Genomic DNA, 57671 nt, shown 5'->3' with positions numbered 1-57671 from the left:
CATCGAGGTCGTCCTCGATCGATCGCCCGAGGCCCTCGTCCGGTTTTTCACGACGCACGCGGCGCGGGCCCTCTCGCCCGAGGAGCAGAGCGAGGCCCTCTCGCTCCTCGAGCTCCAGCGCAACGCGATGCTCATGTACACGAGCTGCGGCTGGTTCTTCGACGACCTCTCGGGCATCGAGACCGTGCAATGCCTCCAGTACGCCGGCCGCGTCGTCGAGCTCGGCGAGGCGCTCTTTGGCAGGAGCCTCGAGGGGCCGTTCCTGGAAAAACTCGAAAAGGCCCGCAGCAACCTCGCCGAGATGGGCGACGGCCGCCGCGTCTGGGATCGCTTCGTGGCCCGGGCTCGCGTCGATCTCCCGGCCGTCACCGCCCATTTCGCCACGAGCCTCGTGCAGGACGGGCCCCCGAGCACGTATTGCTACGACGTCCACGTCGAGAGCCTCGAGACGTACGAGCGCGACGGCGCCAAGCTCCTCCTCGGTCGCACGCGCGTGACGAGCCGCCTCACGCTCGCCTCCGAGCGGCACGCGTTCAGCGTCCTTCACCTCGGCGACCACCGCGTCGCCGGCGGGGTCCTGCAGGACGCCGAGGGCGAAGAGCACGAGGCGCGCTGCGCCGAGATCGTCCGCGCCTTCGAATCCGGCGACATGGAAGGCGCGATGCGCCTCTTGTATCGACGCTGCGACCGCACGATCGACTCGCTCGACGCCGTGTTCCGCGACGATCAGCGCCGCATCGTCGAGCGCCTCCTCGCCCCCACGCTCGCCGAGGTCGAGTCCGCCCAGCGCGCCCTCTTCGAGCGTTATGCGCCCCTGCTCCGCCGCCTCGCGCCTTTGCGGAGCCCCACGCCGCGCGCTTTGCTCGTCGCGGGTGAGCTCGTCCTCGGCGCCGACCTTTTGCGCGCCGCGGAGCGCGTCCCGCCGGACGTCCTCTCCATGCGCCGCCTCCTCGCGCAGGCCAAGGAGCAAGACCTCCACGTCGATCGGGCGGCCGTGACCTTCACCCTCGGCCAGAGCCTCTCGGCGCTCGTCGAGCGATTGCGAGAAAGAGCTACCGAGCCGCACCTCCTCGCGGATCTCGACATGGCCGTCGAGTTCGCGCACCGCGCCGGCTTCTCCGTCGACCTCTGGAAAACACAAAATGTGTTTTACCGACTCGCACATACCATCTACCCCGAGATGCGCACCCGCGCCGACGAGGGTGACGCCGCGGCCTACGCGATGTGCCTCGCGTTCCAGAGCCTCGCCGAGCGGCTGCGCGTCCGGCTGCCCGCGGAGGCGGCCCTGCCGCGCCTCCGCTCCCTGCGCGGGGAGGAAATCGAGGAGATCCCGTGAGCGCCCGCGGCAATCCGAGGGCCCGGACCTCGCGCGCCGAGCCCGTCGAAGCCGTCGAGCCGATCTCCTGGTGGGAAGATTTTTATCGTGTCGTCCGCCGCATCCCCCGCGGCCGCGTCACGACGTATGGTGTGGTCGCCGCCCTCGCCGGCCACCCGCGCTCGGCGCGCCACGTCGGATTCGCCCTCGCTGCGCTGAAAGAGACCAAGAAGCGCGGCAGCGTCCCCTGGCAACGTGTCCTCGGCAGCCGCCCGCGCAATCGCGCCGCCGTCACCATCAAGGATCCCGTCGGCGGCGCCCTCCAGCGCGCGCTCCTCGAAACCGAGGGCGTCACCTTCGATACGCGCGGAAATGTCTCGCTCGATCGTTTCGGCTGGGCCGGCCCCGGGGCCACGAAGCCCGCCGCGCCACGCAAACGCGCCCGTCCCTGAGCCGCCCGCATTTCGGCCCGGTTCTTGCGATCCCTCGCCGCCTGGATGCAGGGGATCCATTCCCCTCCGGCGTGGCCATTGCGCGCGCCGCGACCTTTCATGCACCTGGCAGGCACACCATGACCCACGTACAGAACCCGTCTCCTCTCTCCCTTGCGCTTTTCACGAGAATTCTGCGGGCCGCGGGCCTCGGCGCGGGCGCGACCCTGGCGCTCACGGCGGCCGCGTGCGGCGGAAACGTGGTCATCGACGCGGGCGCGGGCGGCTCGGGCGGCTCGGGCGGCGCGAGCGGCACCGGCGGCGGCCTGGGCAATGCCGTCAGCACCAGCGTCGGCGTCGGCGGAGCCGGCGGCTCGCTCCCTTGCCCGAATCCGCCTCCCCCGAATGCCGAGTATCGCCTCCTCTGCCTCCCTGGCTCCGTGGGCGGCGATTGCCCTCCGCTTGCCGACGTCCAGAACGAGCTGATGAAGCAGGTCCACGGCACCGAGGAATGCGTCGGCTCCGGGAGCTGCTGCTACGACGTGCCCGGCATGGGTTGCCAGGACCTCTCGATCAGCGCCCAGTGCTGCTACCACGTGGCCATCGTCTTCGAGCTCTGCGAAGGCCGCCCCTTCGTCGTCGACGGGGAGGCGCGTATCGCGAGACCCTCGGCCCGCGCCGATTGGACCGGCGAGGTCGGTCGAGGTTTGGCGGAGTCACCCAATCTCGCGGACCTCGACACGGCCACGCGCCGCGCGCTCGCCGACCATTTCACCCGCGCCGGCCTCTACGAGCACGCCTCCGTCGCCTCCTTCGCGCGGTTCGTCCTGGAGCTGCTCGGCGCTGGCGCCCCGGCCTCCCTCGTCTCGGCCGCGCAAGAGGCGCTCTCGGACGAGGTGCGGCACGCCAAACTCTGCTTCGGCCTCGCCGGGGCCTATGCAGGCGCGCCGGTGGGTCCAGGCGTCTTGCCCATGCCCGAGGTCGCGCCGCGGAGGACCCTCGCCGAGATCGCCGTCGCCACGGCCCTCGAGGGCGCCGTCAACGAGACCCTCGCCGCGCTCGTCGCGGGCGAGGAGGCCCTCCGCGCCGCGGATCCCGCGGTGAAGGCCGCGCTCGTCTCGATCGCGGAGGACGAGGCCACGCACGCGGAGCTCGCCTGGCGCACGCTCGCCTGGGCGCTCGAAATGGGCGGGGCCGAGGTCGCGCGCGCCCTCGAAGCGGCATTCGCGAGGGCCACGCTCCCCGAGGCCGAGGACCTCGCCGCGCCCGGCGCGGACCCGGACAAACTCACGGCGCACGGCTGCCTCCCCGCCCTGGAGAAGCGCGACCTCATGCGCCGCGCCATGGCCGATGTCGTCCAACCTGCCGCGCGCACGCTCCTGCGTCACTTCGTGCCTTCGCCCGGCGCGCTCGCCGGGGACGTCTCTCCGGTGACCACGATCTCCTCCGTGTCGCCCATCTCGGGCGGCGCCTGCAATCGCGCCAGCAGCTCCTCGTAACGTCGCCGGAAGGCAGGCCGATCCGGCGCATTGCGCGTGGCGCGGTACCGCGCGTCGAGCGCTCGCTGGAATTCCCCGCGCGAGAGCCAGGACTCGGCGATTCGATCGAGCGCCGCCGGGTCCTCGGGGTCGAGCGCGAGCGCGGCCTCGTAGGCCTCGTGCGCGGCCGCCTTCTCCCCGCGCGCGTCGAGCAGCCGCCCGATCGTCACGTGAATGCGCGCGCTGTCCCGCCCGAGGAGCGCGAGCCTCTGCGCCGCGACCCGAACCCGCGCGAGATCACCATTCGCGGCCGCGCGATCGAGCCCCATTTCCTTCTCCCAGGCGCTCGCCGCCCACGCGCCCGCCGAGACGAGCCCCGCCGCGACGAGCGCCGCCCGCGCGGCCCACGCCGCCCACGCCCCTAGGCCCTTCGCCGCGGGCGAGGCCGAAGGCGCCGCGCTCGTTTGTCCTACGAGTACATTGCCGACCGTACCGTCCCGGAGCTTCCAGATCGCCCCGTCGAGGATGAAGTGGTGCAGGTTCACCGCGGCCGCCACGAGCAGCCCGAGGCCCGCGTCGAAGGGCAGGAGCCCGAGCGCGCCGGGCGCGCACACGACGGCGGGGACGACCCATATCACAGCGCCCGCCAGCACGGTTTTTCCGAGATACCAGAGACCGGACGGCGCCGTCCGTGCCACGTTCCCGGAGGCACGCGCATAATGGAACGAGATCCAGAGATACTGCACGCTGTGCGCGATCGCCACCCAGATGAACGCGAGCGCCGTGGCGCCGCCCGATCCATAAAGGTTTGGCCGAGCGAACCCGAGCAGCACGGGCAGCACGAACCACGCGGCCTGGCTCGCGACGAGCGCGAGCGCGGGCGCGAGCCGCGACGGAGGGGCAAACGAGAGGAGCCTCCGGAGCGCGATGATCGTCACCGACACGTAGGAGACCCCGACGACGGCGAGGGCGCAAAGGGCGAGGCGCGCGGGAATGCCGAGCGGCGCGAATCGATACATCGCGCTCGATGTCTGCAGGGGATCGGCCCCGCCGGCGGACGCGGAGCCGTGGATGTTCAAGAAGACGAGCGAAAACGAGAGGACGAACGAGGCCTGGACGAGCCTGCGGAGGGCCGGCGTGGGCGAGAGCCCCGCCCTGCGCAAGAACATCATCACGAGCCCGAAGTTCTGGGCCGTGTAATGCCAGGGGCTCCAGGTGAGATACAGCGTGATGAGCGCCGTCCCGAGCCTGGGCACGCCGAACGACGCGGCGAACGCCGCCCAGACCAGGAAGCCCAGGGGGAACGCGTAGAGAAAATACCGCCGCCGCGCCGATTCCGTCCCGTAGACGCGGAGCAACGTCGCCCCGTAATGCGGGATCCCGGTCACGAGCACGACGAGCGGCAGCCACCCATCGAGCGAGCCCATCGGCGCGCCGCTCGCCGCGAGGGCGAGGACGACGAGCCCATACCCGAGCCCGCATCCGAGCAGGAGATCGGTAGAGGGGCCGAGCAGCCAGGGCCGTGGCGCCGCGCGGGCGGTTTCCATCGCGGCGCATTCTACCGCGACGAGGCCCGCTCGAGACAAGGACGATCTAGCCCCCCTCGACCGCCGCCTTCAGCGCTTCGACGAGCCGCTTCTGGTCCGCGCCTTGGGGCACGCCCTCCTTGGCGAACGCCACGCGCCCGTCCTTGCCGACCATCACCACGCCCGTGATTTCGTTCTTCAGCTTGTACGCCGTGCGCATCCCGCCGGTCCAATCGCAATAAACCGTCGTCCCCTGCTTCTTCGTCTCCTCGCGCACGGCGTCCTTCACCGTGCCGCGCGCGGGCCAGAAATCGTAGGGGCTCACGTCGGCGACGAGGAGGAGCGACACCTTCGATGCGTACGGGCCCGTTTTCAAGAGCTTGACGAGCTCCCGCCGGAACGCCTCGCTCTTCGGCGCCGACGTCCGGTCGTCGTAGACGATCACGATCGGCTTCCCCTTCAGCGATTTGATCTCGACCGCCTTTCCGTCGGCGTCTTCGACGCGCGCGTTCGGCGCGACGGCCTGCTCCGAAAGAACGGCCTGGGCAGACCCCATCGGGAGGGCCGCCGCAGCGAGGAGGGTGATTCCGCAGGTAAGCAGAGTTCGTCGAGCAAAATTCATTGCCGCTCAAACAAACCCCGTTTTTCGCCGACTGTCAAGGGGCTCCACGAACGGGAAGAGCCGGCGTGCGCCCCGGACATCAATTTTCCGTCATGTAGAAAAACGCGATGCACATCTCGTCGTTCGTGCCTTGACCCCAGGTCGTGGCCGTGTCGCGCGAGAGCGTGTCGTACGTGCACGTGATGCGCATCTCGTCGCCCCACGAGAGCGAGATCGGCTTCGTGTAATGGGCGAACCCCTGCCAGTGGAAATCCCAGTCGTTCACCCGCGCCAGGCATTTCTCCTCTCCCGCGCGCGAGGCCGATACGTGCATCTGCCTCCCGAGCTTGTGCATGTGCGGCCAGAGCCCCCACAAGGTGACGTCCACGGGCACGGGCTGGCTCGCGCTCCCTTCGACCCGCGGCTGCTTCGGCGGCAGGAAGAGGTTTGTTGCCGCGATGCGCCGCACGGCGGCCTCGTTCGGCACGCTGCGGGCGAGCATGAGGTCGATCCGGGTGCGATCGGCGCGGCGCCCATTCTCCTGGTTGTAATGGATCTGCAGGAGGGTCTTCCGCCCCGCGCGCATGCGGAGCCCCGTGCCCTCGGGGAATCGCAGCGCCCCGCTCCCGGGGCCCGCGCCGACGATCCAGCGCGCGTCGGGCACGTGGATGTCGTCGATGCACGAATACCCGAGCCCGGGCTCGGCGGCGTCACGCGCCTTCGCCGCTGCCTCCGATTCCTTCGTGTCGATCGCGTAGAGCGTCAGGTGATGGAGCATCTCGGCCGCGCCCGGGCGAACGTGAAAGCCCGTGACGAACACGTCCTCCTCGAGCCCGGGGTCGAGCACGAAGCAGCGGTAATCGTCGAACGCCGCGGCGTCCGGGGTATACGCGTCCTCCATGTCGATCGTCATGTCGACCCGATCGAGATTCGCGAGGGCCTTCGGCGCGGGCGGCCCGCCTCGCGGCGCCGTCCCCTCGGGCGCGCCGGCGCGGGCCCAGGCCGCGAGCGTCTCGATCTGCGCGTCCGAGAGCCAGCGGCCCTCGACGTACGTGTTGCATTCACCGCTGTTGTCGAGGACGAACGGCGGCATGCTGCGGGACGCCGTGGAGATGCGGATCGCCTCCGCGGTCCTTTGTGCGTCCTCGTACTCGACCAGGGGAAACGGGGCGACGCCGCCCTCCACGTGACAGCTCGCGCAATGCTCGGCGAGGATGGGAGCGACGTCCTCGTGATACGTGGGGATTCGAAGCGGCGCGCTCGCCTCCTCCTCCTCCTTGCCGCCGCACGCGAGGAGCGAGAATACGGAAATCGTACTCAGGATCCGCAGCTTCCTTGTCATCGAGCCCTCCCTTCCCGGTTCGGGGGCGACCTGTCATGGTCGGGCGCGTCCGCTGCACGCCGCGTTCCAGAACCCGGCGGATCGGCATTTCGGGCACGTCCCGTGCAGAACGTGCCCGCGAGAGGGGAGGTCGCCTCCTATGGCATCGGCAGTCATCAAGGAATTCAAGGAATTCATCTCGCGTGGAAACGTGATCGATCTCGCCGTCGCCGTCGTGCTCGGCGCCTCGTTCAATGCCGTGGTCCAGGCGTTCACGAACGGCATCCTGATGAACGTCATCGCGGCGATCTTCGGCAGACCCAATTTCGACGCGCTGACGTTCCGGCTCGGCGATGGTGTCATCGAGTATGGGAAGTTCTTGACCGCGGTGGTGAACTTCTTGATCGTGGGCTTCGCGCTCTTCCTGCTCGTCAAGGGCCTCAATGCGATGCGGCGGCCCAAGCCCGCGGCGCCCCCGCCCGCGCCTCCAGCGGAGTCCGATCACGACCTGCTCGCGCAGATTCGGGACGCGCTCGTGCAGAAGACCCCGTCTCGCGTTTGACCACATGGCCGCGCGCGCCTGTGGTACGCTTCCCGCGTGGACCGTTACCGCAGTTTACGCATCTCCCTCCTCGCCGCCCTCGGCGCCGCCGGGTGCTCCGCCTCTTCCACCGCCGCCTCCGGCTCGGGCGAGAGCCCGCCGGTGGTCGCCATCCCCACGGCGTCCTCGAGCGCGACGGCCGAAGCGCCCTCGCCCGACGGCGAGCCCGAGCCATCGAATCCCACGCGCACGGGCTGGGTGGCCGAGAAAAACGGTAACGTCCACCGCGCGAGCCGCGTGACGTGTGACGCGACGATCGACCTGCCGGCCTGCGCGGGCACGGAGAGCAGGCTCTCCTGCAAGACGGACGCCGATTGCACGGAGAAACCACACGGGAAGTGCACGAGCGGCGTCGGGCAGATCGGCACGTATTGCGGTTGCACCTACGCGTGCGAGACCGACGACGAGTGCGGCGCCGGGCAGGCGTGCGTGTGCAAGGGGACGGGCGCCCTGCGCGCGCGCCACTCCGTCTGCGCGGAGGCGTCCTGCAGCACGGACGCCGATTGCAGTGAAAATTCCTGCGGTTTGTCGGCGTATTTTAATGGTTGCTACGAGAAGGTCACGCTCGCCTGCCGGACGAAGGAGGACACCTGCAGGAGCGACGCGGATTGCCAGAAGTTGCCCCGCAGCGGCGGAGCCTGCGTGGCGCGTGGCCAGAAGGGCGAGAAGCCGACCTGGCAATGCGGGTCGATGTCCTGCGTGATCGGCCGTCCCCTCGTGATCTCGGGCGAGGCGCGCGCCGCGAAGCCCCGCGCGCGGGCCGACTGGCGCGCCGCGCTCGATTTCGAGGTGGACGCGCTCTCCCTGGAGGCGCGCGAGGCGATCTCGGCTCATCACGCGGCCATCGCGGCCATGGAGCACGCCTCGATCGCGAGTTTTTCCCGGTTCACCCTCCAGCTCCTCGCGCTCGGCGCGCCCGCGGAGCTCGTCGCCGAGGCGCAAATCGCGTCGCTCGACGAGGTCACACACGCGCAGGTCGAGTATGCCATCGCCTCGCGCCTCGCGGGGCGCTTCATCGGCCCCGACAAACTCCCGGAGGCGACGGCGCGGCTCGAATCCGACGTCATTTCTTTCGTCGAGGCGCTGGTGATGGAGGGCTGCGTGGGCGAGACGCTCGGCGCGGCCGAGGGGCAGGAGGTCCTGCGGGGCGTGAGGGACGACGGGCTCCGGGCTGCGCTCGCGAAGATCGCGGCCGACGAGGAGCGGCACGCGGCGCTCGCCTGGAAAACCTTGCAATGGGCGCTCGGCGCGTTCGGGGCCGAGGCGCGGGAGGCCGCCGAGCGGGCGTTCGCGCGGGCGCTCGTGATCCACGGAGAAGACCCCGCCGAGGGGCCCGTGGAAAACGAGGAATTCGGCGTGCTCGGCGCGAGGACACTCGGCGCGCGGCGGAGGGAGGTGCTCCGCAGCGTCGTCGGGCCGTGCCTTCGAACGCTCGGGCTCGTCGCCTGTTCTTGAGGTTCGGGGCGGCGCGAGGCAGACTCCGCGCGTGGCAAGCAAGGGACGACCGTACCGAACGGTGACCGTGGAGGGCTTCGAGGTCCTCATCGGTCGTGGCGCCGAGGACAACGACTACCTGACGTTCGACGTGGCCAAGCCACACGATTTGTGGTTGCACGTCGCCGGTGGGACGCCGGGGAGCCACGTCGTCGTGCGTAATCCCGACCGCGTCGAGGTCCCCCGCTCGGTCGTGGAGGTCGCCGCCGCCGCGGCCGCCTGGTACTCGAAAGCGCGGGGCGCCCCGAGGGTCGAGGTGCACGTCTGCCGCGCGTCCGAGGTCTCGAAGCCCCGCGGCGCGCCCGCAGGGCTCGTGGAGCTCTCTCGTTACAAGGCCGTCAAGGTGAAGCCCGCGGCGCCGGCCGGCGCCACGGATTGACCGTCAATCGCCGTCCCCATTCGAAGGCGAGAAGGGCGCGACGGGCGTGGACTCCTCGATTTCGAGCCGCGGCGGGCGGCCGACGTGGAGCTTGCTCTCGATCAGGACGGCGCGACGCGGGCGCGGCGCGCTCACCTGGGCTTTGCAGAGCTCCTCCACGATGCGCCCGCGCAGGGCGTCGCCCATGTCTTTGCTCTCGCCGGGCGGCACGCGCGCGATGACACGCAGGACGACCGAACCCTCGGTCAGCTCCTCGACGCCGACCTCCACGCGCCCAGGGGCGCCGGTCAGCGCCTCGACCTCGCGCTCGACCACGCTGCCGAGGAGATCACGCACCCGCGGCATGTCCTCCTCGTAGGGCACGTGCACGTCGATCACCGCGTTGACGTAGGTCCTCGAGTGGTTCGCGACCTTGCGCACCTCGCCATTGGGGATGGAGTGGAGGACCCCCGACTCGTCGCGGATCTTCGTGATACGAACGCCGATCTCCTCCACGCGCCCCTGGATGCCGCCGATCTCCACGAGATCACCGACGAGCAGGAGGTTCTCGAAGAGAATGAAGAAGCCGGCCACGATGTCGCCCACGAACGTCTGCGCGCCGAATCCGATGGCGACGCCGATGACGCCGGCGCCGGCGAGCAGCGGCGTCGGATCGATGGAGACCTCGCGCAGCACCATCACGAGGGCGGTGAAGTAAATCGCGTACCGCAAGAAGCCCATCGCCACGGGGACGAGGGTCTTGCGCTGCTGGAGCGACTGGGGATTGCCCTCGGCCGTCTTGCCGAGGAACAGGTCGTGGATGAGCAGCACGCAGAGCTCGACCAGGACCCGGCTCGCATAAAAGATCGCGATGACGCGGATCCCGATCCGCCCGGCCTGCGCCAGCCACGTGTCGGGCGTCAGCGCCTCTGCGACCCACGTCGCGGCCGAGAGGTACACGCAATAATCGAGGACGCGCTTGGTGATCCCGAGGAGGTGCTTCAGACCGCCGAGATATTTGAGCGGGCTCTCGAGGCGGGTGAGCCGCGTCGAGTTGTCGAAGAGGATGTCGAGGAGGAGGTATCCGACGCCCGTCAAGAGGCGGCTGACGTAGAAGGCCCCGAGGACGTAGGCGGCGAGCAACGCGGAGCGCTGGGATCCCGGCGCGAGCTCGAGTTTGTCGGCGATGAGGACCGCGGCGGCGCCGAGGACGATGGCGCGCAGCGCCTTGCGCAGGCGTATCGTGACCTCGGAGAGGGCCTCGCGGCGGCTCTCGAGCCACTCCGAGCGCTCGACGGCCCGGCCCAGTGTCCCGGCGAGCCCCCGGGCCAGGGTGTCGACGAAAAGCGCCCCGACGGCAATGCCGAGGGTGGCGGCGAGGCGCGCCTTGAGAACCGAAGGATCGTCCCCCGCGAGCTCGCCGAGCGCGCGCTTCACGAGGTCGAGGATCCGGACCTCTCGAAGGGTCGCGAAGAGCGCGCCGCCCATGAGGAGGAGCACGAAGATCGACACCCATACGAGGGCGCGGCGGCGGACGCGGCGCCGGAAATCCTTGCGGTCGTCGTCCGTGACGTGCTCGAGCGTCGGTGAGCGAAGGACGAAGGCGTAGCCCCGATGGATGATCGTGACCACGAGCTCCGAGAGGAGGAAGAGCGCCACGATCGCGACGCACAAGGCGACGACATTGTGGAGCAGCAGGTCGAGGTGGGGCAATGTCATCGTGGCGCTCGCCTCGTTCTCCGGCAGCCTGCTATCGCCCGATCTGGACGTTCTCCAGGATGCCGAGGGCGTCGGGGACCAGGACCGCGGCGGAGAAATAGGTGCTGACGAGGTACGAGCTGATGGCCTTGTCGTTGGTGTCCATCTTGCGAACCGAGAGGCCAGGCTCGATTTCGTCGGGCAGGCCCGTGCGGTGCAGGCCGATGACGCCCTGGTGCTCCTGCCCCGTGCGCATGACGAGGATGGAGCTCGTCTCGTCCTCGTGGATGGGGATCTTGTCGCAAGGCAGGAGCGGCACGCCACGCCAGGCCGTCACCCTGGCGCCTTGATATTCGACCGTGCTCGGATACACCCGGCGGCGATTGCACGCCCGATGAAATGCGGCGATCGTGCGCGGGTGCGCCAGGAAAAACTGCGACTTGCGGCGCCGGCAGAGCAGCTCGTCCATGTCCTCGGGGGTCGGGGGGCCGCTGCGCGTATGGAGGCGCTGCTTGAGATCGGCGTTGTGCAGGAGGCCGAAATCGAGGTTGTTGATGAGCTCGTGCTCCTGTCGCTCGCGCAGGGCGTGGACCGTGAGGCGGAGCTGCTCCTCGAGCTGATCCATCGGATCGTCGAAGAGGTCCGAGACGCGCGTGTGGACCCGGAGGACGGTCTGCGCCACGCTCAGCTCGTATTCGCGGGGCGTCGTCTCGTAATCGACGAACGTCCCCGGCAGCGCGGCCTCCCCCTTGTGACCCGCGGAGAGCGCGATGGCCGCCTGCCCCACCTTGTCTTGCGGCTTCTTCAGCCGCTCCACGTACGCGGCGACGTGACGCTGGAGCGCCGGGGATTGCCGCATCAGGTCCTCGAACACCTGCTGCGGCAGCGCGAGCACCGTGCACGGCGTGACGGCCTTGACCGTGAAGCCCCAGGTGTCGTTCGACTGGACGACGGCGCTGTCGCCGAAATGGTCGCCGTCGGCGAGGACGTCCAGGATCAGGTCGTCGCCATACTTGCCTGCGCCGAGCTTGTTGGCCTTGCCGTGCGCGATCAAGAAGATGTGCTCCGCCGGCTTTCCGCGCTCGGCGATGATCTCTCCGCGCTTGTATTCGCGCTGGACGAACCGGCTCGAGAGGGCCTCGAGCAGCGCGTCGTCCGCGAAGCCCTGCAGGAGCGGCAGTTCGCAGAGCTCCTGCGGGATCACCTGCACCTTCGCCCCGATGTTGCCGAAGCTCAAGCGCCCGTCGCCGACGGCATAACTCAGGCGGCGGTTCACGCGATACGTGCCGCCCGGGACCTCGACCCAGGGCAGGGCCCGCGAGAGCCACCGGGGAGAGAGCCCCTGCATCTGCGGCGGCGATTTGCTCGTCGTCGCGAGTTTTCGTGCCCCCTTCGTCCCGAGGCTCGAACGCTCCGCCTCGCCCACGATCCCAGGATTGTCCGCGTTTGCCATGACGTACCTTTCTTTGTGCGCTGCCTCGGGGTGAGGCGCGCGCGCTCCGCCCGTACCCGCGTCGCCGCGGGCCGCGCGGAGCGCCGCGCCGCTCGGGCTCACTCGTGCGCGCGCCCGATCTCCACGCTCTCGAGGACGCCGAGCGCGTCGGGGACGAGGACGGCCGCGGAGTAATAGAGGCTCACGAGGTAGGAGATGATCGCCTTCTCGTTGATCCCCATGAAGCGCACGTTGAGGCTGGGCTCGACCTCGTCGGGGATGCCGGCGTGGTGCAGGCCGATGACGCCCTGGTTCTTCTCTCCGGCGCGCATGAGGAGGATCGAGGTCGTGCGCGTGTCGGAGACCGGGATCTTGTTGCAGGGGAAGATCGGCACGCCGCGCCACGCCGGGACGTGATTGCCATTGACCTCGACGCTCTGCGGATAGATGCCGAGGCGGCTGCACTCCTGGCCGAAGGCCGCGATGGCGCGCGGATGCGCCAGGAAAAACGACGGCTCTCGCCAGACCGTGGAGAGGAGCTCGTCCATGTCGTCCGGCGTCGGGGGGCCGCTGCGGGTGTGGATGCGCTGCTTCAGGGCGGCGTTGTGCAGGAGGCCGAAGTCGTGGTTGTTGACGAGCTCGTGCTCCTGTCGCTCCTTCAGCGCCTCGATCGTCAGCCGGAGCTGCTGCTCGGTCTGGTTCATCGGCTCGTTGAAGAGATCCGCGACGCGCGTGTGGATCTGGAGCACGGTCTGCGCCACGCTGAGCTCGTATTCGCGCGGCGAGGTGTCGTAATCGACGAACGTGCCCGGCAGGACGTGCTCTCCGGCGTGGCCCGCCGCGATCTCGATCGCGGCCTCGCCCGTTTTGTCCTGCTTCTTCGTGGCGCGCGCCTTGAAACCCTCGACGTGCTTCTGGAGCGACGGCGACTGCGCGACGATCTCCTCGAACGCGTTCTGCTGCAGCGTCAGCACGATGCACGAGGTGACCGCCTTGGCCGTGAAGGACCAGTAGTCCTGCGTCTCGAGCAGCGCCTCGTAGCTGTAATGGTCGCCGTCCGCGAGGACCTCGAGCACCGTCTCGTCACCGTACTTGCCGGTCCCGATCTTGTTGATCTTGCCGTGCGCGATGAGGCAGATATGATCGGCCTCCTTGCCGCGCTCGGTGATGACCTCGCCGGGCTTGTATTCGCGCTGCACGAAGCGGCTCGCCAGCGTGCTCAGGACCTCGACGTCCTCGTAGCCGCGCAGCAGCGGCAGCTCGCAGAGCTCCTGCGGGATGACCTGGATCTTGGCGCCGGTGTTCGTGAACTCCACGCGGCCGTCGCCGACCGCGTAGCTCAGGCGGCGGTTGACGCGGTAGACGCCGTTGACGTGCACCCACGGCAAGAGCTTGAGCAGCCACCGCGACGAGATCCCCTGCATCTGCGGGGCCGATTTCGTCGTCGTCGCGAGCTGCCGTGCGGCCGCGGTCGCGAGGCTCGTCTGCTGCTGATCGATCACCGAGGCCAATTTCGCTGACATGGACATGAATTCCTCTTCCGCGGACGGCGGTCACCGCCCGAGCTTCAAGGGCGCGACGCGCGCCGTACCCATCGAAAGATCCGCCTTCACGGCGGGAACCTGCGCACCGGCCTTTCCGGTGCCGAACATCGTGGCGATACGCGCCGCCGTGGTGCCAAAACCACGCGCGCCCTCGAGCACCCGCTCGATCGGGTGGCGCTCGAGCTCGGCGTCCACGTAACGGCTGGTCACCACGTGCCAGTTGAGCACGCCCGCCATGTACAATCGTTGCTTCTCGACGTACCCGAGCAGCGCATCCCGAGCCTCCTTTTCCAGGCCGAACTCCGAGAGGAGCGCGGGCAGCTCGGTCGCGACGATGTGCTCGAACTCCTGCACGCGCGCCGTCAGGAGGTCATTGACGACGTGCATGGCCCGATCCGCGTCGCATTCGAGGAAGCGCTGCACGACAAGCACGAGGTTCGAGAGCTCGCCCTCGAACTCGATCTCCTTGCGGTACGAGAAGAGGTCGTTGATCCAGCCGCCGACGTCGGCCGTGGTGTTGTCGAGCCCCCGCATCGTCCGCGTGCGGAAGACCTCGGCCGGGATCACGTCGCCGAGCGTGAGCTTCGACAGGCCCATCGTGAGATCGGCGCCGAACGTCTTGCGGCGCATCTCGACGTAATCGACCGGATCCGGGATCCGGTTCTGCGTCTGGTTCAAGAGCTCCCAGAGCCAGCTCCCGGTCATCGTCTCGATGCTGCGCCGGAGCGTCTGACGCGCGCTCATCGACATGGGCGACGCCGTGCGGATCCAGAGGTCGAGCAGGCCGCTCTCCACGGGGTTCTCGGGCACGGGGGCGCCGGCGAGGTCGAGCGGCATGAACATCGACAGACGGGCATTGAAGCGTTTTGCGCCCGCCATGTCCCGGGTCGCGCCGAAGACGAGGGGGAAATAGTCGTCGCCGTACGTCCCCCAGGTCAGCCAGCCCGAGCTCAGATCGAGCTCGTGCGGGGACGCGTCCGGGTGAATGCCCGCGGCGCAGGCGGGGAAATCAAAGCCGATGAGCCTGCGCTCGTTCCAGATCCCGGAGCCGAAGACGCCCGGCACCACCTCGAGCATCCCCATCTTGCGGGCCCACGCGACGCAGTTCCTGCGCGCCGCGGGCAGATGCGGGCTCAATCGAAGCGCGAAGGGCATGTAGATCTGCGGCCGCTTCATCCGGCCCACGGGCTGGAACGGGGCGTGCGTCAAGGTCTTGATGCGCTGCAATCCCAGGGCGCCGGGCGAGAGCTTGATTCGAAACGCCGAGGTCCCGAGCCCCCTCGGGCCGAGGAAATCGAGGGTATCGCCGGACTTGTCCGCGCCCTCGTTCATGTAGCGGCTCGACCGCATGTGCCACTCGTGGCCGCCGGACTGCCAGTCCTGGAGGCCCTTGACGTATTTCGCGACGTCGAGGCATTGCTCCGGGGTGAGCCCGTATTCGGCGCACAGCGCCGGGACCTCGACGAGCGCCGTGTTCTCGAACTGCTGCAGCCGCGAGGTCAGGATCTCGTTCGTCAGGTCGGCGGCCTTCTGCGGGGGGACGCCGAGGAAACGCTCGAGGACGAGCACGCAATTGGCGTTCTCCCCTTCCTCCTCCACCTCGCGCTGGTACGAGAACAGGTCGTTGCGCAGGTGCACGCCGTCCGAGAACGTGTCGCGCAGGACCTCGAGGGGGCGCGTCGCGGCGACGGCGGCCGGGACCTCGGCGCCCACGGCGATCTCGACGAGGCCCGCGGACCAGGGGGCGCCGCCGACCTTGCGGCGCATTTCGATGTATTCGACGGGGTTCGCGACCCGGTTCTCCTGGATATTCGCGAGCTCCCACATGCACTCGAGGAGCAGGTTCTTCGTGGCTTCGAGGAAACGCTCGCGCCACGCCACCGAGGTGAGCGGGACCGTGCGCGCCCAGAGATCGGCGAGCGCGCGCTCGACCGTGTTCGTGGGGGTGGGCGGCGCGCCCGAGGGCACGACGGGCATGAAGAGCGGCAGCCGGTCGAGGTACGCCTTCGCGCCGGACATGTCCTTCGTGCGCTTGTAGAGCTCGAGGAAATGGTCGTCGAAGAAGAAGACCCAGACGTACCAATCCGTGATGAGATCGAGCTCGGACGCGGGGGCGTCGGGGTGGGTATACGCGCAGAGGAGCGCGTAATCGTGCGCGTCGAAGGTGCGCTCGTCCCAGATGGGGGTGCCCTGCGGGTTCTTCTCGAGGACCCCCATCTCGTAGGCCCATGCCTTGGAATGCGCGCGCGCGCCCTCGAGGTGAGGGTTGATGCGCGCCGGATACGGCATGTAGAAGTCCGGCAGCGTGAACGGTTGCATTTCGCTGGCTTCTCTCGCAGGTCGTAACTCGACGACGCGAGCGATGTTTGCCCGTATGTCTCGGCGGTGTGTATCCCGGACGCAGTCAGCCCATCCGCAGAGCTACGGCTCCGCAGCGCGCGTTCCGGGTTTGTCCATGCAGAACGCCAGGGGCTTGACGTCCCTGGAACCGGACCTGTAGATCACGGGACCCGGGGGCGCAAATTTAAAATTATTTGTCCGTGACGTTTCTCTTGCTCGAACCTGAAGATGTGAGCGGTCTGTCCATGGTACGCGGACGTACCTGCATTCACTCTTCGGGGCTCGAAAAGTGAAATTGGACACTTTTAAACAAAAGTAATATGAAGTTCTTTGTTCTGTCGGTGTAGTCGTGCGCTGTATCATGGGTGTGCAAGTGCGCCATCGCCGATCACGCCTCGGAGGGCGTGCCCTGACGTACCGCGGACGCTCGGAGGCCTCTCAGCCCCCGCGCTCTTCGTCGCCGCGAATCCCGTATTTCCGGAGCAGCGTACGCAAATGGCTGCGGTCCATCTTCACCCGCCGCGACGCCTCCGAAATATTATCGCTCGTCGCCCGGAGCAGCGCCCGCACGTATCCCCGCTCCCATTGATCCGAGGCCTTTTGCTTCGACACGCGGAAAGGCACGTCGAGGTCGTATTCGTCGTCCCCCTCCGCGGCCTCCGGGGCCTCGCTCCCGAGCGCGAGGATCGCGGGGTCGTCGAGCAGGACCGCGCGCTCGACCGCCGCGCGGAGCTCGCGCACGTTGCCCGGCCAGGACTGGCGCCGGAGCGACTCGAGGAGGTCGTCCGGGATGGGTTTGTCGGGGACGAGCTCGGCGTGGAAATGGCGCGCCAGGCGCTCGACGTCGCCGGTGCGCTCGCGCAGCGGCGGGACGTGGATGCGCACCACGTTGAGCCGGTAGTAGAGGTCGGCGCGGAAGGCGTTGCGGTTGACCTCCGTGCGCAGGTCGCGGTTCGTCGCGGCGATCACGCGGACGTCGAGCTTGACGCGCTGGTTGCCGCCGACGCGCTTGACGCTGCGCTCCTCCAGGGCCCGGAGCAGCTTCGGCTGCATGTCGAGGGGCAGCTCGCCGATCTCGTCGATGAAAATGGTCCCGCCCTTCGCCTGCTCGAAGGCGCCCGCGCGATCGGCCTGCGCGCCCGTGAACGCGCCCTTGACGTGGCCGAAGAGCTCGCTCTCGATGAGCGTCGGCGCGATGGCCGCGCAATCGAGGACCACGAACGGCCCGGAGGCGCGCGGGCTCGCCTCGTGAATGGCCGCCGCGAGCACACCTTTGCCCGTGCCCGTCTCGCCTTCGAGCAGGACCGTGGTGTCGGAGGACGCGATACGAGGCAATGCCGCGAAGATGCGGCGCATGGCCGAGCTCTGGCCGAGCAGCGGGCCGAAGCCGTCCTCGGGGGAGAGCGCCTCGCAGATGTCCTCGTTCACCTGATCGACGAGCAAGGTCGTCCGGCCGACACGAATGCGGGCGCCGGGCTCGACATACCCCGAGAGCACGCGCATGCCGCCCACCCAGGTGCCGTTCGAGGAGCCGAGGTCCTTCAGGAGATAACCGTCGGAGGTCGCCGATATGCTGAAATGATGGCGGGAGACCGTGGGATCGAGCAGCACGAGGTCGTTGCCCTCGGCCGTGCCGACGGAGACCTCGCTCATCCGGGCGCGTAACGAGGCGCCGGCGCCCGGGCCCTCGACGACGGAGAGCGAGAAGCCGTCGAGGCGCAGCTCCTTGGGCCTTGCGTGCAGGGGCGACGTGCTCTTCACCGACATGCGCACGGACGTTACCACGGCCGCGCCCTCGCGTGACAACCCGTGGTATCCTCGGGCAGAGGGTGAAATCATGCAAACAGGGAAGGCGGCGCGCCTCGCCCTCGTGGGGCTCGCCTGGGGCCTCGTGGCGATCGGCTGTCAGTTCGTCGCGGGGATCGCGGGGCTCGAGGGGACCGAGCAGGCCTGCAACGAGGAAGATTGTGGTACGTATGCCTGCAATGCGGAGGCGACGGCCTGCAACACGAGCTGCACCCGGATGACGGGGGGTTGCCGCGAAGACGCGGTCTGCGCCGCGCCGATGGGCCAGCCCGGGTTCTGCCACGAATGCGGCTGGTCGGCCATGCTGGGGGTTTGTCCGAGCGGCGCGTGTGACTCCTGCGCGGGGAACGTGTGCGCGCGGGTGTGTGACGAGCCGGACGAATGCATGTCCGTCGACGCGGACGCCGGGCCCCTCACCATCCCGCTCGACACGCGGGCGGCCCCGGCGCGGCTCGAATGCAGGGACCAGTGTCACGACGTCCTCGTGAGCTGCGCGGGCGGAGCGCCCTGCGAGGTCGTCTGCGAGGAGGGAGGTTGTCAAAACATGACATTACGATGCAGCCCCGACGGCGCGTGCACCCTCGTCTGCAAGGGCCAGAGCTGCGCGGGCGTCACGATGCTCTGCGGCGACAACCGCTGCACGGCCACGTGCGACGCGGCGGTCGAGATCGATCAGGTCTGCGGCGGATCGTGTGATTGCCAGGCGGAGGGGTGCCTCTGACCGTCAGAACGCGCCGCGGAGCCCGATCACGCCGGGGCCGAGGAGGGGCGTGACGGAGACCGCCGGGCGGGGCGCGTCTTCACGCCTCGGCGCGAGCGCGACGCCGGCGATCCCGACGCCGAGGCCGAGGACGGCCACGCCAAACCCGATGTTCGACACGTTCGCGAGGGTGTTCGCCGTGGCGAGCGAGCCGGCCTGCCCGGGGCACGAGGAGCCATTACAATTCGGCAGGATCTCGCTCGCCTTGGCGAGCGCGGCGATCCCCGTCGACGCGCCGACCATCAGCGCCGCCGCGGCGCCGCCGAACCCCGCGACCATGAGGACCGAGGAGGCGCGTGGGCCGGTCTGCGCGGGTCTCTTCGCCTCCGGCAGCGGCGTTTGCGGCAGCGGAGTCGGGGGCGGCTCGGGCTTCGACGGCTGCGGGGGCGGCTCGGGCGGCGCGTCCTCGAGGGCCGGGATCTCCACGGGGATCTCGCCCGGCTGCGCCGGCACGAGGACCTCGCCGGACCAGGGCCGTTTGCCCGGGGCCATCACCGTCACCGTGTGTTTGCCCGGGTCGATCGGCAATGGCACGTTCAGCGCGGCGACGTCGATCCGTTTGTCGTCGAGCTTCATCGCGACGCCCGCGGGCGGCGCCTCCATGCGCAGGACGACGTACACGAGCTTCTTCCGGAGCGCCGCGGCGCGCTCGCGGGCGAAATCCTCGCGCTCCTTCTGCTCCTTGTCGCGCGCGAGCGAGGCGGCGGACGTGTATTCGGCCCAGGCCGTCGCGGTTTTTCCGGTGTTCTCGTGGCAGAGGGCGAGGTTGAGCAGCGTGCCGAGCTTCGGGTCGAGGCGCTGGCTCTCGGCGAGCTTGGGGCAAGCCTCGGCATGACGCTCCTGTTCGAGGAGCTCGCGGCCTTGCTGGAAGAGCGCCTCGGCCACGGCGAGCGACGGGCCCTCCGGCGATTGCGCGCGCGCCGGGGCGCCGGACGTCACGGTGATGGAAAACGAAATGGCGAGGGCCCAGCGCCTCATTCACGCTCTCCGAGGATACGCTGGAGATCGGGCCCCTTCGAGGGCGCCTTGCCCGTGGGGCGCGGCGCGGGCGCCGGCTTCGTGGGCCGCGGCGGAGGCGGCGTCAGGGCCGCGGCCGAGGCCGAGGGCGCCTCTGGGGGCGCGGGCGCGAGGGTGACGTCGGGCGGCGGGAGGGGAGGCGCGGCGCTCGGGATCCGCTCGGGCTCGGGGGACGCGGAGGGCATGACCGAGCTCGCGCTCGATTCGAAGCGCTCGTCGCGCGGGGGGCGCGCGCGCAGGAGAATCGAGCCCATTCCCCCGAGGATCACGATACCGAGCGCGGCGACGAGCCACCGGGGGGACGAGCTCTTTTGATGCACGCTCGACGAGTCGAGGGCGGACATGCGCTCGGTGGACGGCTCGGATCGCGCGGCCGTGGGCCGAAGCTCGCTCGCGGCCGCGTTTGTCGAGGGAAGGGGAGGGCGAGCCACGAGCCCGAGCTCGGAGGCCTGCGCGACGAGGGTCGCCACGGCCTCGCCCGCCGAGGCGGGTCGATTGCGCGGGCGCTTCTCGAGCATCCCGAGGACGGGCGCGTCGAGGGCCGGGTGGAGGTCGGGACAAACGGTCGAGAGGGCGGGCGGCGGCTCGGTGTCGTGCTTGAGCGCGACGTCCATCGCGGAGTCGCCGCGGAAAGGCACGGCGCCCGTGAGCATCTCGTGGATCATGACGCCGAGCGAATAGATGTCGGAGCGGGCGTCGACCTTCTTTCCGCGCGCCTGCTCGGGGGACATGTAGAGGGGCGTGCCGAGCAGGACGCCGGAGCCGGTCTCGTGGGCGACGTCGTCGTCCCTCAGCTTGGCGATGCCGAAATCGAGCAACTTGGGGAAATGGGAGCCGTCGCGCTCCGCGGCGAGGAAGACGTTCTCCGGCTTGAGGTCGCGGTGCGTGATGCCGGCCTCGTGCGCGGCGTCGAGCGCGGAGGCGACGCCCTGGGCGATCTGGAGCGCGGTCGCGACGGGCAAGCGGTGCTTCTGCTCGAGCAGCGCGGCGAGGGTCTGGCCCTCGACGTATTCCATCACGAAATAATGCCTGCCGCCGGGGAGCGTATTGAACGAGAAGATGTCGATGATGTTGCGGTGGCGGATCTTGTTCACCGCCCGCGCCTCGGCGATGAACCGGGAGACGGCCTCCGGGTCCGAGGCGAAGCGGCGGTTCAGGACCTTGACCGCGACCTTCTTGCCGATGAGCGGGTGCTCGCCCGCATAGACGTCGCCGAACGTCCCGGAGCCGAGCTTGTGGTCGATGCGGTACTCGCCGACCATGACGCCGGGCTCGAGCGCGTCGTCTCGAGGGGAAACATCGAGCGACACGAGCGCCGCGCCGTGCGCCGGGCATACGGGCACGTCGTCCTCGTAGCTCGCGCGGCACTCCGGACACATTCGCATGCGGGCCGAATCTTACCGGCCCTCGGTGTTCCTTGGCTACAGTTCGATGCGCCCACGATCGCTCGCTTGCCGAGCCCCGCGGAAGCGCCATCATGCTCGAACTTTCCAGGCGGGAGGCCTGGAGCTGCCAAAACAGGGGAGGGGTACGTGACGAAGAAAGGTCATCCTTTCGCGGTCTTGGGCACGTGTGTCCTGGCGGCGCTCGCGGGTTGCGGCGACGGCGGCGCGCAGGGAGGTGATACGGACGGCAAGCAGGCGACCGCGGACATCGCGCCTTCGGAAGGGCAAAACGTCACGGGAAAGGCCGTCTTCGTGTACGAGGCCGACGGGTTCACCCGGCTCGACCTCCAGTTGAGCGGCCTGCCCCCCGGGGAACACGCGGTGCACATCCACGAGATGCCCGACTGCGGCATGGACGGGATGAGCGCCATGGGGCACTGGAACCCGACGAACGAGGCGCACGGCAAGTGGGGGACGGCCCCGTTTCACCGGGGCGATATCGGCAACGTGACGGCGGACGCCGCGGGAAAGGCCACGCTCTCGCTGCGAACGGACCTCTGGACCGTGGGGGACGGGGCGGCCACGACGGACGTGGTCGATCACGCATTCATGGTGCACGCGGATCCGGACGATTTCACCACGCAGCCGACCGGCAATGCAGGCGCTCGTATCGGCTGCGGCGTGATCAAGCTGAATCCCTGATCGCGGCGGCCGGCGTCGAATCCGCGTCGTGCTCGGGCTCGTTCGTGACGAGCTCGAGCACGGGCTCGGCCGCGAGCTCGAGGACGGGCGGAGGCGCGGGGGCGGGCGGGGCGAGGTCCGCGGGTGCCTCGGGCTTCGGCTTGTGCGTGAAATAAAGCGCCATTCCGGTGAAGAGGCATCCGCCCACGAAATTGCCCACGGTGACGGGGAGCTGGTTCTTCAGCCACCAGTCCGCGAACGTGATCTTCGCGCCAAGGAGCATGCCGGCCGGGATGACGAACATGTTCACGACCGAATGCTCGTAGCCGTGCGCGAAGAAGACGAGGATCGGTAACCAGGCGGCCGCGATCTTGCCGACCGTCGCGGTGGACGTCATGGCCATGACGACGCCGAGACAAACCATCCAGTTGCAGAGGATGCTCCGGACGAAGACGCCCAGCAGGCCGGCGAGGCCATACTGGGGGAACTGGGTCTTGGCCTGGGCGATGGCGATGATCTTGTTGGCGACGGCGTCGGGCGGGACGCTGCCCGCCATGGTGAGCGAGATCGAGAGCAGCCACGCATAAAAGAGGCTGCCGGCGAGGTTCGCGCAGAAGACGACGGCGAAGTTGCGGGCGAGCTCCGCGGCGGTGACGCGTTTGTCGAGCATCGCCATGGGCAGGAGCGCGAAGTTGCCCGTGACGAGCTCGAGGCCGAGCAGGACGATCATCACGAAGCCGACGGGAAAGACGATCGCGCCGACGAGGGGGATCGTGGTCTGGACGGCGGCGGTGACGGCGAGGCTCGTGGCGAAGCCGAGCAGCGCGCCCGCGAGGAAGCCGCGGATCACGAGGTCACGCAGCGAGGCGCGAGCCTTCGCCGTCCCGGCGTCGAGCAGGAGGGAGACGACCTTGGACGGAGCGACGTAGTCCATGCGCCGGCGCCATCATGACCCGCGCGTGGCGCGCTTGGGAAGCCCCTCGCCGGAGGATCGCGGGAACCCGCCGAAGAAGCGCGTGTCGCTTGGTCCATCTGCGGCCCGCGTGGTCGGGGACCCGGTATGGTCCGCGGTGTGATACAACAAACCAGCCATCGAGGTGCACATGAACCCGAAGCGGTGGATTTCGCGCGTCCTTCTTGCGGTCACCTTCCTCGCAGCGGGGCCCGCGTGGGCCGAGGCGGAGGCGGATCCTGCGGCGGAGGCGGAGGCGTTCCTGAAGACGTGGGACGAGAGCGGCAAGCCGCTCTGCGAGAAAAACGAGCCAGGTTGTGCGGCGGCGGGGCAGGCGCTCGTGAAGGCGGCGGCGTCGTTCGAGAAGGCGCACAAGCTCGACAAGGCGATCGCCGTCCGGCGGATGATCCTCGATCCGAAGAACCGGCTCGATTACACCGATTACGGCAGGGAGGTGGCGTTCGTCGTCGCCCGGAACCTGGCCTCGATCACCGAATACGCCGAGGCCGCGAGCCATTACGCGCAGGCAGTTCGCAAGTTCCCGGCGATGCCGCAGGCGCCGGAGGCGCTCGAGGACGCGGTGGTGTTGCGGCTCTGGATGAAGGACGAGAAGAAGGCGGCCCTGGACGTCGAGCTGTTCGCGAAGCTCTACGGCGCGAAGCAGCCGGAGCAGGCGGCGCGGCTCGTGGTGGCGATGGCGGATTTTCTCGTCGGCGAGGAGAGCTGGCGAGAAGCGCGTGGATGGCTGGGGAAGTGGATGGCGCAGGTGGATCGCTCGGGGAGCCTGCCGGATCGGATGCACGCGCATACCCTGCTCGGGCGGACGCTGGCGAAGATCGACGACAAGAAGGGCGCGGCGACGGAGTACGAAATCGTGCGCGCCGCGTGGAAGGATCCGGCGGCGAGCGTGAAGCAGATCGCGGGGATGGGCGGCGAAGAGGCGGAGAAAAACCGGCGGCTCGGGCGGGCCTTGACGGACGTGGGCGAGGCGCTGTTTTTTTTCGCGGAGCAGAAGCGCGCCGCGGTCGACGCGATCCGATATCCCGCATACACGGGCCCCGCAGACGGAGACGCGGTGATCAAGCACATCACCACGAAGGTCGCGGAGTGGGTGAAGACGAAGCGTCCGGCGGTCCAGGAGGCGGAGAGAGCTTATGCCGAGGTGCTCGCGCTCCAGCCGATGCCGCCGCCGAGATGGGTGATCGCCTCGTCGTCTCGCGTGGGGCAGATGTGGTCGAAGTTCGTCGCGGAGTTCCGCGCGGCGCCGATCCCCAAGGAATGGAAGAAAAACGGCCCCGTCCCCGGGATGACCCTCACGTACGAGGACCTGCGAAAAGAGTATTACGGGAGGCTCGACGAGGCGAGCGAGCCCCAGAAGCTGCAAGCCAAGAAGTCGTTCGAGGTTTGCGTGAACTACGCCGCGAAGTTCCAGTACTTCGACCCCTATTCGCGGACCTGCGAGGTGTGGCTCGCGAAGAACTACGGGAAGGAGCACGTGCTCGTGGAGGAGATCCTCCCGAAACACGCGGGGACGAGCGTCGTGCTCGAGCCGTCGCCGGTCGGCCGCTGACGGGCCGCGCCCCTTCGTGCTAGGGAGAGCGCATGACCCCCGACGAACCTTATCTCATGCCCTCCCACGTGAGGCTGCTCGTCTCGGACACGGCGCGCGCGACGGCGTTTTACGAGTCGCTCGGGTTCTCCTGCGTCAATCGCGACGGCGTGTTCGTCCACCTGCGCTGGGCCCGGTACGCGGACGTCTTCCTCGTCGGGATGCCGAGCGGCGCGGAGCTGCCCGGGCAACGCGGGCTCGGCGTGCTCCTGTGTTTCCACGTGGGAGAGGAGGTCTCGCTGGAGGACCTCGCCGATCGCGCGAAGGCGCTCGGCGCCGCCGTGGACGGGCCGCGGAGCCAGCCCTGGTTCACGCGGGAGCTCGTGGTGACGGATCCCGAAGGATACAAACTCGCGTTCGTGACGCCGAGCGAGCGCGTGGAGGCCTAGCCGCCCGCCCTCACTGGCAGGCGAGCCGGCACCTCGACGCGCTCTGCAGGCATTGCGCCTGGCACTGTTGCCAGCGCCCGTACTCGCTGCTGAGCTTCGGCTCGCCCCCGCAGCCACGATTGCATTGTTTCTGCGTGGCCGAGCACCGGTCGACGCAGGCCGTGTTGTCGGGGAGCGCGGGTTTGTCCGGGGCCGCTTGTGTCTTGCGGGGCTGCTGCTGCGTGGCAGGGGCCGCGCGGTTCGGCGGGGGCAAGGTGGGCTGCGGGTCGAAGAGGCCGGAGCCACCCCCGGACGGCGCGCCGGCCGAGTCCGCGGGGCGCGTCGGGCGGACGGCCGAAGGCGGACGGCCGATCATGGGGCGCATGCCGCATTGATCGTAGGCCATCTGGAAGAGCTCGGTCCCGGGCTCCTCGTTCGGGCCGAGGGGCAGGTCGCAGCCACGCGCGAGGTTGCCGAGGCTGCGGCGGACGGCGTCGGCCGCGAGCCGGGAAGGGCCACTCTCGCGCAGAGGTCGTTCGCCCTTGGCCATCGCGTCGGTGCCCGCGAGCAGCGGCGCCGGGCCGGAAGAATCCGAGCCAGCGCGGCCGATGAGGAAGGCCCCCACGGAGGCGACGACGATGACGACGGCCGCGATCGCGAAGAGCAGGGTGAACCTGCGGCCGTCGACAGGGCGCGTTGGTTCACGCGGAGCGGACGTGCCGGGCCAGACGGGCGCGTAGGGATCTCGCAGGAGCGGAGCTTCGGGGCCACGCGGGGGCTCGACGAGGGGAGGCGCGGGAGCGGGCTCGACGAGGGTGGGCGCGGGCGCGGCAGCGGGCTCGGGCGCGGGCGCGGGTGCAGGCGCGGCCTCGGGCTCGGGCGTGAGGGGCGCGAGCGGCGGCGGCGGCGGGAAGGCGGGCGCGGCGGCGGCGGCGTTCGAGCGGGCGAGCGGCGCGGGCCACTCCATCAGCGGTCGCGCCTGCTTCAACGCCTCGACGAGGCGATCGAGCGTGCCTTGTTTCTCGAAATGCCGGACGACCTCACGCGCCATGTCCTGGATGCCCCGGCCTTCGGGCAGGCCGGCGGCGCCGAGGCCCTCGGCGAGCTCGCGCAGATCCCTGGCGCTGAAACAAAGCGTGATGCTCCGGCGCACCTCGGCCGGGTCGTAGCTCGGCCGTTCCCCTTCGTCGCTCACGCGGTGAGCTTACCCCGGCCCGCGCGTCATGGGCACCGGAAGCGCTCCCCCGCCTGTTCGAAACGAGGACGCCCGGATCGGCACGGGCCGTGAAGGTGTCGGGCAGGGACATGAAGCCTGCCACGACTGCGCCCGCCCAGATCGAGCAGAAAACGTACCACGACGAGCCGGCCGAGGTCGTGCTCGGCGCGCTCGCTTCCTCCGAGAGCGGACTGCTCTCGACCGAGGCCACGCGTAGGCTCGAGGAGCACGGGCCCAACGTGCTGCCGAGAGCAAAACGCGAGGGCCCGCTCCTGCTCCTGTGGCGGCAGATCAAGAGCCCGCTCATCTACGTGCTGCTCGCGGCCGCGGCGCTCGCCTTCGCGCTCGGGAAGATCACCGACGGCGCGGTGGTGCTCGGCGTGGTCGTGCTGAACACGCTGATCGGGTTCGTGCAGGAGTACCGCGCAGGGCAGGCGATCGAGGCGCTCTCGGCGCTCGTGCCCGACGTCGCGACGGTGATGCGCGACGGCGCGAAGATCACCGTGCCCGCAGAAGAGCTCGTGCCCGGCGACGTCGTGCTGCTCGCGGCCGGCGACAAGGTGCCGGCCGACATGCGGCTCGTGCACGTGAAGAACCTCGCGGCCGACGAGGCGCCGCTGACGGGCGAGTCGATGCCGGTGCGCAAGCACGTCGAGCCGTCGCCGAAGGACGCGGCCGTCGCCGATCGGAAGTGCATGGTGCACGGCGGGACGTTGATCACGACGGGCACGGGGCAAGCCGTCGTGGTGGCGACGGGCGCGGACACGGAGATCGGCAAGATCTCGTCCTTGCTGCGCGAGGCCGCGGACCTCGAGACGCCGCTCACGCGCTCGCTCGCGCGCGTGGCGCAGTTGCTCACGGTGGCGATCGCGATCGTGGCGGTGGCGCTGGTGGGCGTCGCGATGGTGCGCGGGTATTCGCTGCTCGAGGCGGTGCTCGCGGGCATCACGCTGGCGGTGGCGGCGATCCCGGAGGGCTTGCCGGCGATCATCACGATCGCGCTCGCCATCGGCGTGCAACGTATGGCGGCGCGGCGCGCGGTGGTGCGGAAGCTGCCGGCCGTGGAGACGCTGGGGCAAGCGGGCGTGGTGTGCACGGACAAGACGGGCACGCTGACGCGGAACGAGATGACGGTGGCGTCGCTCTGGACGCCGGCCGGCGGCTACGAGCTCTCGGGCGTGGGTTACGAGCCGAAGGGCGAGCTCCGGCGCGCAGGCAAACCCGTCGGCGAGGCGCCGGACGACGTGCGCGTGCTCCTGCGCGCCGCGGCGCTCTGCAACGACGCGCGCCTCGCCACGCGGGAGGGCGGAGGTTTCGGGATCACCGGGGACCCGACGGAGGGCGCGCTCATCGTGGCCGCGCAGAAGATCGGGATGCACGACGACGCCCTGCGCGCGGAGGCGCCGCGGCGCGACGCGATCCCGTTCGAGTCCGAGCACAAGTACATGGCGACGCTGCACGTCGTGGCCTCGGGCGAGCAGGAGATCCTGATGAAGGGCGCGCCCGAGGTGGTCTTCGCCCGCTCGAGCCACCTCGCCGGAGGCGCGCCGCTCGATCGAGACGTGGTGCACGAGCAGGTGGAGGCGATGGCGTCGCGCGGGATGCGCGTGCTCGCGGTCGCGTCGCGCAAGCCGGCGCAGCCCCTCGAGGGGCTCGGCGAGGCGGAGGTGGCGCGTGGCCTCGAGCTCGTCGGGCTCGTCGGGATGCTCGATCCGCCGAGGCCGGAGGCGATCGAGGCGGTGACGGCGTGTCGCCACGCGGGCATCACGGTCAAGATGATCACGGGGGATCACCCGGTGACGGCGAAGGCGATCGGGATCGAACTCGGCCTGATCGTGCCTTCGGACGAGGCGGTGACGGGCCGCGAGCTCTCGGCGATGTCGAAGGAGGAGCTCGCGGAGGTGGCGCGGACGCGCAACGTGTTCGCGCGTGTCGCGCCGGAGCACAAGCTCCGGCTGGTGGAGGCGCTGCAGGCCGATCGGCGGGTCGTGGCGATGACGGGCGACGGCGTGAACGACGCGCCGGCGCTGAAGCAGGCGAACATCGGCGTGGCGATGGGCATCACGGGCACGGCCGTGGCCAAGCAGGCGGCCGACATCGTGCTCACGGACGACAACTTCGCGAGCATCCGCGCGGCGGTCGAAGAGGGCCGGCGGGTCTACGACAACCTGATCAAGGCGCTCGCGTTCGTGCTGCCGACGAACATCGGCGAGGCGCTGGTCCTGCTCATCGCGGTGCTGTTCTTCCCGCTCGTGGACGGGCGCCCGCTCCTCGCGATGGCGCCCGTCCAGATCCTCTGGATCAACCTCGTCGCCACGGTGACCCTCTCGCTCCCGCTCGCGTTCGAGGCCAAGGAGCCGAACCTGATGGAGCGACCGCCGCGGCGCGCCGACGAGCCCATCCTGGGGCGGTTCGTGCTCGCGCGGACGGTGATCGTGGCGCTCTTGATGACGGCCGGGTCGGTGGGGCTGTTCTTGCTGGAGTACAACGAGAAGCTCGACGCCGGCATGTCCGCGGACGTCGCCCTGCGCAAGGCGCAGACGATGGCCGTGACCACGATGGTGCTGTTCCAGGTGTTCTACCTCCAGAACTGCCGCTCGCTCCGGGGCTCGGCCCTCGCGATCGGGCTGTTCTCGAACCCGTTCGTGTACGTGGGGGTCGTCGCGCTCCTCCTCCTCCAGCTCGGGTTCGTGTACCTGCCGTTCATGCACGTGCTCTTCGACTCGGCGCCGCTCGGCGCGGGGGAGTGGGCGCGATCGGCGGCGGTGGCGCTCGTGGTCCTGCCCGTGATCGCCCTGGAGAAGCGGTGGCAGCGGCGGCGCGCCGAGCGTCGGGCGGGGCGCACCCCCGGCGGCCCGAGCTTCCGGGTCTTCCGACCGCGGCTCAGGCCGTCTTAGTCCCGAGGGGGACGCCTCGCGTCCCCCTCTCGGCCAGGCAAAGCCCGGCCGATTCACCCCCTAGAGGCGAGCTCGCTGAGCGAGCTCGCGGCGCCGAACCGTCCGGCTGTTCGAGGCTCCTCGAAAACCTCCCCGCGCCGCTTTCCTCGGGGCGGGCGAGGCTATACCCTCGCCGCGTCGGAGAAAAACCTCCCCGGAGCTCGATGGAGACCGAGAGACCAAACGTCAGTGCGTCACGCGCGCCCGCGTGTCCGCTCGTGGGCCGGGACGAAGAGCTTTCCCTCCTCGCCGAGAGCCTCGCCGCGGTCGAGGAGCGGCGCGACGCGCGTATCGTGACGATCGTCGGACCCGCAGGCATCGGCAAGACGCGGCTCGTCGCGGAGTTCGTGGCGTCGCGCAGGAGCGGCGTCCGCGCCTTCGAAGGCAGCGCGCGTGACGGTTCGGTCTCGTTCTCGCCCTTCGCGCGGCTCATCCGCTCGCGCTTCGGCCTCGTGCGCGGCACGGACCCGGACGAGGCGCGCGCGGCGATCCGGCGCGGGCTCGAAGGCGTGCTCGAGCCGCGGCGGGTGAGCGACGCCGTCACGTTCCTCGGGCAGCTCCTCGGCCTGACCGAGGAGGAGAGCCCGCTGACGCGCGCCGTGAGCGACGACCCGCACGAGGCCGAGCTCGTGCGGCGCGCCGTGGTGAAGGCGTTCCTCGAAGCGGACGCGCAGGCGGGCCCGCTCATCCTGGTGCTCGAAGACCTGCACGAGGCGCACGAGGACGCGCTCTCGCTGCTCCGCTACCTGCTCGAGTACCTGACGGGCCCGATCCTCGTGGTCTGCACGGGCCGCGACGATCTCGTCTACCGGCAGGAAGACTGGGCGCGCGTGGGGGAGCGGCGGCACACGCTGCTCGAGCTCGAGCCGCTCGGCGAGGAGGAGAGCGCGCGCGTGGCGAGCGCGATGCTCGCGATCTACGCGCTCGAGGGCGAGGTGCCCGCGCCGCTCGTGGAGACGGCGTGCGCGTTCGCGCGTGGCAACCCGGGCCTGCTCGCGCAGATGGTGGAGATCTACGCGGCCGAGGGCGTGATCGGCGAGGCCACGACGGAGGAGGGCGAGGCGCGGCTCGTGCTTTACCCGGAGCGCCTCGCGACGGCGCGGCTGCCGGCGACGGTCGAGGACGCGGTCGAGGCGCGCGTGTCCTCGCTCGACGAGGACGAGCGCACGGTGCTCGAGCAAGCGGCGGCGATGGGCGCGGTCTTCTGGAGCACGGCGTTCGTGGCGCTCGCGCGCACGGGGCTCGAGGCGCCCGACCTCTGGGTGGAGGAGGAGACGGGCGACGTCGCGCGGATCGGGCGGATGCTCGACGGGCTCTGCAAGAGCGGCTGGATCGCGCGCCGCGCGGGGACGATCTTCCCCGGCTCGGTGGAGTACGCCTGGGCGCGCAGCGAGGAGCGCGAGGCGATCGCGGCGCGGACGAGCGTCGAGGCGAAGAGCCTCTCGAACCGGGTCATCGCCGACTGGATGGAGCACCAGCCCGGCGTGCGCACGAGCGAGGAGCGGATCGCGTCGCTCGCGCGACACCGCGAGCAAGCCGGCGAGTCGATCCAGGCGGGCCTCGCGTACCTGGAGGCGGCGGCCGTGGCGCGGCGCAGGTACGCGAACGGCAAGGCCTGCGAGTACTACCAGCGCGGCCTCGAGCTGCTCGGCGACTCGCACGACGGCGCGCGTATCGACGCGCTGCATGCGTACGGCGACGTGCTCCAGTCGATGGGGTACATCGACGACGCGATGGCGGCGTTCCGGGGGATGCTGACGCTCGCGTACCGGCTCGACATGAAGAAGAAGGGCGGCGCTGCGCACAACCGCATCGGCCGGCTCTTCCGCGACATGGGCTCGCTCGACGAGGGCGAGCGGCACCTGACGACGGCGATGTCGCTCTTCGAAGCGTCGGGCGACGAGCGCGGCGTGGCCTCGACGATCGACGACCTCGGCAAGATCGCGTGGCTGAAGGGCGAGTACGAGCCGGCGCTCGTGATGTTCCGCGACGGCCTCGCGCGGCGGAAGAAGCTCGGCGACCGGCGCTCGATCGCGCTGTCGCTGAACAACCTGGGCCTCGCGCTGCAGGACTCGGGACAGTTCAAGGAGGCGCTCGAGGCGTTCGAGCAGTCGCTCTCGATCCGGCGCGAGGTCGGCGACCTCGTCGGCGTGGTGACGACGCTGAACAACCTCGGCACGATCGCCGAGGAGCGGCGCAACTTCCAGAAGGCGCTCGTGATGTTCGAGGAGGCGCTCGAGGTCGCGCAGCAGATCGGCGATCGGAACAAGATCGCGCTCGTGCTGACGAACATCGGGACGACGTACTACCGGAGCGGCGAGCCGGAGCGTGCGATCGGCGTGCTCGTGCGCGCCGAGGGGCTCTGCGACGAGCTCGGCGATCGGCTGAAGCTCGCCGAGACCTTGCGCGCGCTCGGCAAGGCGTACCTGATGCAAGGTGACCTCGGCAAGGCGCGCGACTGCATCGGCCGCGCCGTCGACCTCTTCGCCTCGGTGCGCAGCAAGGTGCACCTCGCCGCGGCGCTCCGGACGCTCGGGGAGATCACGGCGGCGGGCGGCTGGGGCCACGCGCATACGACGAGCGCGCGCGAGTACTTCGATCGTGCGGTCGCGATCTTCGAGCAGAGCGGCAACGAGGTCGAGCTCGCGCGGACGTTCAAGACCTACGCGCGTTTCCTGCGCAAGAACCCGGAGCTCGCCGGCAACGAGGACGTGCAGAAGGAGGCGAGCACGATGGATGCGCGCGCCGACGAGATCTTCGAGCGGCTGCAGTTGACGAGCGCGAGCAAGTCGGAGCTGCCGCCGTCGCCGGAGGCGGAGATCGAGGTGGGGTGACGGGGCGTTCGGCTCCGTGCTACCTCGCAGCCATGTCCTCCCCTGCTGCGCCGCTCTCGCCACGCAACGTCAGCGACTCGATCACCACGATGACCGAGTACGTGCTCCCGACCCACGCGAATGCGCTCGGGAACGTCTTTGGCGGGCAGATCCTCGCGTGGATCGACCTCTGCGCGGCGATCTGCGCGCAGCGTCACGCCGGCCGGCTCGCGGTGACCGCGGAGTTCGACGACGTCTCGTTCGAGGCGCCCATCAAGGTCGGTCAGGTCGTGCTGCTGCGCGCGCGGGTGACGGCCGCGTTCCGCACGTCGGTGGAGATCCTCGTCGACGTCGAGGGCGAGGACGCGCCGTCGGGCAAGCGCTGGCGGTGTGCGCGTGCGTTCGTGACCTTCGTGGCGATGCAGGAGGTCGAGGGAGCGCTCAGGCCTGCGCCCGTCCCGCCGCTCGCCTGCGAGACCGAGGAGGATCGGACGCTCGCGTCGGCGGCGAATGACCGAAGGAATGAGCGCCTCGCGCGGCGGAAACGCGCTCTCTGATTCGCTCCCCCCATCTCTCCATCTGCCCCTCTCCCGGGACGGGAGAGGGGTTGGGGTGAGGGTGTTTCAGCGAAGCCTAGGGTGAGTAACGGGGCTCGAACCCGCGACAGCTGGTACCACAAACCAGCGCTCTACCAACTGAGCTATACCCACCGTGGTACGACCCCGAAGGGCAACACCGGGCGCGCACTCTACACGACTCGATGCAAAGTGCAACCCGTTCGTTTCAGATCCCTCGCCAGTGTTCGGCCGCCGTCTGCCGCGCCTGCGTGACCTCTCCCGCGTGTCGGAACGAGGCCGGCGCTGCGCCGGTCGAGCTCGGCTCGGTCGAGGCCGCGGACGCCGCGCCGAGCAACGTCGCCGCGAGTGAGCTCGAGAGCGCCCCGAGGTCGTAGCCGCCCTCCAGGAAAAACGCGAGCCGCCCCTCGGCGCTCCGCTGCGCCGCGCGCGCGACGAGGGACGCCATCGCGGCGTAGCCCCCGTCCGTCACGCACATGTCCGCGAGCGGGTCGCGCTGGTGCGCGTCGAAGCCGGCCGACACCAGGATCAGCTCCGGCGCGAACGCCTCGAGCACCGGATCGACGACCTGCCGGAACGCCTCGGCGTAGACCCGGTCCCCCGCGCCTTGCGAGAGCGGCACGTTCACCGTGTAGCCGCCCGCGTCGCCGCCGCCCTTCTCGTGCACCGCGCCCGTGCCTGGATAGTACGGATACTGGTGCAGCGAGATGTAGAGCACGCGGGGATCGGTCCAGAAGATGTCCTGCGTGCCGTTGCCGTGGTGCACGTCCCAGTCGAGGATCGCCACGCGGTTGAGGCCCTTGGCGAGCGCGCTCGCGGCGGCCACCGCGACGTTGTTCAGCAGGCAGAAGCCCATGCCGCGGCTGCGCGTCGCGTGGTGCCCCGGCGGGCGCAGGAGCGCGAGGCCGGGCGAGCGCGCCTCGCCGGGCCTCTGGCTCGACGGGTCGAGCAGCGCGTCGACGAGCGCGACGCCTGCGCCTGCCGCGCGACGCGCCGCGGCGACCGACGAGGGCGCGAGGTACGTGTCTGGATCGAGCGAGGCGTGGTGGCCGGCGAGGCTCGCGAGGTTGGCGAGGTAGGCCTCGTCGTGCACGCGCGCGAGCTCCTCCTCGGTCGCGTCGCGTGACGCGACGTGCTCGGCGCGCAGGCCTTCATGGGCGCAACGATCGAGCGCGGCGCGAGCTGCGTGCAGGCGCTCGGGGCGCTCGGGGTGGTAGCCGCGCGAGCGGTGGTCGTCGAAGAGCGCGTCACCGACGACGAGGATCTGCGAGGCGGGGTTCGTTGCGATCATGAGACTCCGGCAGGGACGGTTGAGGACTCGCCCGGGCGGATGGTACCTTCGTTACCCCGCCACCCGCAAAGGAGCGCGGCCTCTCATGCGTGCAAAAATCATTACCGTTTTCACGGTGGTCGTGCTGGTGGTGGGGGTCCTCGCGTTTGCCTTGACCCGGGCCTCCTTGAATCCGGGCTCGCCGAGGGCCGACGCGGCCCGCGCGCTGGTCGCCGCCGAGGCGGTCCTCCGGGTCCAGGCCGTGGAGGTCGAGCGGTGGCTCGTCTCCCAGGCGGCGGATCCGAAGGTGCGTGAGCCCTTCCGCGCAGGCACGAGCCAGGCCAGGAGCGACGCGGCCACGGGTGTGGCGAACGGTATCAAGAGCGCGACGGGCAAGGCGCCCGCGATCTCCGGGCTCGCGCCTTCGCTCGTGCTCCTCGTCGATTCCAGGGGCACGGCGCTTGGCCGGGACGGCTCGCCGTTCTTGCGTGGGGACGACCTGGGCGGCATTTACCCGGCGCTCCGGCAGGGGCTCGCCGAGGGGCGGGCGGGCTCGGACGTGTGGGTGACGCCGGCGCGGAACGAGCAGATGCTCGTGTCCTGGGCGCCTGTGCGTGACGAGAACGGGCAGGTGCTCGGCGGGCTCGTGATGGGCGTGGCGCTGAGCGACGGCCTGCTCGGCGGGGTGGCGGCGCAGACGAGCGGGGCGTCGTTGTGGTTGCAGGTCAAGACCGCGGAGGGCGTACGCGTCATCACGCGGTCGAAGCTGGATCTCGGGTCGGTGGTGGACGAGCAGCAGCTCGCGGCGGGCGCGCTTGAGGCGCTTGGTTCGGGCAAGGTGGTCGACGTGGCGGCGCTCTTGCCTGATTTCGCCGTGAAGGTGGGACCGCTCGGCGGATATGGTGACGGGCGGCGGGCGGCGCTGGTCGTGGTGGCGCGGGCGAACGCGCCGGCGGCGACGACGTTATTGTTTCCGTTCCTCGGGGCGATCGCGCTTGGCATCGTGCTCGTGGCGGTCGCGGGGCAGGTCCTCGGGCAATCGTTCACGCGGCCCGTGGAGGAGATGGAGGAGGGGCTCGTCGCGATCATGAACGGGCGGACGGACCTGCGTTTGCCGGTGGACCACCCGGAGCTCGGCGGCCTCGCCGCGCGGGTGAACAGCCTCTTGAGCCAGCTCCTCGGCGTGCCGGACGACGAGACCGGGGCGCCGCCGCTCGCCGTGGACGAATCCCTCGCGCAAGACGCGGGCGCGGGGGGCGAAGGGGCGGCGCTCGGCGCGGAGGACGAGGCCGCCTATCACAAGCGGATCTTCGACGATTACATCCGCGCGAAGAGGAGCGTGGGGGATCCGGTGGATCACATCACGGAGGACGCGTTCGTCGCGCGAATCGTGTCGAGCGAGAAGCAGATGGCGCAGAAGCACGGAAAGGCCGTGCGGTACAAGGTCGAGGTGCGGGGCAGGGAGGTCGTCCTGATCGCGGTGCCGCTCTCCTGACGATCCGTCGGTCGGGCCCGCGGGGTGATTCGCCGACCCTTGTCCTGCCTTGGAGACCGTTGTACGAGGCGGGAAAACATGCCTCATCGCTGGTCTCCTCGCCAAAGCCTGCTCTTGTGTCTCCTCGCGGCGGGATGTGCTGCTGCGCCTCCTCCCGCCTCCGCGCCGTGCCCGGAGCCGCCGCCCGCGCTCGGGCATTCCTTGCCCACGGAGGCCGAGCTCTCCGCGGAGCACGAGCGGCTCGTGAAGGCATATCGCACCAATGACGTGCCTGCGCTGGAGCGGTCGCTCGCCCCGGATCACGTGCACAACAACGTATTCGGGATGATCCAGGGCAAGGAGGAGCTGCTCGCCGACATGCGCGCGGGCACCCTGGTCTTCCGCGCGTACGAAATCACGTCGTCGAGCTGGTCCTTGAAGCCGGACATCGCCGTGGTCACGGGCACGCTGCGCGCGGAGGCGGAGCGCGCCGGAAAACCCGTCCCGAGCCAGGACTTCCGATTCACACGAATCTTCGTGAAGCGTGAGGGCGTGTGGCTGGAATGGCTCTTTCACAACACGATCATCGCAGCGCCGCGGAAATGACCGAGGGGCGCTCGGCCACATCCGTCGTGGGCAAGGTGCTCCGCGGGTCCGGGAGGTCACGCTCGGCACGCCCGGCGTGCTCGGCATCACCCGCGAGCAGCCCAAAGAGAGGTCCGGACGTCGGAAAGTTGCTTTGGGGGCGCCCCAAAGAGAGGTCCGGGCGTCGGGAAGTTGCTTTGGGGGGGCCCCAAAGAGAGGTCCGGCGGTCCCGATCTGGTTTTGGGGGCTCCCCATGACGCGCTCCGGCCGGTCGGAGGTGACTTTGGGGGCTCCCCATGACGCGCTGCGGATGGGCGGAGGTGACTTTGGGGGCTCCCCATGACGCATTGCGGAGGGGCGGAGGTGTCTTTGGGGGCTCCCCATGACGCGCTCGGGCTGGGCGGAGGTGTCTTTGGGGGCTCCCCATGACGCGCTGCGGAGGGTCGGAGGTGTCTTTGGGGGCTCCCCATGACGCGCTCCGGCTGGCGGGATCCGTTTTTGGGGCGGGAGCGGGGGTGAGGGTCAGGCGAGCGCGCGTGTTTGCAGGTGGCCCCGCCCGAAACGCCGGATTCGGCTACTCGACGAAGACCGCCCCCTTCATCCCGGTGAGCGCGTGCGTGTCGCAGTAATACCCGAACGTACCCTTGTCCGGGAACATGAACGTCGCGCTATTCCCGGAGGTCGTCTTCTGGATCGGCGAGCTCGCGTCCTCGTTTTTCATGACCCCCTCCACGGTGCCGCCCACGAGCGGGTGGATCGTGAAGTTCATGTTGTAGATGATGCTCGAGCCCGCCTTGATGCGGACGCAGGCCGGCGCGTAGCTGACGGCCATGGTCGTGATCGTCACGGAGGCGTCGGCCGTGTGGTCCTCGGCCGTATCCACGGTGCAATCATTGATCGCCATCGAGCCGCCGCCGCCGGCGCCGCCCATGCCGCCCATCCCACCACCGGCGCCACCCATTCCACCGGCACCACCCATTCCGCCCGCTCCGCCGGCGCCGCCGATACCGCCCATCCCGCCGGCGCCGCCCGTCCCACCGGCGCCGCCGAAGCCGCCCATCCCGCCGGTCCCGCCGGTCCCGCCCGTGCCGGCCGTCCCGCCCGTGCCGCCGCTGCCCGTCGTGTCGTCGCCGCATCCCGCGCCCGCCGCGAGCATCACGCCCACGACCAGAAGCAAACCAATCTTTCGCATGTTCAAGCTACCAACCTTTCTTTCGTGGCCCCAGCAATGCCGGATCCACGCAGGTCGGAAGCCTATCACCCTTCGCTGATTGTCGTCTCCCCCAACGCACGACCCCGACGGAGCTGGAACATACAATGACCAGATCCGCCGAGTGTCCAGGTCGCAATACCAGGTTTCCCGGATGCCCGGATGCCATGGAACGTCCCCTCGGGCCTTCCGCCCAGGCCCCGTTCAGCTTACCCTTCCTTTATCGCCGTGCTCCGCTCTGCACCTCCGCCGGATTTTCGGTATGTGTGGCTCGTCCCGGGGCCGAGCTTCCGGGCGCTCACGCTGGCCGCCGGCACGGTGGGGCTCTCGAGCCTCGGGCTCGCGCTCGGGCCGGAGACGGCGGCCTGGTCGCTCACCGCGGGCTCGTTGCCCATCGGGCTCGCCGTGGCCGGCGGAGCGGCGTTCGCCGTCGGCCTCGCGCGGCAGATGCAGCGGCCACGACCACCCTCCGGCGCGCGTGAGGTCAGCATGGCCATCGTGCCCTGGGGCGTGATCGTCGACCCGGGCGCCGAGGCGCGCATCCTGCGATGGTCCGCCATTCGGAAGGTCGAGGTCGCCGTCAAGCACACGCTGCGCGGCGGCACCCCGGCGATCGTGTCGAGCGTGGTGACGGTGGAGACCGAGCACGACGTGCTCGCAGGCCACGCCGCAGGGGCCGTGGGCCTGGAGTCGCTCACCGTGAACCTCGACGCCTACGCCGACGAGGCGGCGCGGCCCCTCGCCACGGACCTCGACGGGACGGAGGTGCTCGACGAGGACGGGCTCGCGCCCGTGGTGGGCCTGCTGCTCCGGCACGCGCAGGAGCTCTGCTCGACGAGCCAGGGGGCGGCGCGGCTCTTCCTGCCGCCCGGGGATTATCGCAGGGCCTCGTTACGCGCGCCGGGGCCGGAGACGGCCGCGGTGCTCGGCCGCGCGCTCACGGGGGACGTGCCAGGCGCCGCGGATCCGCGGCCCGTCGCGGCGATCTGCGCGGCCCTGCTCGGCGCCGAGGCCGTCACGCCGAAGCTCCTGCGCCTCTCGAGCTCGCCGCACCCGGTCGTCGCCGCCGTGGCCCGCGCGGCGGCGCTGCGCCTCGGCGTCGCCCCCGCGAAGGTGGGATCCATCGAGGAGGTGGACGAGTTCCTCTTCGAGGAAGACCGGGAAACCGTGGCGCGGATCGCCCACGGAAGCGAGGGGGCGGGCCGCGGGAACGGGTGATTTCGTCATGTAATGGAAAGGAAAACCGAGTGGACTTTCTTGCGGGTCCCCTCGCTCCCCTGCTATTCCGGGGAGGATGCTGTCGCGGCGGGTGGTGATCGGTCTGCTCGGGCTCGGGGCGCTCTCGCTCGGCGCCTGCGCGCGCCCGGTGCCGCTCCAGGGCGAGAACACGTCGAGCGCCGAGGCCGGGGCTTCGGCGTCCGCGTCGGCCCAGGCGTCCACCTCCGCCGCGCCCGCCGCCGTGCCCGCGGCGACGACCACCAGCACCGCCGCGCCGGCCGCGGCGGGCGCGCGCTGGGCCGACGCCGTGCGGCTCGAGCGGTGGGACGAGGCCGAGGCCGAGCTCGACGCGTTGCCCGAGGCCGAGCGGCAGCGGCCCGAGATGAAGTACGTGCGGGGCCGCGTGGCCCTCGAGCGTGGAGATTTCCCCCGCGTGGTCGAGCTCTTGACGGGCCTCGACAAGGAGCTGCCGCTGCTCGCGGACGACATCCTGCGCAGGCGCGCCGAGGCCGCGGTCGAGGCAGGCCCCTTCGCCGAAGCCGCGGCGTTTTTTGGCAAATCGCGCACGCCCGCCGACCTCGGGCGCGCCGCGCTGGCGCTGGAGAAGGACGGGCAGCTCGCCCCGGCGCGCGCGATCCTCGACCGCGCCCTCGCCCTCGCCGCGAAGTCCCGCAAGAAGACCGACGACGCCCCGCTGCGGGCCACCCGCGCCCGGATCGCCGAGGCCCAGGGCAGCTTGCCGCTCGCGATCGCCGACCTGCGCTGGCTCGCCGTCGAGGCCGCGGGCCTGCCCGAGGGGGAGGCCGCCGTGGCCTCGCTCGGGCGCCTGAAGCAATCCCTCGCGCCGAAGGATCAGCTCGCCCGCGCGCTCGGGCTCATCCGGAGCGGCCACGCCGACCAGGCGATTCCGGTCCTCGACGAGCTCGAAAAAAAGAAGGCGCTGCCGCTGCTCGACGTGCTGCACGCGCGCGCCGAGGCGAAGCTCAAGGCGCGTGATTATCCGGGGGCCGAGAAGGCCTTCCGCTTGCTCTCGACGCTGCCCGGCCCGCGCAAGGTCGAGGCGATGTACCTGGCGGCGACGGCGCTCGCCCGCAGCGGGCAGGTCGACGAGGCCATCAAGCGCTGGCTCGACCTCTCCTCGAAGTACAAGAAAAATAGCTGGGCCGAGCGCGCGCTTTATCAGGCCGCGCGCCATCTCCTGCTCCGCGGCCGTTACGACGAGGCGGCGCCGCTTTATACACGTTATCTCGCGCTCTTCCCGAAGGGCATGTACCGCGAGGACGCCCCGTACGAGCAAGCGCTCGCGCAGCTCTCGGCCGGGCAAGCGAAGACGGCGCAGAAGACCCTCGCGCGGCTCGCGAAGGCGGCGAAGAAGGCCGACGAGGCGCAGAAGCTCCACGAGCTCGAGGGCCTCGCCGCCTTCCGCGCCGGTCACCGCGACGAGGCCGTGCGGATCTGGACCGACGTCGCCCGCGCGTTCCCGCTCTCCTTCGCCGCCCTCGCGGCCCGCTCGCGCCTCGCGGCCGCAGGCGCGCCCTTGCCGCCCCTCATCGAGCCCGGCGCGGCGCGCCCCGCGAACCCGCTCGACCTCGAATTGCCGGATCCGGCGCGGCTCCTGGTCTCGCTCGGGCTCGACGCCGAGGCCGAGGGGCGGCTCGTGCCCTTCGAGCGCGAGGCGTCGGCGCGTTTCGCGGGCCGCGAGGCCGAGGCGCTCTGCGGCATGTACGGCAAGCTCATGCACGCGCGGCGCCGGTACCGGGTGGGCGTGGCGCACGTCGGGTTGCCGACGCTGCTGCGCGCCCCGGGCGAGGCCGATCGCTGGGCCTGGGAGTGCCTCTATCCGCGGCCTTATCTCGACGAGGTGCGGAAGCTCGAGGCCGAGCACGAGGTGCCGCGCGGGCTCGTGCATTCGTTGATGCGGCAGGAGAGCGCATTTGATCAGGAGGCGCTCTCGCCGGTGTTCGCCGTGGGCCTCCTGCAGCTCATGCCGAAGACGGCGGAGAAGGCCGCGGCCGAGGTCGGCATGAGCTTCGAGCCCACGCGGCTCAAGAGCCCCCACGTGAACCTGCGGCTCGGGTCGTATTACATCGGCAAGCTCTTGAAGACGTTCCAGAAGAACCCGGTCCTCGCGGTGGCCGCGTACAACGCGGGGCCGAAGGCGGTGGGGAACTGGACGCGGCCGGGCGTGGACGCGGAGGCGGACCTCTGGGTCGCGCGGATCCCGTACGACGAGACGCGTAACTACGTGGCGCGGGTGCTCGGGAACCTCGCGCGGTATCAATGGATGGAAGGCGGCGACGCGGCGGTGCAGCCGCTGCCGCTGGAGATGCCGGGCGACGTCGAGGTGCCGGCGGACGCGTATTGAGGGATGCGGCGGGGAGGGGCTCGATCGGGATCGAGCCCCCCGTCCGATTCAGCTCACGGGCAGGCCATGACGTTGTTCGCGGCGCCGGGCGTGGGTTGCCCGACCGCGAACTTGTCGCCGTTCTTGCGGCCGTCGCCGCAGCGCTGGATCGATTGTGTCTCCTGCACGCCGCCCGAGCCCTCGCTCACCTGCGTGCGGCCCGGCGTGCCCGCGGGCCCGATGAGGACGTCGAGCAGGCCGGCGTCGGGCGACTGGCCCGTGGAATACACGAGCACATCGATGAGGCCGTTCGCCGTGACGGGCGTGGCGGCGGGGAAGGACGCCGGGAGGGCCTGGTAAATCGCGACCGCGTCCTGGCCATTTTGCATGACGCTGTTGTTCGCGAATTTGACCGTCGGCTCGGGCGTCATCATCGGGCTGCCGACGAGGAGCATGCCATTCGCGTCCGTCGTGCCGTTGAGCTCCGTCACGGGCAGGTACGAGACGTCGCCGTTGCCATTGTAGAGCACGAGCGTGTAGCCCGCGAGGCTCACGTTCGGCACGCCGGTCGTGATCTCGACGAACTCGGCGGTGTCCGTGCTCGCCTGGTCCGAGTCGAACTCGTTGATGATCAGGTGGATCACGGTCACCTGGAACGGCGCCGTGTCGCCGCTCGGCGTGGTGACGACGAGGTCCTGCAACGCGACCGGCGTCGCGTCGGGCACGTCCGTGATCGTGATCTGCGTGTTCGTGTCGACCGTGAACGTCTGCTCGACGCCGCCGATCTTGACCGAGGTCGCGCCCGTGAAGCCATTGCCCGTGACGACGAGCTTGCCGCCGTGCGCGATGACCGCGTAATCGACCGCCGTGACCTTGTGGGCGAGGCAGGCCATGTTGCCCGCGCAATCCATGTCGGCGCAGTCGACGAGGCCGTCGCAATCGTCGTCGACGAGGTCGGCGCAGGAGAGCTCGACGGCCGCGTTGCCCGGACAGACGCACATCATGGTCATGGCCTCGCAGACGAGGCCGTTCGCGCCGCAGGCCTGGCCGAAGCAATCCATGTCGGCGCAATCGACGGTCATGTCGCCGTCGTCGTCGACCCCGTTGTCGCAGAGCTCGGGGACCTTGCAGGCGGGGTCGGCGGCGCAGTCGGGATCGGCGCAGTCGATCATCATGTCGCCGTCGTCGTCCATCATGTTCGCGCAGGACTCGACGCACTGCGGCTCCATCGAGCAATCCGGGTCGGCGCAGTCGATGAGGTTGTCGGCGTCCTCGTCGAGCACGCCGTCGTTGCAGACCTCGGCCGTCACGGCGTTCGGCGCGCCGGGCGTGAGCACCGTCGTCGCCGTCCAGTCGGCGTCGTCGTCGGCCGTCTTTTGCCCGTTCGGCATGCGGACGAGCGAGCGCGTGGGCGAGGAGGCGAGCTGGTTGTCGATCTCGGTGATCGGCGTGCCCGCGACGAGCGAGACGGTTTGTCCCTCGATCATCACCGCCCCGATCGAGCCCGCGGGCGTCGCGTTTTCGTACGAGACCCCGTCGAGCAGCATCGCGGCGGGCTTGTAGAAGAGCGCGACGCCGTCCGGCGCGCCGTTCTGGAGGTTGTCCGAGGCATTGGCGAGCGGCACGACCGTCGCGCCCGGATCGATGCCGGCCATCCCGGGCGCCGCGAGCACGAGGTACTTGCCGGCCCCGAGCATCCCCGTGAGCGGATACGAGGTGACGACCGCGGGCGGCGCTCCGCCGGCCGGCGTGCCGTTGATGATGTAGATCGTGGTGCCGTCGAGCATCACGTCGCCGCCGGCATTGTAGATCTCGATGAACTCGGCCGTGTCGGCGCTGAAGTTGTCGTAATCGATCTCGTTGATGACGAGGTTGCCACACGCGGGCGACATCGCGCAGTCGCTGTCGGCGCAGTCGACGTCGCCGTCCAGGTCCTCGTCCACGCCGCCCGAGCAGACCTCGGCGCACGCCGCCGCGCAGTCGGCGTCGGCGCAGTCGATGTCGCCGTCGCCGTCGTCGTCCATCGTGTTGCCGCAGATCTCGGCCGGAGGCAGGCCTCCGCCGGATCCACCAGCGCCGCCCATCCCTCCGGCGCCGCCCATCCCGCCTGCGCCGCCCATTCCCCCGGCGCCGCCCATTCCCCCGGCGCCGCCCATACCGCCGTCGCCGCCCATACCGCCGGCGCCGGCCATTCCGCCGTCGCCGCCCATTCCGCCGACGCCGCCTGTGCCACCTGTGCCGCCCTGGCCGCCTCCGCCGCCCGTGCTCGACGACGAGCTCGTCGTGGTGTTCGTCGTCGGATCGTCGCTACAACCGGCGGCGCCCACGGCGAGCGCCGCGAGGACGCCCGCCACAGAAAGAGAACGAAGCTGCATGGAATAACTCCTCATCGCTGCCCTAGGCCTGGGAGGGGCACTACCAGGCGTCGGGACAGGATGAAAGAGGCAATTCAGGAGAGGCGGGTCGGTTCGTCGAGGCGCGGCGGGGGATCGTCGGGACGATCACGGGCAGTTGATCTTCGTGCATCCCACGAGACCATCTTCGCTACACGTGCACGTGTTGCAACCGTCACTCGCCTGCCACGATTCTCCCGGTTGGTAGGTTTGTCCGTTGTAGGTGCAAGCGAGGCAGGCCTTCTCGGTGCACGCGACGGCGCTGTCGACGCAGGTGCAGGTGTTGCAGCCGTCCGTCGAGGGGAACGAGGCGCCGGCCGGGTAGGTTTGTCCGTCGTAGAGGCAGGAGCAGTCGTTTTCGGAGCAACTGATCGTGCCGTCTGCGCCGCAGGCGCACGTATTGCAGCCGTCGGCCGAGGGGAACATGTCGCCGGGCATGTAGCCCTTGCCCTCGTACATGCACGCGGGGTGGGGGCAGTCCTGCGTGTCACACGCGATGGTGCCGTCCGCCGAACACGTGCACATATTGCAACTGTCGATCGCGGGGAAGACGTCGCCGACCTCGTAGATCTGGCCGTCGTAGGTGCACGACTCGATGCACGCCTTTCGCGTGCACGCCGTGGAGCCGTCGGCCTCGCAGGTGCACGTGTTGCAGCCGTCGGCCGAGGGGAAGGACTCGCCGACGGTGAATACCTTGCCGTCGACGTCGCAGGTGCCGCCGCCGCCGCCGTCGGCGCTGACGAAGACGCAGCCCGAGGCGACGACCGAGAGCGCCGCGAAGGCGAGAGCAGAAAAGCCGTAAGAAAGGGCGCGAATGATCATGATGTCGACTCCTGTGCCAGCATGGGCCGTCCTCCGCGGAGGACGGCGTATCTGGGGAGGCGACTAGAAAGAACTGTGCCAGGCGGGCGGCGGGGAGAGCTCCCAGCCGAGGAGGCCCGGGGTGCGGGCGCGGTGGCGGCCGAGGTTCTCGCCGAGGAAGGAGGGGCCGTCGGCGGCCCAGCGCGCGGTGAAGGCGTCGCGGAGCACGAGCTCGGCGAGCTTGCCGCGCGGGGAAAAACCCCACTCGGACTCCTGCGAGACGTCGTCCGGATCGGCGTAATACCGCCACACGAAGAAGCCCGCGCAGGCGCGGCTGTCGAGCAAGGGCGCGATGATCGCCTCGTACGCGAGGGCCTGCGCCTCCTCGTCGATCGTCACGTTTTTCATGCCGTCGGGCCACTCCCAGGGCCGCACGGCCGGGTCCTTGCGGGTCGTGTACCCGATCTCGGTGAGCACGACGGGCTTGCCCCACGCCGCCGCGAGCCGCTCGATCCCCTCGGCCACCCGGCGACCACCCGCGTGGAGCTCGTCGCGCCCGGCGCCGTCCTTGTCGGCGAGCGGGTAGAAGGCGTTGATCCCGACGAGATCGAGCTCGCCGAAGATGAGCGTGTCCTCGGCGTCGTCCCAGTTCGCCGAGTAGGTGAGCAGGCCCGGGTAGACGCGGCGGACCTCCTCGAGGATGGGGTAAAACAGCGCGGCGCGGCCCGTGGTGACGAAGCTCCGGAGCTCGACGCCGACGCTCAGCATCTCGGCCCCGCCCTCGGCCGCGACCCGGGCCCAGGTGAGCAGGAAATGTCGATACGCCGCGGCCCAGCGCGCCCACGCCGCGTCGTCGCCCGGATCGATGAGCGCGCGCCAGCCGCCGGTCTCGACCCACAGGTGCGGCACGAGGAAGACCTTGAGCCCACGCGCATGCGCTTGATGCATCGCGCGGAGCACGTCCTCGCGGTTCTGCTCGAACGGGGCCTCGAAGGTGAGATCAATCCCGCTCGGTTTCAGGTCCCAGACCCGGCCGAACGGCGTGAGGCTGATCCAGGTGGAGCCGAGCGCCTTGGCCTCGTCCATCGCGCGCGCGCTCGCCCGGGTGCCGTAACCCTTGTCGGGGTGGCGGAGGCTCTCGATGGGGCCGATGGTGACGCCGCGGATGCCGCCGCGTGCTTCGTCGGCCCAGCCCGCGGCGCCGCGGGGCGCAGCGACGGGAGCGGCAGCGGCCGTGGTCGCGGAGGCGGCCAGGACGAACAGGCTTGCTGCGGCGAGGTGGGTCCTCACGTTTGGCGAGGGGATATAGCGCGAGAATCCCGACGTGTGGTTTGCTTTCCGCCGCGAGCAGGCGAGCGGAGAGGAAGATCGAGATCATGGACAACGAAACCATCGGCAGCACGCTGGATCAGGTCGCGGATCTCCTGGAGATCGAGGGCGCGAGCGTGTTCCGCGTCCGCGCTTACCGCGGGGCCGCGCGTACGGTCTCCGCGCTCGCCTCGCCCGTGAGCACGTTGCCCGAGAAGGGGCCGGGCTCGCTCGAGGAGCTGCCGGGCATCGGCAAGGACCTCGCCGGCAAGATCCGCGAGCTCGCGGAGACGGGGGAGCTCGCGATGTTGCACGAGCTGAAGTCACGCACGCCGGAGAGCTTGATCCACCTGCTCGAGCTGCCGGGGCTCGGGCCGAAGCGGGCGAAGGCGATCCACGAGGGTCTCGGGATCGACACGATCGAGGAGCTCGAGAAGGCCGCGCGTGAAGGGCGGCTGCGCGCGCTGAAGGGCGTGGGCCCGAAGCTCGAGGCGCAGATCCTGGAGGGGATCGCGGCGCGCGCGGCGCGAGGGAAGCGGATCTCGCTCGCCGAGGCCGAGGCGCAGGTCGAGCCGATCGTGGCGCGGCTGCGCGAGGTGCCGGGCGTGCTGCGGATCGAGGTCGCGGGCAGCTACCGCAGGCGAAGGGACAACGTGGGCGACGTGGACATCCTCGTCGCAGCGGACGTGAGCGTCGCGATCGGGAAGAAGCTCATCGCAGATCCACAAACGGACAAGGTGCTCGCGGACGGCGACACGAAGACGAGCGTGCTCCTGAAGAGCGGGCTGCAGGTGGATCTGCGCGTGGTGCCGGAGGAGACGTTCGGCGCGGCGATGCACTACTTCACGGGGTCGAAGGCGCACAACATCGCGATCCGGACGCTCGGCGTCCGGAAGAAGCTCAAGATCAGCGAGTGGGGCGTGTTCCAGGAGGACAAACGCCTCTCGGGCGAGCGCGAGGAGGACGTGTTCGAGGCGGTGGGGCTCGCCTGGGTGCCGCCGGAGATCCGCGAGGATCGCGGCGAGATCGACGCGGCGCGGGAGGGGAAGCTGCCGAAGCTCGTGGAGCGCGCGGAGCTGCGCGGGGATTTCGTGGCGGGGAAGCCCGACGCCGACGAGCTCGCGGCGATCACCTCGGCGTGGCGGGCGAAGGGCGGCGCCTGGCTGGTCGTGATCGGCGCGCCGCGGAGCGTGATCGAACGAGCACGCGAGCACGCGGGCGTGGAGCTGTTCGCCGGCAGGGTGGTGACGATCGGCGAAGGTGGTTCGATCGGGGCGAGCGAGGAGGAGCTCGCGGAGGTCGACGTCGTGATCGGCGAGATCGACGCGGCGAACCTCGCTGAAAAAGCGCTCACGCAGGCGCTCGTCGCGGCGGTGGAGACGGGGTGCCTCCACGTGCTCGCGCGTCCCTTCGGCGCGGGCAAGCCGCGGCAGTTCGACGTGGAGGCGGTGGCGAAGGCGTGCCGCGAGCGCGGCGTGCTCCTCGGGCTCGACGCGCGCTTTCTCCAGGGCGCCGACGGCTACGCGCGGGCCGTCAAGGAGGCAGGCGCGCGGCTCGCCCTCACGAGCCACGCGCGAAACGTCGAGGAGGTCGAGCTCCTCCGCTACGGCCTCGATCAAGCCCGGCGCGGCTGGTGCGAGGCGAAGGACGTCGCGAACACGCTCTCCGCAGGCGAGCTCCGTACGTTCCTCGCGCGCGGCTGACTCAGTCGCCGAGATCGATCGGCAAGCCGAAGGCCCAGGCGAAGGCGAGGTCCACGCCGAGGGACACGAGCACGACGAGCAGGCACGCGACGGCCCCGAGCACCATCCCGAAGGCGCCCCGCACGGCGCCGACGAGGCCCGTTTCGCGCCGCGTCACCCAGCCCCACGCGATCATCGAGAGCGGCCCGTACCACCACACCGCCGCCCCCCAGGTCGCCGCGTTCCAGGCGCGCGCGCGCCGCTCTTCGGGCAGGCGGCCCTTGTCCCAGCGCTGCACCGCGTAGGGCAAGGCGATCCCGAGGGCGAACTGGAGCAGGAGTCGAACGAGCTGCATGCGAACGCGGGGCGGGGCCCATGCTAGCCGAGCCCCGGGCCGTCTGGGGCGGCCTCTCGATGCCGCGCGAGGCGGAGGCGCGGACACGTACTGCTTTGACCCCAAACCCCCTGGCAAGAGCGACCGAACAGGCGTAGAGGGGAGATCCGCCCTGCGAATAGGGGAGGGGGCCCGAGGCCTCCAAGCGCGAGGGCGGACAGGAATCGACCATGACGACGACCGCGCCCAGCGACATTCGCAACGTTGCACTGATCGGCCACAAGGGAGCCGGCAAGACGTCGCTCGCCGAGGCCATGCTCTTCGTGGCGAAGGCGACGCCCAAGCTCGGGAAAGTGGACGACAAGTCGAGCATCCTCGACGACTCGGCCGAGGAGAAGGACCACGCCTGCTCGTTCGAAGCGAGCGTCGCCTACCTGCACTGGAACGGCAAGAAGGTGAACGTCGTCGACACGCCCGGCGAGGGCAGCTTCCTCGCCGAGACGCGCCTCGCGCTCGGCGCGGTGGACGCGGCGGTCCTCGTCGTGAGCGGCAAGGACGGCGTGCAGCCGATCACCGAGCGCGTCTTCGCCTGGGCGCGCGCGCAAGGCCTGCCGATCCTCGTGGTCGTGACGAAGGTGGACGCGGAGAACGCGCAGCCGGACGAGGTCGTCGCCGAGATCAAGGCGCGCCTGAAGGCGCCGCTCGCGGTGATGGAGCACCACGTGGGCGAGGGCCTCGACTACCAGGGCGTCGTCGCGCTGCGCACGAAGAAGGCGTGGCTCGGCAAGCCCGAGGCGCCGAACGCGATCACGCCGGGCCCGGTGTCCGGTGACCTCGCGGGCGCGCTCGAGACGGGCCGCGGCAGGCTCGTCGACGACGTCGCCGGGACGACCGACGAGCTCACCGAGAAGTACCTGACCGAGGGTGATCTCACGCAGGAGGAGCTCGATCAGGGCCTGCGCGACGCCGTGCGCGAGGGCAAGGTCGTCCCCGTCTACTTCGCCTCCGGCACGCGGCCGAGCGGCATCGCGGCGCTGCTCGACGGCATCGTGGAGCTCGTCCCGCCGCCCACGGCGCACTCCATGTGGAAGGGCACGGTCCCCGGCGGCAAGCTCGGACAGGCGCCCGCCGCCGCCGAGCGGCCGAGCTCGACCGACGCGCCGACGGCGGTCTTCGTCTTCAAGACGTCGATCGATCCCCACGCGGGTCGCACCTCGTTCGCGCGTGTCCTCTCCGGCACGCTCAAGCCCGACAGCTCGATGCTCAACGCGTCGACGGGCAACGCTGAGAAGGTCGGCAAGATCTTCAACGTCGTCGGCAAGGACGCGAAGGCCGTCGACGAGGTGAAGGCGGGCGACATCGTCGCGCTCGCGAAGCTGAAGACGACGCTGAGCGGACACACGCTCTGCGACGACAAGCACCCCTTCCTGTTCACGGCGCCGGAGCTGCCGCCCGCGCTCTTCTCGCGTGGCGTGAAGTTCGAGGGCAAGGGCGCCGAGGACAAGGTGAGCACGGCGCTCTACAAGCTGACGGAGGAGGATCCGGGCCTCAGCGTGTCGATCGAGGAGACGACGCGCGAGCTCGTGGTGAGCGGCCTCGGCTCGTTGCACCTCGAGATCACGGTCGAGCGCATCCGCCGCCGCGTGGGCATCGACGCGCGCCTCGGCGCGCCGCACATCGCCTACAAGGAGACGATCACGAAGCGCGTCGCGGGCGTCGAGGGCAAACACAAGAAGCAGACGGGCGGCCACGGCCAGTTCGGCGTCTGTTACATCGACATGGAGCCCGTGGAGCGCGGCGGCGGCTTCGTCTTCGAGGACGCGGTCGTCGGCGGCGCGATCCCGCGTCAGTTCATCCCTTCGGTCGAGAAGGGCATCGTGAAGTCGATGGCGAAGGGCTTCCTCGCCGGCTTCCCGATGGTCGACGTGAAGGTGCGCCTCTACGACGGCAAGTACCACGACGTGGACTCGTCCGACGCGGCCTTCCAGATGGCCGGCAGCAAGGCCTTCAAGGCCGCCGCGGCGCAGGCAGGCGCGGTCTTGCTCGAGCCGGTCGTGAAGATGCAGGTCGTCGCGCCGAGCGTGGCGACGGGTGACGTCATCGGCGACATCAACAGCCGCCGCGGCCGCATCCTCGGCACGGACACGGTCGAGGATCAGACGATCGTCAACGCGTACGTCCCGCTCTCCGAGGTGCTCGAGTACGAGTCGAAGCTGAAGAGCATGACGCAAGGCAAGGGCACGTTCTCGATGAGCGTCGACCACCTCGCGATCTGCCCGCCGATGATCCAGGACAAGGTCATCAAGGACAGCGGCTTCAAGGTCACGGAAGAGGAAGACTGATCTCGAAGCGCCGTCGCTTCCGCGCGCTCCGGTTCCGCGTCGCCGCCGCAGGTTACGTCCTGCGGCGCATGGGACCTCCGCTCCTCTACGCGGCCCTCTACCTCATCGTCGCCACGCTCGTGCTGCGCTGGGATCTCCGGCGCGGCGGCGAGGTGTTGCCCGACTTCACCGAGACCGTCTGGTCGCTCTGGACGTTGCTCGTCTTCGAGCCGACCGAGCCTTTCCCTCACACGCCCGTCGCGCGCGCCGTCTTCTGGTTGACCCCGCTCGCGGGCCTCTTCCTGCTCGCGCAGGGCGTCTTCAAGATCGGCGCGTCGCTCTTCGACCTGGCGACGCGAAGAGAGGTGTGGACCTCGATCATGACCGACATGATGAGCGGGCACGTCGTGGTGTGCGGCGTGGGGCACGTGGGCTACCGCGTGATCGAGGAGCTCTGCCGCCTCGGCGAGGACGTGGTGGCGATCGAGCAGAACGACACGAAGGGCTTCCTCGAAGCGGTGCGCGAGAAGGGGATCCCCGTGCACATCGGCGACGCGCGCCGCGACGAGCTGCTCGTGAAGGTCGGCGCCAAGCGCGCGAAGGCCGTCGTGTGCGCGACGAGCGACGACCTCGCGAACCTCGAGATCGCGCTCGACGCGAAGCGCATGAACCCGAACGTGCGCGTGGTGATGCGCATGTTCGATCAGAGGCTCGCGGGCAAGGTCGGCGGCGCGCTCGGGCTCGATCAGTCGTTCTCGACGAGCGCGCTCTCCGCGCCGCTCATCGCGATCCAGGCGACGTACGAGGGCGTGCGCGCCGCGTACCGGCTCGACGACGTCGTGCGCGTGACGGCCGAAGTCACGGTGTCCGCGTCACGCGCCGAGGCGACGGTGATGGACCTCGAAGAGCGCTTGCCTTGTCGCATCGTGAGCCGCCGCAAGCACCCCGACGAGAGCTTCTCCCCCGTGCGACCGCGTGACGTCGTCCACGCGGGCGACACGCTCGTCGTCGACACGGCCGCCGTCGATCTGCCGGCCGTCCGTTTTCAGCTCGGTTGAGCTCGTTTCTCTTCGAGCACGGACCTCTCGGGCGCAAACGACACGCGCAGCGCCATCGCCGCGATCGCGCCGCCGAGGATCGGGCCGAGCACGAACACCCAGAGCTGATCGAGCGCGACGCCGCCCGCACAAAACGCCGCGCCGATCGCGCGCGCCGGATGCGCGGGTAGACCCGTCACGGGCATGCCCACGAGGTGCACGAGCGTGACGCCGAGCCCACCCGCGAGCGCTGTGAGCGTGTTCTGCGCCGCCGGGCGCGCGCGTGACGTCGACCCGAGCAGCACGAACGCGAGGATCGCCGAGAGCCCGATCTCCACGGCGAGCGCGGCGTTCGCTCCGTAAAACCCCGGCGAGTGGCGGCCGAATCCACCGGCGAGCGCCTCGAGGACGAGAGGCGCCCCGCCCGGCCTGCCTCGCGCGATCGTCACGGCGAGCCCAACACCCGCGGTCGCACCGGCGATCTGCGCCGCGATGTACGGCAACACCTCGCGCGCCGGCAGCCGCCCGGCGAGCGCGGCCGCCACCGTCACGGCCGGGTTCAGGTGCGCCCCGCTCGAGGGCCCGAGCGCGAGCGCCGCCGCGGCGAAGGCGATCCCGAACGCGAACGCGATCCCGATCGTCCCGAGCGCCGCCCCTCCCACCGCCGCCGCGCCGCAGCCCGCGAAGACCACGATGAACGTACCGATCCCCTCGGCCCAAGCTCGTCGCATGCCCGCGCCTCCTTCGTCCCCCAAGCGTAACCCGAGGGCGAAAGGAGTTCCCGCCGCCCGCGATTTCAGCTCGCCGGGTGGCCTCCGGCCCACCAGGACTCGGCGAGCGAAGCGTCCTCGACGGTGTCGATCTCCATGTACCCGCCGTGGGTGTCCACGCGGTGCATCACCTCGCCCCGCTCGAGCATGTGCTGGAGCAGGTCGATCAAGTACGCCTTCTCGAACGTGCGTCCCTCGCGGAACACGCCCTCCGGGTGCGCAGCCTTCGCCTCGTCGTGGGCGCGCACGAACCGCTGCGCTCCTTCGGCGGACAGCTTCATCACGCCGATGAACTCCCCTGCCGCTCGCTCCGAGTCGATCCGCCGCGACAGCTCCACGACCCGCCTGTCCTCGGCGCGCATCTTCTCCGCGTCGGTCTCCGGGTGCTGCGAGCGGCCCTGGTAGCGCCTTCGCCAGTCCGTGTCGCAGGCGAGCGTGATGTCCCAGGGCGCGCGCACCAGGTCGGCGACGATCTGGGGGCGGTAGACGATGTCCGCGTACGTGGAGACGAAGCCCTCGGCGAGGTGCTCGCGGGCGCAGAGGAGCGAGGCGAGGATGTTGTTGTGCTCCCAGCGCGTGTTCTCGATGTAGGTGAGGTCGGGGTAACGCGCCTGGATGACCTCGGCCTTGTAGCCGCAGATGAAGATGATGTCCTCGCGGGAGAAGCCGCCGGCGGCGAGCGCCTCGAGGATGCCGTCGAGCATCGGGCGTCCCAGGACGGGGACCAGGGTCTTCGGGATCTCTTCGGTCAGGTGGCGGAGGCGGCTGCCGCGGCCCGCGCCGATGATGATGGCCTTCACGGGGCGGCTCGTTAGCACGCCTTCGGGGCGGCGTCGTGACCACACAAAAAGCCGCGAGCGGCCCCGGAAGACCGGCAGGCCGCTCGCGCGATGGGGGGATGTGTGGCCGATCAGGCGTCGTTCGCGCAGGCGCTGACGGCGGGGCCGCACTGCGCCGGATCCTGCATGCAGGCAAGGCAGTCGGCGCTCGGCGCCTGATCCTTGCAGTAGCTCTCGGCGCAGACGGCCTCGCAGGTGCCCATCGACGCGCAGACGCAGGCGAGCTGCGCGCTGAAGAGCTCGGACGCGGTCTTGCCATCGGCCGTGTCGCAGAAGGAGAGCGTCGTGTCCGTGGTGGCCTCGGCGCAGGACTCGGTGCACACCGTCATGCCGCCGCCCGCGCCACCCGCGCCACCCATGCCGCCCGCGCCGCCCATGCCGCCCGTGCCGCCGGCGCCGCCGACGCCCGGACCCGCGCCGCCGTCACCGCCGGCGCCGCCGCTGCCGGGGTTGCCATCGACGATCACGCAGGCGGGCAACGCAAAACAAGCCACTGCACCAAGCATCGCAAAGAATCGCATCTTCATTCGAGTTCCTCCCAGGTACACACCCGAGTTCGACAAGGACGTGCCGAGGCTAGCAGAGCTCTCCGTCGGGGCCAACCAGGGGGCATGGGACCACGACGGAGCCGAGCGAGGTTTCGGACGCAAGCAAGCCAAAAGGCGAGCCTCACGCGCGAACGGGCTCGGGTCCCCGATCGGCGCTCGGCCAAAGGGCTTGGACGGCAGAGCCAGGCGCGCATTCAAGCCCCCGCGCGAAAAGGCGCGCGGCACGTGAGGTGGTTTCCACGCTTCCCACCCGGGCGCGGTTCACGGTCAGACCGAAAGATGACCCTCCCGTGACGGTGCGCGCACCCGACCTCGCCTACGACCAGGGGATGGCAATCGTGTTGTTCTTCGTCGGGCACTGGATGCTCTCCATATTTTGCCAGACGTTTTTCCTTCACCGCTATGCCTCCCACCGCATGTTCACGATGAGCAAGGGCTGGGAGCGCTTCTTTTACCTGCTCACGTTCGTCTCCCAGGGCTCCTCGTTCCTCGTCCCGCGGGCCTACGCGATCCTGCACAGGCACCACCACGCCTACAGCGACACCGAGCGCGACCCGCATTCGCCGCGCCACACCGGCAATCCTTTTGCGATGATGTGGGGGACGAAGAAGCGTTATCACGACATCGCCTATCGCATCGAGACGCCCGAGCCGAAGTTCGACGGCGGTTATCCCGAGTGGGAGCTCGTCGATCGTCTCGGCGGCGACTGGCCCGCCCGGATCGCCTGGGGAGCGGCGTACGTGGCCTTTTATCTCGTGTTCGCGACCGCCTGGTGGCAGTTCCTGCTCCTGCCCGCGCATTTCTTGATGGGCGTCGTCCACGGCGCCATCGTGAACTGGTGCGGTCACCGGTATGGTTATCGGAATTTCGATATCAAGGACGACTCGCGCAATACGCTGCCCTTCGACTTCCTGACGATGGGCGAGCTCTTCCAGAACAACCACCACAGGTTCGGCCAGGCCCCGAACTTCGCCGTGCGCGCCTGGGAGCTCGATCCCACGTGGCCCGTGATCCGGCTGCTCGCCTTCCTGAAGGTCATCGACCTCGGCGCGCACCCCCAGGTCGGCCGCTACGAGCCGGCTCCGGCAGCGTCGGCCATCATCGATACAGCTTCGTGAACGCGTCGCGCAGGTTCGTCGGCGAGAGCGCGTCCTTGCGCCGGTGGAACTCCGGCAATGCCGCCTGATAGGCCTCGTCGAGGCGCAAGATCGAGCCCTGGAAGCCCGGCGCGAAGATCGGCGCCGTCGCCGCCCCGAGCTCGAGGACGTCCTGGTATTGCCCACGCTCCTCGAGGATCTGCGCCGAGAGCCCGTACATGAGCAGCCCGCCCGGGATCGCGCCGAGCGCCGTCGTCGCCACCGCCGGATAACAGAGCCGCACCGTCCGCGCCCCGAACCGGTCGTGAATCTCTTGCATCGTCTGGCGCTGGAGCTTCTTCGCCCCCGCGAGCGGGCCCATCGCATAAACCGGGTCGTCGGGCTCGAAGTCGTAATCGCAGAACGCGACCACGCTCTCGCCCCGCGCGACGAGGCCCGCCGCGGCGAGCGGCTCGGCCCAGAGCAAGGACGACGTGCCCATGAACCGGTTCGTCCGCTCGATGTCCGTGTCCGTCGCGACCTCGACCTCCACGAGCCCCACGCGCCGGATGTTCTCCGGTCGGCTGAAATCCGGGACCTGAAGGATCGGGTCGAACGCGACGTCGATGTCCTTCACGTTCGTCGGGCCGTGCTCGGCGTACCGCTTCGTCGCGCCCGCCGCGATGCCGTTGACGAGGTGCACGGCGCGGTACCGGCCGCGGAGCGCCGCGACGACCTCCTCCACCGTCTCGGGCTTCGTCGCGTCCGCGTTCCAGAACCGCGCCGTGAGCCCCTCGGCCTCCGCCGCCTCCACGATCGCCGCGACGTGGTGGCCGCCGATCTGCATCTTCTCGCTGTCGTAGTGCACGCCGAAGACGGCCGCCCGTTCGCCGAAGAGGAGCTGCACCGCGAGCGCGCGCGTGAGCCCGTTCGAGCCGCCGAGGATGACGACGGCCGTGTCCTTCGCGAGGCCCGCGCCGCGCGGCCTGAGCTCGGCGCGCTGCGCGGCGAGCAGCTCGCGCGCGACACGAAGGCCGTCCTGGGCCAGCGCTTGGACGATGGAGCGGCGATCGGTGCCGCCGAGCGGGAGCTTGCGGAAGACCTCGAGTTCCATGTCCGTAGCCTCTTACCATGGTAAAGAGCGCCGTGGTGAAGACGGTCCTGTTGACGGGTGGCACCGGGTTCATCGGGCGGCGCCTCACGGAGGCGCTCCTCGGGCGCGGGGACCGCGTGACAGTGCTCACGCGTGATCCGAGCCGCGCGCAGAGCAAGCTGCCCCGGGGCGCGACCGCCGCCGCGTGGGACCCCGCGCACGAGGGGCCCTGGCTCGACGAGATCGGGCGCGCCTCGGCCGTCGTGCACCTCGCCGGCGAGAACGTGGCGCAACGCTGGACGGACGAGTCGCGCCGCGTGATCGTCGCGAGCCGCGTCGAGTCGACCCGCCTCGTCGTGGAAGGCATCCGCCGCGCCGAGAAGAAGCCCGAGGTCTTCGTGTGCGCGTCCGCCGTCGGGTACTACGGCCCGCGGTCGCCCGACGAGGCGCTCGACGAGCGCGGAAGCCGCGGCGACGGGTTCCTCGCGGACGTGGTCGAGCGCTGGGAGGCCGAAGCCGCGAAGGCCGAGGCGCTCGGCGTGCGCACGGTGATGCTCCGGATCGGCGTCGTGCTCGGCGAGGGCGGCGGCGCGCTCGAGAGGATGATCCTGCCCTTCAAGATGTTCGCAGGGGGGCCGATCGCGCCGGGCACGCAGGTGATCGCGTGGGTGCACGCAGAGGACGTCGTGGGCCTCGCGCTGCTCGCGCTCGACGACACGCGCGCGCGTGGCCCGATCAACGTCGTGTCGCCCGAGCCCGCGACGAGCAAGGAGCTCGCCTCCGCGATCGGCCACGTGATGCGCAGGCCCGCGTGGTTCACGACGCCAAAGGTCGCGATCGAGGTCGCGCTCGGGCGCGAGGCGGCGATGGTCGTGACGACGGGGCAACGCGTGGTGCCGAGGCGCGCCGAGGAGCTCGGCTACGTGTTCCAGTACCCGTCGCTCGTCCCGGCGCTCGCGTCGATCTTGAAGCCGTAGTCGGCCCTCGCGCTTCGCCGGGGAGTTGATCGTTCGTCGATCCCGTCTCCCCGGCGAAGCGCCTCAAAAGACGCCGGCCACCGGGAGTCGCCGAAAGGTCGACCTTGTCGAGCAGCAACTTCCCGGGGGCCGGGACGGCCTAGTGAGACGCTCCCCCCGAAGCGCGCCGTCCACGAGTCCATGAATAGGCCATCTTCGTCTCCAGATCGCTCGGGACGAGTTGGAATCCCGTGTCCGGTCTCGACCTGACTTCCCTTACGAGAGGTACGCGTACACTGGAATCCAAGGGCCGGTAGCGCCTGTTTCCAGGGCGAAATCAGCCGATCCCGCGGCTGCGGAGGACCTCGCGGACGGCCGATTGCGCCGCACCCGAGAGCCCTGGCAGGGCCGACTTTGCGACGTCGACGAACTTCGCGCCGCGCGCCCTTTTCAAGGCTTCGAGCGCCGCCTGACGCTCCTCGCGGCCGTCGTGCTCGATGACGCTGAGGAGCATCTCGGCCGCCTCGAGCGTGTCGATCCGCGCGAGCGCCTTCACCGCGGAGGCGCGCACCGTGGAGCTCTGCGACTCGCGGTAGATACGCGCGAGCGGATCGAAGGCGTGCGGGAAGCGCAGCTCTTCGAGGGCCTTGGCCGCCTCCTGGATCACGCCGCCGTCACCATCGACGAGCGCCTCGCGCAGCGTGATGAACGTGCGCTTGTACAGGAACCGCGAGAGCGCGCGGACCACGGCGATCCGCACCTCGCGCTCGGGCCTGCGGAAGAGGTGCTCGAGCGGCGAGAGGATCGTGTAGAGCTCGACCAGCGCGAGCTGCTCGGCGAGCGTGACGTAGAGCCCGCTCTGCGCCGTGCGTCCCGGCGAAGCCTCCTCCTCGGCCTCGATCGCGAGCGCCGTGAGCCGCGCGAGCATGGCGCGCCTGCGCGTGACCTCCGACCACGCGGAAGGATCGAGCACGACGTCGCCCGCGGCCTGGCTCGCGCTGCCTCGTTGCTCCCACTCGACGAGGTCGACGTGCCAGACCTCGGGGAAGCCGACCTCGTGGCGCAGGTGCGCGGGCAAGGGCTGGCTCTCGATGCGGAGGTCCTGCGCTTCGGTGTACCGCTTGCGCGCGTTCGTGTAGTGCTTGCGCCGCGCCTCCTCCAGGTCGAGCGCGGCGAGCTTGTCGTACACCGCGCCGACCTTGCCGTATTGCCCCGCCTCGCCGAGCGCGATCACCGCCGCGAGCAGCGCGTTCTCCGCGATCGACGGCGGCGCGCCGCGCGCGTTCGACGCCTCGGCCACCTCCTGCCAGAGCCGCGCCTGCGCCAGCGTGCCGAAGTTCGCCACGGCCGGCAGACCCTCCTTGCGCGCGTAGGCGCTCATCTCGCGCGCGAGCGTGGCCGCGGCCGAGACCTCCTTCTGCTTCTCGGCCGCGGAGAGCGCCTCCTCGTACGACTGCAGCGCGTAGTACCGGAGGTGATCCTCGCGCAGGATGCGGATCACGTTCACGAAGCCCTCGAGCACGTGCTCGAACTCGCCGCTCTCCCGGCCGATCGCGATGAGCACCTGGTAGCAGTCGAACGCGCGCTCGCGCTGGCCGATCGTCTCGTAGCGATCCGCCGCCTCCTCGAGGAGGTGCACCGCCGCGACCACGGCCTCGCGCGCCGCCGCGGGCTCGCCCGTGCGCGTGGACGTGCGCGCGAGGTTGAAGCGCGCGAGCCCCGCCGCGTAGAAATCCCCGCCCGACGCGCCGAGGATCTGCGAGAGGCGCGACCAGAGCGCGCGCGCTCGATACAGATCGCCGCCCCGCTCCCGTGCGATCGCCGCCTGCGCCACGAGGCCCGCCGACTCGTACTCGTCCGCGGCCTTCGCGTAGAGCGCCTGCTTGCGCGAGGCGTCCTCGGCGCGATCCGCCCACGCGAGGTAGGTGCGCGCGCGATCGATCACCGGCACGCGCCCGCTCGTCACGAGGTCGCGTTGCCCCTTCTCGCTGCCCGTGTACCAGTCGAGCGTGAGCGCGCCGCGCATGTCGCCGATCGCGACGAGCACCTCGCGCAGGTCACGCACCGCGGCGGCGTACTCCTCCTCGCGCGCGATCGTCTGACCGAGCGCCGCCACGAGCGCGTGCCTGGCGCGCCCGAGGTCGCCCCGCGCGTT

45 protein-coding genes and 1 tRNA gene (2 of these 46 running past the window's edge) are annotated in these 57671 nt (G+C 70.1%); 22 read left to right on the top strand and 24 right to left on the bottom strand.

Annotated features, from left to right (window positions below; all coding sequences use genetic code 11):
- From GF068_RS11195 to GF068_RS11185, 3 genes are all read left to right on the top strand, one after another.
- Positions 1–1336: the 3' portion of a DUF3536 domain-containing protein gene (locus GF068_RS11195; RefSeq protein ID WP_153819358.1), read on the top strand. It extends 1151 nt beyond the left edge of the window; 1336 of the gene's 2487 nt are visible here — the last part of the coding sequence; its start codon lies off the left edge, out of view; it ends in the stop codon at positions 1334–1336.
- The gene (locus tag GF068_RS11190) at positions 1333–1767 is read left to right on the top strand and encodes an MGMT family protein (RefSeq protein WP_338046325.1); all 435 of its coding nucleotides are present in this window, start codon (positions 1333–1335) and stop codon (positions 1765–1767) included. The genes GF068_RS11195 and GF068_RS11190 overlap by 4 nt, the downstream gene beginning before the upstream one ends.
- Positions 1768–1886: 119 nt before the next feature.
- Positions 1887–3245, top strand: a complete 1359-nt coding sequence (locus tag GF068_RS11185) for a ferritin family protein (RefSeq protein ID WP_153819357.1) — start codon at positions 1887–1889, stop codon at positions 3243–3245.
- Here the strand turns inward: GF068_RS11185 and GF068_RS11180 are convergent.
- From GF068_RS11180 to GF068_RS11170, 3 genes are all read right to left on the bottom strand, one after another.
- Positions 3131–4771: a tetratricopeptide repeat protein gene (locus GF068_RS11180; RefSeq protein ID WP_153819356.1), complete on the bottom strand. Its 1641-nt coding sequence runs from the start codon at positions 4769–4771 to the stop codon at positions 3131–3133. The two genes, GF068_RS11185 and GF068_RS11180, sit on opposite strands and share 115 nt — an antisense overlap.
- A gap of 46 nt (positions 4772–4817) precedes the next feature.
- On the bottom strand, positions 4818–5306 hold the full coding sequence (locus GF068_RS11175) for a YtfJ family protein (RefSeq protein ID WP_170319424.1): 489 nt from the start codon (positions 5304–5306) through the stop codon (positions 4818–4820).
- 145 nt (positions 5307–5451) lie between these two features.
- Entirely contained in the window at positions 5452–6693 is a 1242-nt protein-coding gene (locus GF068_RS11170; RefSeq protein WP_153819354.1) for a monooxygenase, read from the bottom strand.
- Positions 6694–6832: 139 nt separating this feature from the next.
- On the opposite strand from GF068_RS11170, the gene mscL reads away from it, so the two are divergent.
- Genes mscL through GF068_RS11155 form a run of 3 tightly spaced genes read left to right on the top strand, consistent with a single transcriptional unit; the run spans position 6833 to position 9146 of the window.
- Positions 6833–7234: a large conductance mechanosensitive channel protein MscL gene (gene mscL / locus GF068_RS11165; protein WP_153819353.1), complete on the top strand. Its 402-nt coding sequence runs from the start codon at positions 6833–6835 to the stop codon at positions 7232–7234.
- A gap of 36 nt (positions 7235–7270) precedes the next feature.
- The gene (locus GF068_RS11160; RefSeq protein WP_153819352.1) at positions 7271–8728 is read left to right on the top strand and encodes a ferritin-like domain-containing protein; all 1458 of its coding nucleotides are present in this window, start codon (positions 7271–7273) and stop codon (positions 8726–8728) included.
- Positions 8729–8759: 31 nt separating this feature from the next.
- Complete coding sequence (locus GF068_RS11155) at positions 8760–9146, top strand: NFACT RNA binding domain-containing protein (RefSeq protein WP_206079445.1); 387 nt, start codon at positions 8760–8762, stop codon at positions 9144–9146.
- Positions 9147–9149: 3 nt separating this feature from the next.
- On the opposite strand, the gene GF068_RS11150 is transcribed toward GF068_RS11155, so the two are convergent.
- From GF068_RS11150 to GF068_RS11130, 5 genes are all read right to left on the bottom strand, one after another.
- Positions 9150–10844, bottom strand: coding sequence for a mechanosensitive ion channel family protein (locus GF068_RS11150; RefSeq protein ID WP_153819351.1), 1695 nt, complete (start codon positions 10842–10844; stop codon positions 9150–9152).
- A 31-nt stretch (positions 10845–10875) separates the two neighbouring features.
- Positions 10876–12276 (bottom strand): family 2B encapsulin nanocompartment shell protein, encoded by a 1401-nt coding sequence (locus GF068_RS11145; RefSeq protein ID WP_153819350.1) that lies wholly within the window; start codon positions 12274–12276, stop codon positions 10876–10878.
- Between the two features lie 98 nt (positions 12277–12374).
- Positions 12375–13778 carry a family 2B encapsulin nanocompartment shell protein gene (locus GF068_RS11140; protein ID WP_275939140.1) on the bottom strand — a complete coding sequence of 468 codons (1404 nt, stop codon included), beginning with the start codon at positions 13776–13778 and terminating at the stop codon, positions 12375–12377.
- 30 nt (positions 13779–13808) lie between these two features.
- On the bottom strand, positions 13809–16118 hold the full coding sequence (locus tag GF068_RS11135) for a family 2 encapsulin nanocompartment cargo protein terpene cyclase (protein ID WP_153819348.1): 2310 nt from the start codon (positions 16116–16118) through the stop codon (positions 13809–13811).
- A gap of 459 nt (positions 16119–16577) precedes the next feature.
- A complete protein-coding gene (locus tag GF068_RS11130) occupies positions 16578–17906 on the bottom strand; it encodes a sigma 54-interacting transcriptional regulator (RefSeq protein ID WP_153819347.1) in 1329 nt (442 codons plus the stop codon).
- 70 nt (positions 17907–17976) lie between these two features.
- Between GF068_RS11130 and GF068_RS11125 the strand changes: the two genes are divergently transcribed.
- Positions 17977–18666 (top strand): hypothetical protein, encoded by a 690-nt coding sequence (locus GF068_RS11125; RefSeq protein WP_153819346.1) that lies wholly within the window; start codon positions 17977–17979, stop codon positions 18664–18666.
- Positions 18667–18669: 3 nt separating this feature from the next.
- On the opposite strand, the gene GF068_RS11120 is transcribed toward GF068_RS11125, so the two are convergent.
- Entirely contained in the window at positions 18670–19683 is a 1014-nt protein-coding gene (locus tag GF068_RS11120) for a tetratricopeptide repeat protein (protein WP_153819345.1), read from the bottom strand.
- A complete protein-coding gene (locus tag GF068_RS11115) occupies positions 19680–21107 on the bottom strand; it encodes a serine/threonine-protein kinase (protein WP_153819344.1) in 1428 nt (475 codons plus the stop codon). Before GF068_RS11115 ends, GF068_RS11120 begins: the two co-directional genes overlap by 4 nt.
- 147 nt (positions 21108–21254) lie before the next feature.
- On the opposite strand from GF068_RS11115, the gene GF068_RS11110 reads away from it, so the two are divergent.
- A complete protein-coding gene (locus tag GF068_RS11110) occupies positions 21255–21809 on the top strand; it encodes a superoxide dismutase family protein (RefSeq protein WP_206079444.1) in 555 nt (184 codons plus the stop codon).
- On the opposite strand, the gene GF068_RS11105 is transcribed toward GF068_RS11110, so the two are convergent.
- The gene (locus GF068_RS11105) at positions 21793–22722 is read right to left on the bottom strand and encodes a formate/nitrite transporter family protein (protein ID WP_153819343.1); all 930 of its coding nucleotides are present in this window, start codon (positions 22720–22722) and stop codon (positions 21793–21795) included. The genes GF068_RS11110 and GF068_RS11105 overlap by 17 nt on opposite strands.
- Positions 22723–22891: 169 nt before the next feature.
- Between GF068_RS11105 and GF068_RS11100 the strand changes: the two genes are divergently transcribed.
- Together GF068_RS11100 and GF068_RS11095 are read left to right on the top strand one after the other, a co-directional pair.
- Positions 22892–24310, top strand: coding sequence for a tetratricopeptide repeat protein (locus tag GF068_RS11100; protein WP_153819342.1), 1419 nt, complete (start codon positions 22892–22894; stop codon positions 24308–24310).
- Between the two features lie 32 nt (positions 24311–24342).
- Positions 24343–24738 (top strand): VOC family protein, encoded by a 396-nt coding sequence (locus GF068_RS11095; protein WP_153819341.1) that lies wholly within the window; start codon positions 24343–24345, stop codon positions 24736–24738.
- A 10-nt stretch (positions 24739–24748) separates the two neighbouring features.
- On the opposite strand, the gene GF068_RS11090 is transcribed toward GF068_RS11095, so the two are convergent.
- Entirely contained in the window at positions 24749–25912 is a 1164-nt protein-coding gene (locus GF068_RS11090) for a hypothetical protein (RefSeq protein ID WP_153819340.1), read from the bottom strand.
- Between the two features lie 110 nt (positions 25913–26022).
- Here GF068_RS11090 and GF068_RS11085 point away from each other — a divergent pair, with 110 nt between their 5' ends.
- The 3 genes from GF068_RS11085 (at position 26023) to GF068_RS11075 (ending at position 32239) form a co-directional block, all read left to right on the top strand.
- Complete coding sequence (locus tag GF068_RS11085; RefSeq protein WP_153819339.1) at positions 26023–28830, top strand: cation-translocating P-type ATPase; 2808 nt, start codon at positions 26023–26025, stop codon at positions 28828–28830.
- A gap of 203 nt (positions 28831–29033) precedes the next feature.
- Positions 29034–31703 carry an ATP-binding protein gene (locus tag GF068_RS11080; RefSeq protein WP_153819338.1) on the top strand — a complete coding sequence of 890 codons (2670 nt, stop codon included), beginning with the start codon at positions 29034–29036 and terminating at the stop codon, positions 31701–31703.
- A gap of 32 nt (positions 31704–31735) precedes the next feature.
- On the top strand, positions 31736–32239 hold the full coding sequence (locus GF068_RS11075) for an acyl-CoA thioesterase (protein ID WP_153819337.1): 504 nt from the start codon (positions 31736–31738) through the stop codon (positions 32237–32239).
- Between the two features lie 80 nt (positions 32240–32319).
- On the opposite strand, the gene GF068_RS11070 is transcribed toward GF068_RS11075, so the two are convergent.
- Both GF068_RS11070 and GF068_RS11065 read right to left on the bottom strand, forming a co-directional pair.
- Positions 32320–32392: transfer RNA gene (locus tag GF068_RS11070), tRNA-His, on the bottom strand.
- A 73-nt stretch (positions 32393–32465) separates the two neighbouring features.
- Positions 32466–33548 carry a histone deacetylase family protein gene (locus GF068_RS11065; protein WP_153819336.1) on the bottom strand — a complete coding sequence of 361 codons (1083 nt, stop codon included), beginning with the start codon at positions 33546–33548 and terminating at the stop codon, positions 32466–32468.
- 85 nt (positions 33549–33633) lie between these two features.
- Between GF068_RS11065 and GF068_RS11060 the strand changes: the two genes are divergently transcribed.
- Positions 33634–35022 (top strand): HAMP domain-containing protein, encoded by a 1389-nt coding sequence (locus tag GF068_RS11060; RefSeq protein ID WP_153819335.1) that lies wholly within the window; start codon positions 33634–33636, stop codon positions 35020–35022.
- A 78-nt stretch (positions 35023–35100) separates the two neighbouring features.
- Positions 35101–35607 (top strand): nuclear transport factor 2 family protein, encoded by a 507-nt coding sequence (locus tag GF068_RS11055; protein ID WP_153819334.1) that lies wholly within the window; start codon positions 35101–35103, stop codon positions 35605–35607.
- A gap of 553 nt (positions 35608–36160) precedes the next feature.
- Here GF068_RS11055 and GF068_RS43495 read toward each other — a convergent pair.
- Entirely contained in the window at positions 36161–36778 is a 618-nt protein-coding gene (locus GF068_RS43495; RefSeq protein ID WP_170319423.1) for a cupredoxin domain-containing protein, read from the bottom strand.
- A gap of 246 nt (positions 36779–37024) precedes the next feature.
- Between GF068_RS43495 and GF068_RS11045 the strand changes: the two genes are divergently transcribed.
- Positions 37025–38014, top strand: a complete 990-nt coding sequence (locus GF068_RS11045) for a hypothetical protein (RefSeq protein WP_153819333.1) — start codon at positions 37025–37027, stop codon at positions 38012–38014.
- A 76-nt stretch (positions 38015–38090) separates the two neighbouring features.
- The gene (locus GF068_RS11040; protein ID WP_153819332.1) at positions 38091–40379 is read left to right on the top strand and encodes a lytic transglycosylase domain-containing protein; all 2289 of its coding nucleotides are present in this window, start codon (positions 38091–38093) and stop codon (positions 40377–40379) included.
- A gap of 53 nt (positions 40380–40432) precedes the next feature.
- On the opposite strand, the gene GF068_RS44200 is transcribed toward GF068_RS11040, so the two are convergent.
- The 3 genes from GF068_RS44200 to GF068_RS11025 all read right to left on the bottom strand — a co-directional run bounded on the left by GF068_RS44200 (position 40433) and on the right by GF068_RS11025 (position 44842).
- Complete coding sequence (locus GF068_RS44200; RefSeq protein ID WP_206079442.1) at positions 40433–42733, bottom strand: IPT/TIG domain-containing protein; 2301 nt, start codon at positions 42731–42733, stop codon at positions 40433–40435.
- Between the two features lie 126 nt (positions 42734–42859).
- Entirely contained in the window at positions 42860–43573 is a 714-nt protein-coding gene (locus GF068_RS11030; protein WP_153819331.1) for a hypothetical protein, read from the bottom strand.
- A 63-nt stretch (positions 43574–43636) separates the two neighbouring features.
- Positions 43637–44842: a glycoside hydrolase family 113 gene (locus tag GF068_RS11025; protein WP_338046324.1), complete on the bottom strand. Its 1206-nt coding sequence runs from the start codon at positions 44840–44842 to the stop codon at positions 43637–43639.
- An 86-nt stretch (positions 44843–44928) separates the two neighbouring features.
- Here GF068_RS11025 and GF068_RS11020 point away from each other — a divergent pair, with 86 nt between their 5' ends.
- A complete protein-coding gene (locus GF068_RS11020; RefSeq protein WP_153819330.1) occupies positions 44929–46563 on the top strand; it encodes a helix-hairpin-helix domain-containing protein in 1635 nt (544 codons plus the stop codon).
- A 1-nt stretch (position 46564) separates the two neighbouring features.
- Here the strand turns inward: GF068_RS11020 and GF068_RS11015 are convergent, their stop codons facing one another.
- Positions 46565–46897, bottom strand: coding sequence for a transcriptional regulator (locus GF068_RS11015; RefSeq protein WP_153819329.1), 333 nt, complete (start codon positions 46895–46897; stop codon positions 46565–46567).
- 209 nt (positions 46898–47106) lie between these two features.
- Between GF068_RS11015 and fusA the strand changes: the two genes are divergently transcribed.
- The gene (fusA, locus tag GF068_RS11010; RefSeq protein ID WP_153819328.1) at positions 47107–49218 is read left to right on the top strand and encodes an elongation factor G; all 2112 of its coding nucleotides are present in this window, start codon (positions 47107–47109) and stop codon (positions 49216–49218) included.
- 68 nt (positions 49219–49286) lie between these two features.
- Positions 49287–50255 carry a potassium channel family protein gene (locus GF068_RS11005; RefSeq protein ID WP_153819327.1) on the top strand — a complete coding sequence of 323 codons (969 nt, stop codon included), beginning with the start codon at positions 49287–49289 and terminating at the stop codon, positions 50253–50255.
- Here the strand turns inward: GF068_RS11005 and GF068_RS11000 are convergent.
- The 3 genes from GF068_RS11000 to GF068_RS10990 form a co-directional block, all read right to left on the bottom strand.
- A complete protein-coding gene (locus GF068_RS11000) occupies positions 50243–50965 on the bottom strand; it encodes an aquaporin (RefSeq protein ID WP_153819326.1) in 723 nt (240 codons plus the stop codon). The two genes, GF068_RS11005 and GF068_RS11000, sit on opposite strands and share 13 nt — an antisense overlap.
- 65 nt (positions 50966–51030) lie before the next feature.
- Positions 51031–51804: a phosphocholine cytidylyltransferase family protein gene (locus GF068_RS10995; RefSeq protein ID WP_338046323.1), complete on the bottom strand. Its 774-nt coding sequence runs from the start codon at positions 51802–51804 to the stop codon at positions 51031–51033.
- Positions 51805–51914: 110 nt separating this feature from the next.
- Positions 51915–52370: a hypothetical protein gene (locus tag GF068_RS10990; RefSeq protein WP_153819325.1), complete on the bottom strand. Its 456-nt coding sequence runs from the start codon at positions 52368–52370 to the stop codon at positions 51915–51917.
- A 350-nt stretch (positions 52371–52720) separates the two neighbouring features.
- On the opposite strand from GF068_RS10990, the gene GF068_RS10985 reads away from it, so the two are divergent.
- On the top strand, positions 52721–53509 hold the full coding sequence (locus tag GF068_RS10985) for an acyl-CoA desaturase (RefSeq protein WP_153819831.1): 789 nt from the start codon (positions 52721–52723) through the stop codon (positions 53507–53509).
- On the opposite strand, the gene GF068_RS10980 is transcribed toward GF068_RS10985, so the two are convergent.
- Positions 53490–54581, bottom strand: a complete 1092-nt coding sequence (locus GF068_RS10980) for a hypothetical protein (RefSeq protein ID WP_153819324.1) — start codon at positions 54579–54581, stop codon at positions 53490–53492. The two genes, GF068_RS10985 and GF068_RS10980, sit on opposite strands and share 20 nt — an antisense overlap.
- A gap of 17 nt (positions 54582–54598) precedes the next feature.
- On the opposite strand from GF068_RS10980, the gene GF068_RS10975 reads away from it, so the two are divergent.
- A complete protein-coding gene (locus GF068_RS10975; RefSeq protein ID WP_153819323.1) occupies positions 54599–55537 on the top strand; it encodes a TIGR01777 family oxidoreductase in 939 nt (312 codons plus the stop codon).
- A 316-nt stretch (positions 55538–55853) separates the two neighbouring features.
- On the opposite strand, the gene GF068_RS10970 is transcribed toward GF068_RS10975, so the two are convergent.
- Positions 55854–57671, bottom strand: partial view of a HEAT repeat domain-containing protein gene (locus GF068_RS10970; RefSeq protein WP_338046321.1) — the 3' portion only. 48 nt of this gene lie beyond the right edge of the window; 1818 of the gene's 1866 nt are visible here — the last part of the coding sequence; its start codon lies beyond the right edge, outside the window; its stop codon occupies positions 55854–55856.

The sequence above is a fragment of the Polyangium spumosum genome, assembly GCF_009649845.1.
In the GTDB taxonomy this organism is placed as follows: Bacteria; Myxococcota_A; Polyangia; order Polyangiales; family Polyangiaceae; genus Polyangium; species Polyangium spumosum.
The sequence above is the reverse complement of the archived record's forward strand: the minus strand, read 5'-3'. Positions and strand labels throughout refer to the sequence as shown.

Coding starts and splice junctions, on each gene's coding strand:
- GF068_RS10975 (WP_153819323.1), top strand. CDS start 54,599: ATGGTAAAGAGCGCCGTGGTGAAGACGGTCCTGTTGACGGGTGGCACC.
- GF068_RS11100 (WP_153819342.1), top strand. CDS start 22,892: ATGAACCCGAAGCGGTGGATTTCGCGCGTCCTTCTTGCGGTCACCTTC.
- GF068_RS11020 (WP_153819330.1), top strand. CDS start 44,929: ATGGACAACGAAACCATCGGCAGCACGCTGGATCAGGTCGCGGATCTC.
- GF068_RS11040 (WP_153819332.1), top strand. CDS start 38,091: ATGCTGTCGCGGCGGGTGGTGATCGGTCTGCTCGGGCTCGGGGCGCTC.
- GF068_RS11015 (WP_153819329.1), bottom strand. CDS start 46,897: ATGCAGCTCGTTCGACTCCTGCTCCAGTTCGCCCTCGGGATCGCCTTG.
- GF068_RS11095 (WP_153819341.1), top strand. CDS start 24,343: ATGACCCCCGACGAACCTTATCTCATGCCCTCCCACGTGAGGCTGCTC.
- GF068_RS43495 (WP_170319423.1), bottom strand. CDS start 36,778: ATGCGAAAGATTGGTTTGCTTCTGGTCGTGGGCGTGATGCTCGCGGCG.
- GF068_RS11030 (WP_153819331.1), bottom strand. CDS start 43,573: ATGATCATTCGCGCCCTTTCTTACGGCTTTTCTGCTCTCGCCTTCGCG.
- GF068_RS11130 (WP_153819347.1), bottom strand. CDS start 17,906: ATGTCGGTGAAGAGCACGTCGCCCCTGCACGCAAGGCCCAAGGAGCTG.
- GF068_RS44200 (WP_206079442.1), bottom strand. CDS start 42,733: ATGCAGCTTCGTTCTCTTTCTGTGGCGGGCGTCCTCGCGGCGCTCGCC.
- GF068_RS10980 (WP_153819324.1), bottom strand. CDS start 54,581: ATGGAACTCGAGGTCTTCCGCAAGCTCCCGCTCGGCGGCACCGATCGC.
- GF068_RS11075 (WP_153819337.1), top strand. CDS start 31,736: ATGTCCTCCCCTGCTGCGCCGCTCTCGCCACGCAACGTCAGCGACTCG.
- GF068_RS11145 (WP_153819350.1), bottom strand. CDS start 12,276: ATGGCAAACGCGGACAATCCTGGGATCGTGGGCGAGGCGGAGCGTTCG.
- GF068_RS11055 (WP_153819334.1), top strand. CDS start 35,101: ATGCCTCATCGCTGGTCTCCTCGCCAAAGCCTGCTCTTGTGTCTCCTC.
- GF068_RS11115 (WP_153819344.1), bottom strand. CDS start 21,107: ATGCGAATGTGTCCGGAGTGCCGCGCGAGCTACGAGGACGACGTGCCC.
- GF068_RS10985 (WP_153819831.1), top strand. CDS start 52,721: ATGGCAATCGTGTTGTTCTTCGTCGGGCACTGGATGCTCTCCATATTT.
- GF068_RS11105 (WP_153819343.1), bottom strand. CDS start 22,722: ATGGACTACGTCGCTCCGTCCAAGGTCGTCTCCCTCCTGCTCGACGCC.
- fusA (WP_153819328.1), top strand. CDS start 47,107: ATGACGACGACCGCGCCCAGCGACATTCGCAACGTTGCACTGATCGGC.
- GF068_RS11080 (WP_153819338.1), top strand. CDS start 29,034: ATGGAGACCGAGAGACCAAACGTCAGTGCGTCACGCGCGCCCGCGTGT.
- GF068_RS11140 (WP_275939140.1), bottom strand. CDS start 13,778: ATGTCAGCGAAATTGGCCTCGGTGATCGATCAGCAGCAGACGAGCCTC.
- GF068_RS11150 (WP_153819351.1), bottom strand. CDS start 10,844: ATGACATTGCCCCACCTCGACCTGCTGCTCCACAATGTCGTCGCCTTG.
- GF068_RS11135 (WP_153819348.1), bottom strand. CDS start 16,118: ATGCAACCGTTCACGCTGCCGGACTTCTACATGCCGTATCCGGCGCGC.
- mscL (WP_153819353.1), top strand. CDS start 6,833: ATGGCATCGGCAGTCATCAAGGAATTCAAGGAATTCATCTCGCGTGGA.
- GF068_RS11085 (WP_153819339.1), top strand. CDS start 26,023: ATGAAGCCTGCCACGACTGCGCCCGCCCAGATCGAGCAGAAAACGTAC.
- GF068_RS11185 (WP_153819357.1), top strand. CDS start 1,887: ATGACCCACGTACAGAACCCGTCTCCTCTCTCCCTTGCGCTTTTCACG.
- GF068_RS11120 (WP_153819345.1), bottom strand. CDS start 19,683: ATGAGGCGCTGGGCCCTCGCCATTTCGTTTTCCATCACCGTGACGTCC.
- GF068_RS11060 (WP_153819335.1), top strand. CDS start 33,634: ATGCGTGCAAAAATCATTACCGTTTTCACGGTGGTCGTGCTGGTGGTG.
- GF068_RS11170 (WP_153819354.1), bottom strand. CDS start 6,693: ATGACAAGGAAGCTGCGGATCCTGAGTACGATTTCCGTATTCTCGCTC.
- GF068_RS11000 (WP_153819326.1), bottom strand. CDS start 50,965: ATGCGACGAGCTTGGGCCGAGGGGATCGGTACGTTCATCGTGGTCTTC.
- GF068_RS11065 (WP_153819336.1), bottom strand. CDS start 33,548: ATGATCGCAACGAACCCCGCCTCGCAGATCCTCGTCGTCGGTGACGCG.
- GF068_RS11005 (WP_153819327.1), top strand. CDS start 49,287: ATGGGACCTCCGCTCCTCTACGCGGCCCTCTACCTCATCGTCGCCACG.
- GF068_RS10990 (WP_153819325.1), bottom strand. CDS start 52,370: ATGAAGATGCGATTCTTTGCGATGCTTGGTGCAGTGGCTTGTTTTGCG.
- GF068_RS11175 (WP_170319424.1), bottom strand. CDS start 5,306: ATGGGGTCTGCCCAGGCCGTTCTTTCGGAGCAGGCCGTCGCGCCGAAC.
- GF068_RS11180 (WP_153819356.1), bottom strand. CDS start 4,771: ATGGAAACCGCCCGCGCGGCGCCACGGCCCTGGCTGCTCGGCCCCTCT.
- GF068_RS11125 (WP_153819346.1), top strand. CDS start 17,977: ATGCAAACAGGGAAGGCGGCGCGCCTCGCCCTCGTGGGGCTCGCCTGG.